This window comes from Sessilibacter sp. MAH3 (assembly GCF_054658275.1).
On the sequence record NZ_BAAGIE010000003.1, the window covers coordinates 57,672 to 115,342 of the forward strand.

Below are 57,671 nucleotides of genomic sequence, written 5' to 3' on the forward strand. Positions count from 1 at the left end.
TGCTAATCACGGCAATTCTCTGTGCAGAATAAAGCAAATATCAGCATGCTCTGAATGCTGAGCTGGAATTTAATCGCAGCACAGAAATTGGAGTTGCTAATTTTTTCATAATTTCAATAATTTATCGTTATTGAAGTTGATGGCATATCCCAGCGTCGCAGAAAACTCCAGATTCTGCAGAGTTTTCAATAAATGTTTGGCCAGACGAGCTTCGCAATCGGTCCGAATTTTTCGTGAAATAAACCAGCAACTCGTTGACGAACAGAATTTACAAGGGCGCTAGGGTGGTCATGTCCCAGCGCGGCCGAACCGTCACGCCGAGAGGCTCCTGCTGATTGTTAAGCAGTCGCTGACAGCCCGCGTAGGCGATCATGGCGCCGTTGTCGGTACAAAACTCGTTGCGCGCGTAAAAAACCGAAGCGCCGATCTTGGCAAGATTATGCGTTAGCAGCTCCCGTAATCGCTTGTTTGCCGAAACGCCGCCGGCCATAACCAATGTTGTATAACCCGTCTGTTCGAGTGCACGCTTGCATTTAATTGCGATGGTTTGTACCACTGCTTCTTGGAAGGCAAAGGCGATATCGGCGCAGGTTTGGTCGTCTGGCAGACCGTTTTCTTGCTTGTGTTCTGCTACGGTATTGAGCGTGTAAGTTTTTAATCCGCTGAAGCTAAATTCCAAGCCCGGTCGATCAACCATGGGTCTTGGAAACTTAAATCGATCTGGATTACCCAACTCTGCCAGTTTGGCAATCGCCGGACCACCGGGATAATCCAAGTCCAACATTTTGGCGGCTTTATCAAACGCTTCTCCGGCTGCGTCATCGAGTGATTCGCCCAGAAGCTGGTATTCGCCAATGCCGCGAACATCCACCAATTGAGTGTGTCCACCCGAAACTAATAAGGCAACAAAAGGAAATGACGGCGGATTATCTTCCAGCATGGGCGCCAATAAATGGCCTTCCATGTGATGAACACCGACAGCGGGAATATTCCAAGCATAAGCCAGTGAGCGAGCAAAACAGGCGCCGACCATCAAAGCACCAATCAGGCCCGGGCCGTTGGTAAAGGCAATGGCGTCGATATCGGTGGTCGCCGAATTTGTAGCGGTAAGTACTTCGTTGACTAGTGGCAGTAGCTTACGAACATGGTCGCGTGATGCCAGTTCTGGCACCACACCGCCATACTCGGCGTGTACTTTAACTTGGCTATATAACCTATGCCCTAGCAGCCCGAGATTTGAATCGTAAATGGCAACGCCGGTTTCATCGCAGGAAGTTTCAATTCCGAGTACTCGCATGGTCAACAGTATCCAGCCGCTTACAGAAGTATTAAGGTAAAACATGTACGCTAGGCTGATTTGAATACAGACTTCACGTACTCTGAAAGCGCGGCATCATAGCATTAAGCGCCGTAATCGGCACTTTTCCGTACAAAACTTGCCATGTTCAGGCTAAACCTCTCGTTGAGCTGTTTAAAAATCATATAACCGAGTTCAATCCCTAGAATATCTTCAGAATTCACAAAACAATGTTTATTAACCCAATGATTTATAAGAGTTAATTGAAACTTTTTAATGGGTTGCAGAGTTTTTCTTGGTTTTATATTGATCGACGGCGAACAAAGGTTTAGAATCTGCGCCCCTTAATTTAGTAAGTATTGGCTGTTGCAGCGCGAAGATTTCCACGCAGAAATCGATAAGATGCACAGCTGTCATTGATCAAACAGGTAATAAGATTCTATGCCATCAGTAAAGCTTAAAGAAAACGAGCCATTTGACGTTGCACTTCGTCGTTTCAAGCGTTCATGTGAAAAAGCGGGCATCCTTGCCGAAGTTCGTCGTCGTGAGCACTATGAAAAACCAACTACCGTTCGTAAACGTCAAGCAGCAGCTGCTGTTAAGCGTCACGCGAAAAAAGTGCAGCGCGAAAGCCGTAAGTTCCAACGTCTTTACTAATCTGTGCTGAGCCCTAGCCAATACGGCTAGATCAAGGCTTAAAGACAAGAATATTTCAGAGCCTATTCGTTCACCTGTGCGAATAGGCTTTGTTGTCTTTCAAAGTTCAGGCGTCTAGATGTGGTTATCCCGATGAATTCAACAATTATTGAATTTTAACGGTAGAGCCCTTAGCCAAACATCCCTCAGAGCCCGCGTGAAACCCAAAATACGCCAGCAGCGGTTTATCGAAGGAGTCCGTACATGCCATCAGAACTCTACACCCAAATAAAAGACGCTGTTAAAGACGCTATGCGTGCCAAAGAGAAAGAGCGTCTAAATACCTTGCGTTTAATCCAAGCAGAATTCAAACGTGTTGAAGTTGATGAGCGCATTGAACTCGACGATGCTCGCATTCTTGTCATTCTCGATAAAATGTGTAAACAGCGTCGCGACTCTATTACTCAATTTCAAGACGCTGGTCGTGATGAACTAGCCGAGCAAGAGCAAAAAGAACTTGTTGTTATTGGTGAGTTCTTACCTGCTGCCTTAGATGAATCCGAAATTGCAGCCATTGTTGCTAAAGCTATCGAAGAATCTGGCGCCCAAGCTGCACAAGACATGGGCAAGGTTATGGCTATAGTTAAGCCACAAGTTCAAGGTCGCGCCGATATGGGGTTGGTCAGTAAGTTGGTGAAAGCCAAGTTAGGTTAATAGCTGGCTAAGTTTTTGTAGTTCAATCTCAATGCGTGAGATCAAACACTCTTGTCAGAGCGAATTTCGCAGGCGTTTATTGATGACTTACTCGGTCGAGTCGACATCATTGATGTTGTTGATAGCCGGGTAAAGCTCAAGCGAGCGGGTAAAAACTACCAAGCGTGTTGCCCGTTTCATCAAGAAAAAACGCCGTCTTTTACGGTTAGCTCAGACAAGCAGTTTTATCACTGTTTTGGTTGTGGTGCCAGTGGCAATGCCATTGGTTTTGTCATGAACTACGACGGCCTTAACTTTCCTGAGGCGGTTGAAAACTTAGCAAAACTGGTCGGCCTGACGGTTCCCAAGCAAGAGCGTTCAGCAAAGGCAGAAGCCGCCGATAAGCAAAGAAAATTAATATACCAAGTACTCGAGCAAGCGAATCTGTTTTTTCAAACACAGTTGCGCCAGCATGAAAGCAGAATACACGCCGCTAAGTATCTTAAAAAGCGCGGCTTAAGTACTCAAGTTGTACAAGAGTTTCAATTAGGTTTGGCGCCACCGGGTTGGGATCTACTCATCAAGCACCTGTGTGACGCCAATGCGAGACTCAGCGAAAAAGAAGTAATAAAACTGGCGCTTGATGCTGGGTTAGTCGTCGAAAATCCAGAAAATCAGCGTCGATACGACCGTTTTCGCGACCGCATTATGTTTCCAATTATCGATGTGCGAAAGCGCGTGATTGGTTTTGGTGGTCGAGTATTAGATGCCGGGCAGAGTGACCCCGGCAAAAAACAGCCGAAATATCTCAACTCGCCAGAAACCCCTGTTTTTCACAAGGGTAAAGAGTTGTACGGTCTTGCCAATGTTCGTCAAGCCTATACCGACATCCCCAAATTGTTGGTGGTAGAAGGGTATATGGATGTTGTAGCGCTGGCGCAATTTGGTATTCGCTACGCAGTTGCAACACTTGGCACTGCCTGTGGTGAGGAACATTTAAAGCTGGCTTTTAAATACACCCAAGAAGTGGTGTTCTGTTTTGATGGCGATAAAGCCGGTAGGAATGCAGCCAAGCGAGCGCTTGAGAATTCCCTTCCAGCTATGGAAGACGGTCGAAGCGTAAGATTTTTATTTCTGCCCGAAGGTGAAGACCCTGACACATTAGTCAGAAAAGTGGGTGCGCAAGCCTTTGAGAACATGGTCGCGCAATCCGTCGCATTAGAAGAGTATCTCTACGAAGTTGCCGGAGTTGGACTTAATCTAAACTCTTTAGAGGGTAAAGCGAGTCTTAGTAAAAAAATGGCTCCGCTATTGAGCTTGTTGCCCGAAGGCGTTTATCGAGAGTTGATGCAAAACCAGTTGGCTCAACACACGGGGCTGAGTCGAGAAAACCTCGATGAACTGGCGCTGCTGTCGATACCAAAGCTTGCGGAAGATACGCCGGATTTAACCAGTGATTCGCGTTTGCCACAAGACCCGCGAGTTGGGTCAGCACACGCAAATGCTGAAAACCAGCGAATGGATAATTGGCCTGACACGCCAGAATACAGCCCGGCAGATTATGAGTCGAGCCAGTATACGCAATATGAGCCTAAAAAACCGAAGCCCGGTAAAACGTCATCGTATGACAAGCGTAAAGATGATGAGCAGGGCGGACATAGTTCAGGCAGTGCTAGCAAGTTTGCGCTACAGCCGGTGCGTCGTTTATTGGCATTGTTGGTTCAGCATCCAGAACTTGCAAGACAAGTAGAACTGACAAATTTATTAACGCTCGATAACCAAACCGAGTTGGCGCAAATTGCAGAGCTTATAGGTTTATTAAGAGAACGCCCCCAGCTTGATAATGCGCAAAAGGTTTGCATTGCTTGGCAGGCACGTTTTGGTGAATCGCGCTCTAAACTGCTGGCCGAGCTTTCAGCGACAGATCTGTTAGCAGGGTCACAGGGACGTATTGAATACAACCCAAGCGAAGAATTTCGCTCCTGTGCGTTTCAGTTACAAAATTGGTTAGGGCAGCGCAAAATTCGTCATCTTGAAGATAGGCTTTATCAGCAAGCGTTGACGTTAGAAGAGCAAAAGCAGCTCAGCATTGAAATATTAAATTTAAAAAAGCAACTTTTACAATCTGCGCAAGCAGAAAAACTACGAGAGCAAAATCTCGGAACAACCAAGCACTAGCTTGTGCACAGCGGTATAGAAACACACAAACTAACACATCGAACAATCAGCGTAGGAGGTTGCTAGAGCAATAACCGTTTTGTTTTGATGTAAGCAAACACCTGCAAGCGGCTTGAACAGTTGATTTCTTAGATTAAATCTCAATATTCAAGCTATAATTGAGCGTTTAACGCTCTTCGTTTCTACTGGTTTTAAATAAGGTTAATAATGACCGATAACGCCCAGCAACAGTCCCGAATTAAAGAACTGATCACGCGCGGACGAGAGCAAGGTTTCCTGACCTACGCAGAAGTAAGTGATCACTTGCCAGACGATATCTCCGATCCAGATCAGGTCGAAGAAATTATCCAAATGATTAACGACATGGGTATTCAGGTGTTTGAAACAGCGCCCGATGCCGATCAGTTGATCATGTCTGAAAACGACTCCTCTACCGATGAAATCGCTGCTGCTGAAGCTGCCGCTGCACTTGCGGCCGTAGAAACTGAAGCTGGTCGCACCACCGACCCAGTACGTATGTACATGCGCGAAATGGGCACCGTAGAGCTGCTCACTCGTGAAGGCGAAATCGCTATCGCCAAACGCATTGAAGAAGGTGTGCGTGAGTTAATGCATGCCTTGGCGTTTTGGCCCGGTGCAGTACAAAAAGTCGTTGAAGAATACGATCTAGTAGAAAAAGAAGAGCGTCGTTTGGTTGATGTTGTTTCTGGCTGGTTAGATCCCGCCGAAGACGTTCCTGCTGCTGAAATCGTTCCGAGTAACGTCGATGACGACGAAGAAGCCGAAACCACAACAACAACGGCGGACGTAGACAGCGACGATGATGAAGAAGAATCTCCTTCAACGGATGACGACGATGAAACTCAAGGCGGCGTAGATCCCGAAGAAGCTAAACAACGCTTCTCGTTACTGCGCGAGCAATTGATTAAAGCTGACACTGCTTTGGCAGCTCATGGCCGTGAAAGCAAAGAAGTTGAAGCCGAACTCGAAGCATTGGGTGAAATCTTCAAATTCTTCAAGCTTGCGCCTCGTCAGTTCGAGCCACAATACAACTATGTTCGCAGTGTTCTAGAGCGTGTTCGCCAAGAAGAACGCAACATCATGACGTTGTGTGTGCGCAAGGCCAAAATGCCACGCAAAGACTTCATCAAAGAATTCCCAGGCAACGAGCAAGACGAAACCTGGATACCAAGCATTATTGGTAAAGGTCGCGCCTACTCAGAAAACCTACGCGCTGTGCAAGTCGATATCATGCGCGCCCAGCGTAAATTGCTACAAATTGAAGAAGAAACCGGCCTCGACCTAAGTGCCATTAAAGAAATCAACCGTCGCATGTCGATTGGCGAAGCACGTGCACGTCGCGCCAAAAAAGAAATGGTTGAAGCCAACTTGCGTTTGGTGATTTCTATCGCGAAAAAATACACCAACCGTGGTTTGCAATTCTTAGATCTTATTCAAGAAGGCAACATCGGCTTGATGAAAGCGGTAGATAAGTTCGAATACCGTCGTGGTTACAAGTTCTCAACCTACGCCACATGGTGGATTCGTCAGGCAATTACGCGTTCTATTGCCGACCAAGCACGTACCATTCGTATTCCGGTGCACATGATCGAAACCATTAACAAGCTAAACCGTATTTCACGGCAAATGCTGCAAGAAATGGGTCGTGAACCAACGCCAGAAGAACTTGGCGAACGCATGGACATGCCAGAAGATAAAATTCGCAAAGTGCTAAAAATTGCCAAAGAGCCAATCTCCATGGAGACGCCCATTGGTGATGACGAAGATTCGCACTTGGGCGACTTTATTGAAGACACCACAGTGCATTCACCGGTTGATACCGCCACCGGCCAAGGCCTAACCGAAGCCACCCGCGAAGTACTTGCAGGCCTAACCGCCCGCGAAGCCAAAGTACTGCGCATGCGTTTTGGTATCGACATGAACACCGACCACACCCTAGAAGAAGTGGGCAAACAGTTTGACGTAACCCGTGAGCGTATTCGACAAATCGAAGCAAAAGCCCTGCGCAAGCTACGTCATCCATCACGTTCAGACCACCTTCGCAGCTTTTTGGACGAATAAACAACATCGTATTAAAAAAGCTGGAAACCAAGCTTTGGGCGCCCTATAATGGCGCCCGCATTTCAAAACAGCCTCGGCTGTCACTTCAAAATTTTTTGCATTGTTGGCCTAACCAACAACTCGCAAAAACCAAGAAGGTTTAAATGGGCCTGTAGCTCAGCTGGTTAGAGCACACGACTCATAATCGTTAGGTCCTCGGTTCAAGTCCGAGCAGGCCCACCATTTTAACCTTCTAAATAAAAGTGTTAGAAAACATAACCATTTCTGAAACCCTCTTTTGTATTTCAAAGCCTCATATTTCTGTTTTTTCGGCTGTCCTAGTAACTGCTTCTCCAAAAGATCTACATAAAATCCTAGGTTACATTACCCGAATAGCTTTGATATTTTCCCCGCTTTGATGTGAAAGGCCAAATAGGGCTCCATTAAAGCTAAAAACGATAAAATAAACAAAGGGAGTTAAAGGAAGGCGAAATGGAAGTTTGTATCAAACACTGCAACAACATTGACTTGGCAACAATTTCAATAGGCAACAATAAGCTAAACATCAAATTTGCTCCTAATGGCACAGGAAAAAGTACGCTTGCAAATGCAATTCGACTTAGTCAAATGGATAGCAAAGACTCTCTAAATGAGCTAATGCCATTCAAATACAGAGAAAGTAATCCTGACGGCAATCAGCCCACTGTTACTGGCATAGAAGGCATCGGCGCAACAATGTGTTTTAATGAGGCGTATGTCAACCAATTCACATTCAAACCAGATGAACTTCTCGATAAGAGCTTCGACATTCTAATCAGGGATGACAATTACAAAGCAACCGAGCAAGAAATCAATCAACTTGTTCGAAATATCCAAGAACAATTCACCAATAATCCTGACCTTGAAAAGCTAATAAAAAACTTAAAAGCTCTGAGTGATGCATTCAAAGTTACCGCAAATGGCGGCCTATCTAAAGCCTCCAGCGGTATGAAAGGTTTGTCCAGTGGAAATAAGATCGAGCATATTCCAGCTAGTTTAGAAGTTTACCAGCCATTCATTCAAAGCAAAAAAAGTGTCAGCTGGATAGATTGGCAAACCAAGGGGCACAAAGAGTTCTCAGAGTTATCAAATAGCTGCCCTTTTTGCTCGTCTGACGCCACTGAAAAAAAAGAACAAATTGAAAAGGTAGGCAAGGAATACAATAAAAACTTAATTAACAATCTAGTCAAGATCATTAGTATCATTCAAGACCTAGGCGAATTCTTCTCAGAAGATACGCGGAATAAGCTAGACATTATCTCTTCACTAAAAGACGGTATCGAGAAAGAACACGAAACTTTCATAGTGAACATCAAATCTCAAATAGACGATCTAATCGAAAAACTAGAAAGAACAAGAGCACTGTCAAGCTTCCACTTTCAAGAAGGGGAAAATGTTGGTGCGAAACTACCAACCTATAAGATAGACCTTCAGTTCTTTGACACACTCAATTCCGAAAAAACGAGAGAAGCAACCGACAGAATTAACCAATCGATCGACGACCTTGTACTTCAGGCTGGCCCACTGCAAGGTAAGATAAATATTCAGCGAAGAAAGATCACTCAACTAATCGAAAAACATCAGACGGATATAAATAGCTTCCTAATAAATGCAGGCTACAAATATATAGTTGAAATCATTGGAGAAGGAGAGCAGTCGCAGCTAAAGCTTAAGCATGTGGATCACTCTATACACATAAGCGGTGGTACTCAGCACTTAAGCTTCGGAGAGCGTAACGCTTTTTCTATCGTATTGTTCATGTACGAGTGTTTATCCAAGAAACCAAATTTGATCATACTCGACGATCCAATCTCATCTTTTGACAAGAACAAAAAATATGCAATTTTGGAAATGCTATTCAAACGAAAACCAGAGCATTGCCTTAAAAACAAAACAGTTTTATTGCTGACACACGATGTTGAACCAATTATCGACACTGTAAAAGCAGTTAAAAAGCAATTTAAGGGTCAAGTATTCGCATCATACCTACGCCTTCAAGATGGAAATATAACCGAGCAACAAATTAAAGAAGAAGATATCAAAACATTTGCCCAGATTTGCACGGGAATTCTTAGTACAGACTGTAGCGAAATAACCAAATTAATATATCTACGCAGACGCTTTGAAATTCTTGACGACAAAGGGGACGCATATCAGGTGCTATCAAACCTATTCCATAAAAGGACAGAGCCGCGGGATTATCGAGAGCCAGCGAACGAAGAAGGAGAGTACCCTCTGATGAGCGACAATGCTTTAGAAGCAGGAAGAAGTGAGATTAATAGGTTTATTGACGGCTTCGAATACGACGCGCTTTTAGAAAGATTGCTAAATACCGCCCAGATTAAGAGTTTGTATTTCAGTTGTGAAAATGGATATGAGAAGCTTCAGCTTTGCCGTATTTTAATGGGAAAAAAAGCTAATAACTCTGTGATTAAAAAATTTATCAATGAGACTTACCATATCGAAAATGAATATATTTGCCAGCTTGATCCGACTAAATACGATCTTATCCCTCAATACGTAATTAATGCGTGTGATAAGATGATAGAAGAGATTCTCGATTAGATGTCTCTGAATTTACTCATCTTGTTTCCAACAAACCGTGTTAAGTTAGGCTTGAATTACTCTTAGACATAGAAAAATATCACGTATTTTTCTATGTCAATTTGAGGCTAGTTATTCATCCATCGACAGTAATGGCCGACTATACCAGCTGGCCTCTTTTCAAGAAAATTGCACTTATTATCCGAAACCAAGAGTTGTATTTTTCTTATTAATTTTTAATTTTCAGGAGCGTTTATAATCGAGACCGTTGATGTTTGACTTTCTACAGGTTTAAAGATCAAACCCGTTAGTTTTGCTTCTTCGATTGCAGCCTTAAATGTTTCAGTACAGTAAACGGCAGTTAGATTTTCTTCGGTTTTAAACAATAATTCCGAAAAGTGCTCGGCTCGTGGTGAAACAGATAAAATGTTCGCGTATTCATCTTCCAAACTATCGACCGTAACTCCTTTCGATTCAACAGTAACCAATGGATTAAAGAAAAACCCAGTTTTTAATTGGTTATTGTGTTCGTAAAATACCTCAATAAGTTCACCTGATGCTGAATCTTCAAAAAATGCTTTTAGAGTAGAACTTTTCTTTAAGCGTTCCAGTGCTTTATCACTAAAGAATAACTTGCCCATTAGGCCAGAGATGTCAGCTTGTAACAGATTACTACCTTCCGGTTCTAACTGAATTTTAACTTTCTTCCAATCGCCAACGTATTTTTTAGGGCCGGGATCACACAAGTAGAGTACTTGTTGAAAGATATAAGGCTCGTCACAATACTCATCCATTATTTTGTGGGGAGAGGGTTGAAGATAATTCGAGTAATCTAGTTGAACCTCATACAACATTGTTTTAACCTTTTTTGTTAGCACTAAATTGAGGGTTAGCTGCTAAAAACTGGGCGGTTTTATTACCGTCGTCATCGTATTCTATTGCTTCGATTCCTTTGTCGTCCAGATCAATAACCGCTTGAGCGTCCATGTTCTTAAACGTTTCGGAATTTTTAAAAATGAATTTTGGGTGAGCACAGGTCTCAAATCTAAATTGTATTATACGCAACTGAAGTTTCAAAGACTCTTCTGTCGGTGTATTGTTGGGGTTGATTTTTCTATTAATCCAGCCATTGATATAGGCTTCTTTGCCGAGATTCAGATGTGGTGCGCGCATAGTATGAGATTTTGCAACGGCATTGTTGTCGAGCGCAACTTTACTAGATGGTAACGCTACTCCATTTATTTCATCATCAATTCGTATTTTATGCATTGCTAAAACCAGTCTTGCTGGATAAGCCAGGACTTCTTTCCATGGCACTATGTGATGAGCGTGGCATCCATCTGGTACAGGAATACCTACTTTATTTAAATTATTACGAAGTTTACTTGGTTTACCTTTTTCGGATGATAATTCACGAGTTGACATTTGACCAGCTTGCGCTCGGAACTTTTTTAAACTTTGATTTGCAATTCGATCTTCTAATTTGGCGATCAATTTAATATGGTTGTACAAGATGGATATGTTTTTAGAATCTTCAGGTTTGATATTTTGAGCTTTTTTTAAAAATTGTTGAATAATATGATTCAGTACCTGCCTAGGTTGAAAGCTTGTCATTTCAATTGCTCCATCAATTATCGGTAATCCGGTAATGTCACAAATATTTTCCAGTAAAAGTGTGAACTAATTATCGGTTAATGGAATCGTGAGAATGGCGAATGTAAAATAATTTGCACTGTATATTTTTAATTATATTGGAAGTTATCTGTAATAACTTTTATTTGAAATTTACCGTGTAAAACTGAAAGGTCGGTAGGCTAAATATAATTTAGGAGGCTTAAACTGGAAGATTATGTATTTTTAGATATAGAAGCGAGCGGTTTGAATTTTGATTCTTATCCCATTTAAGTCGCACTGGTGAAAGGGGGTATAAATAAATCTTGGTTAATAAAACCCGAATCGAATTGGACGTATTGGAGTGTACAAGCAGAAAGTCTTCACGGAATTAAACGCGAAACGCTACTGCAAGAGGGTATTGACGCAGGTATTGTGGTTGATGAAATTAATGCATTTTTAGCCGACGAATTTGTGGTTTATAGCGACGCACCGCAGTGGGATGATGATTGGATTAATATTTTGTATTCCGCTGTAGGTAAAACCAAATCGTTTTATGTTCACTCCGTGTATGAATTAATGAGTGAACAAGAAAAGCTTAGTTTTGAGAGTTATCGGCAACAGTTTGTTGAAGCCAAAGAGTTTAATTTGCACCGTGCCAAAGACGATGCCTTAATGCTTAGCAAGGCTTATCGGTTATTAAGATCAAATAATTAAATCGGTTTAAATTTATGAAGTGCACGTCCATGTGCTTAGTAAATTCCGTTTATCTGTAATAAAAGAACTCGATTAAATTATTATTCAACGATTTTTTGTTTAAAAAGTTCTTGGTTAAACATTCTTTGATTAAACAAACGCGTACACAACACCCACAATAATAAATACGGCGCTGGCAACAAAGCGGGTAATTTTAAGTGGAATGCGTTGCATTAGATATTCGCCTGCAAATACTACCGGTACGTTGGCGAGTAGCATGCCAAGGGTTGTACCCATGGTCACCCACAATACGGATTCGAATTGTGCACCAAGCAATACGGTAGCAATTTGGGTTTTATCACCAATTTCGGCCAAAAAGAATAATACGGTTGAGGCCACAAAGGCGCCGTATTTTTGCATGGCAGAATCTTCGCTGTCGTCTTTATCGGGCACCAATAACCACAAACCCAATGCGATAAAGCTACCGGCAACCAGCCACTGGCCTATATTACTTTGCAAGTATTGAGCGATAAAATCGCCAAACCAAGCAGAAACGCCGTGGTTTAGTAGTGTCGCGACTAATATACCAAGAATGATTGCCCACTTGTTGCGAAACTTAGCAGCTAAAAACAGCGAGAGGAGTTGGGTTTTATCACCGATTTCGGCCAGTGCCACGGTGGTGCTGGAGATTAGAAAGGCGTCCATAAAAAGCTCCGGTGGGATACAAAAACATAAGGTAAACAACGACCTCCCACCAATGGAGTCGTTACTTACCTTAGGTCTTGTCAATGCCGGTATGGGCACGATGCAGCCATAAGCCATTGTGGGCTCAAGTATGTTGACTGCCTCTCTCTGCTGTGGGTTTGGTATCAAAAACACCGGTATCACTTTATGTGATTAACCCTAACTACGAGAAGACTACTCCCCCAAGGAGGACGCCATTTTATAAAACTTGAGCCGAATTGCAAGTTAGGCGTTTATTTTATTACGAAATTGCGCAAAATAAGATCTGGCAAATTTGATGGTAAAATCAGAAGCTCCTCAGGAAAGCTCAGAACGAATTGAAATTACAAAGGTATGGTGTGTATAAATTAGAAGAAGCTTTACAAAAAGCTTTACACAAAGAAAAACAACTGCGTGTGGTCGGTTTTGACGATGCTCCCTTTCAAAAAGCGCGAGGTTCTGTAGTTAATCTTTCGGGAATTATTTGTTCGAATACACGTTTTGAAGGTATGTTATGGGGAGAATTAGAAAAAGACGGTACTAATGCAACCGAGGTGTTAATTGAATTACTCACCAATAGTAAATTTTATTCGCAGCTACACCTAGTGCTAACCGATGGTATTGCTTTTGATGGTTTTAATATTATCGATTTACCTAAATTAAGCATCGCGCTTAATTTACCTTGCATTGCTGTTATGCGAAAAATGCCCAATTTAACGGCCATTAATGACGCTTTAAAAAACTTTGATGATTATACAAGCCGTTACGAATTGGTTTTAAAGGCAGGTGAAATTTATCAACACGACGCCTTTTATTTTCAATGTGCAGGTTGCAGCAGCGACACTGCCGCAAGAGCACTTATAAAGCTAACCCATACCGGTAACGTGCCAGAAGCCCTGCGCTTGGCTCATTTGATAGGCTCGGCCGTAAAAACCGGTCAAAGCGGTAAACGTGCTTAATTATTGCGAAGAAAAAATTGGCAGCCTCTAACTAGACATTAAATAGGCCAGTCCGAGGCTGATGAATTATTCAGGAATTCCTAAGACAAGTTCGGCTACTGCTCTTCGCCAAACATATCTTGATTGTTAGAGCTTTTCGAAGCTGGTGCATTTACCTTAGGATTTTCAATGGTTAATGGTTTTTTATTGTCTTTGGTTTCTTCGAGCGATTCGTCGGCAGCGATAAAGTCTACTTCTAGTTCGGCTTTTTCAACAAAATAACTGGGTAGTTCCGCTTTAATGGCGGGCGCTAAATTTTTGAATTCACCAACCTGTTTTACTAAGTTCCCTTTACCGCTAATTAACTGGTTTTCTGCTTTACCATAAGCTTCGGCGGCGGTGTCTATGCCTTTTTTAATTTTCTCAAAGCTAGCTAAAAATGTATTAAGCTTTTTAAAGACACCTTCTGCCTTGTTGGCAAGCGCTGCGGTGTGTTTATTTTGATCTTCGTAACGCCACAGTTGGCGCACAATATTTAAGCTTGTTAATAGCGTTGTTGGTGTGGCGACCAGTACGTTGTTTTCAATGGCTTGTTGGAACAGTGTTTCGTCGGATTTTAGCGCCTCAACAAATGCCGATTCTATGGGTATAAACATAAATACCATTTCTGGTGAGTTTAAACCTGGTAATTTGTAATAGTCGCGGTCAGCTAATTCTTTTATGCGATCAGCCACGGCTTGAACATGTTCTTTTAACGCTTGTGTGCGTTCTAAATCGTCTTCGGCATTTACAAAACGTGTGTAGGCGTTTAACGACACTTTGGCGTCAATAATTAAATGTTTATCTTGTGGTAAATACACAATAACGTCGGGTCTGCGCTTACCTTCTTCGGTTTTAATGCTCACTTCGTGTTGGTAATCTTTACCCAGTTGCAAACCACTGCGATCCAGCACGTTTTCTAATACCAGTTCACCCCAGTTGCCTTGTAGTTTTTTTTGGCCCCGTAATGCGGTAGAAAGCTCGTGTGCTTCTGTGGTGATTTTTTGGTTTAATTCTTTAAGTTGTTGCAGCTCTTTGCGTAATAAACCTTGCTGTTCTGAATCTCGGTGATGAATTTCTTGAACTTCTTTTTTAAAGCTATCAATCGATTGCTGAAATGGATTCATTACCGCGTGTAGCGAAATTTTGCTGTTTTCTTGTAAGGCCTTGGTCTTAGCATCCAAAATCTCGTTAGATAACAGTTTAAATTGCTCCGCTAGACTATTTTTTTGTTTCTCAAAATTCTCTAGTTCGCGTTTATGGCTAGCTTCGCGTTCGTTTTGCTCCGTTGCTAATTTATCGTACTGGCTTTGCAAGTGTTGGTACTTGCCTAAAAGAGCGTCGTATTTTTCTTGTGCTTGCAGTACTGCATTTTTATATTCAGTGATTTGTTTACTAATTTCTTCTTCGCGACTCTCAATGGCGCGTAATTTTTTACCCTCGGTCGCTAAGGCATCTTTTAATTGATTAATAACGTCTCTGGCTTCGCGTTGATCTTTTAAGGTTTCATTGTGACGTTGTTGTAGCTCAACGACTTGTGCTTCAACAGATTTTTTTTCGGCTAAACTGGTTTGAAGTTGTTTTTCGGTGTTGTGGTGATTTTGTTGCCACTGGGCAAGTTGCGCTTCGTATTGAGTGATTTTATCGTTTAGGTTTGCGCGTTCAGTGCTAAGTTGTTGCTCAACAAATTTGGCGGCATTTAAGCGTTCTTGCAGTTGGCCTTCGGTAATTTTTAAGCCTTGCAGTTCTTGCTGCGCTGCACGTAATTCTTGTTCCCGTGCTTGGTGTTGTTCGGTGAGTAACATCAACTGACGGTTACTTTGTTCGTAATCACTTACCGCGCTGGCGAGCTTCTTCGATTGTTTTAACAGTACGATTAATAACCATGCGCAAGTCAGCAATAACAACACGGTTATCGCAAAAAAATACACATTTGGGCTCCCGGCTAGGGTTTCCATACTAACTCCACAGTTTTCTTACATAAAAGCGCATTGTTGAGCGCATTTGGGGTTATTTCAAGCTGAATTTCGACTAACTTCTTATCGACGCTGCCAAGCCTACAAGGCGTATCAATGCAGACATTGTAGCCTTTTGAAGGAGCGATTCATAATCGGTTAAAGGTTGCGTTTAATGAAACGTCTTTTGCCGAGGAATTGAAAGACGTTAGAGAGCTGGACGGGTTATGTGGAGAGGTTTTTGGATTAGGAATTAAATAACATGTGGATTTATAAACATTTCGCCTCACGTATAGGAGGCTCTGATTAACTCATCCCTGATTTAATCGAGCTTATAATACAACATTAAACCAGGGATTATTAAATCAGTTTTGGCGAGTTGCTTGTTTCATTTGTCGAACATAATAGCTAATCGATTCGATAATTTCGGCTTTCGATTGAAATACATCAATGTATTTAATCACCGAAGAGCCACTGATAACACCGTCTAGTTGAGCCTGTTTTGCCTGCAAAATTTGCGCGGGCGTGCTTACGCCAAAACCCAACAACAAAGGCGTTTTGGTGATGGATTTAATTTTTTCGATAAACTCCTGCTTAGGCATGGTTGCAGCGAGTTCGGCGCCGGTGACTCCGGGGCGCGACATTAAATAAAAGTACGCACATTGTTGACCGGCAATTTTTTCTAAGCTGGTCAAATCAATGTTAGGTGGAATCATAAATACCGGCGCAATGTGATGTTTATTGGCGCTGTTTAAATAGGGTTCTGCCTCGTGAATAGGTACATCGGCTACTAAAATAGAGTCCACGCCGGAGCTTTTTGCCATCTGGTAGAATTGATCTAGCCCGGTTTTAAAAACAAGGTTCGCATACACCAATAGGCCAATTGCAATGTTTGGGTTTAAGGCGCGAATGCTTTCAATGATGTGAAAACATTGTTGCGTATTGATGTGATGTTTAAGTGCGCGAAGATTTGCCTGTTGTATAACCGGGCCGTCGGCTAGAGGGTCTGAGAACGGAATTCCCAATTCTAGCGCATCGCAGCCTTCATCAATTAATGCCTGAATAATGTGTAACGAGGTTTCATAGTTTGGATCACCTAGCGTTACAAAAGGCACAAATGCGAGTTCGTTATTATGTTTTAAACGCTGGAAAACCTCATCGTAGCGATTACGCATGTTGAATACTCCCAGATTCGAGAATTTTTTGTACCGTAAAAATATCCTTGTCGCCGCGGCCGGAAATGTTCACGATTATTATCGTATCAGTGGTACATTTTTTCGCGACCTTTAGCGCATAAGCAAGTGCATGAGAAGATTCCAGTGCTGGAATAATACCTTCTTTTTCGGCCAATAGTTGAAAGGCTGCGATGGCTTCTTTGTCGGTAGCACTTACGTACTCTGCGCGTTTAATGTCGCGAAGATAGGCGTGTTCCGGGCCGATGGAGGGAAAATCCAAACCGGCAGAAACCGAATAAGATTCAAGAATTTGTCCGTCGGAATTTTGCAAAACCGGTGCTTTCATGCCGAACATAATACCGGTAGAACCTTTCATAATGGCAGCACCGTGATGATTAGTATCTACACCTAATCCAGCCGGTTCAACGCCAATTAATTGTACGGATTTATCCGCTAAAAAATCGGCAAATATGCCAATTGCGTTTGAACCTCCACCCACACAGGCAATAACTTGGTCTGGCAGTCGTCCCGCCTGTTTGATAATTTGTTGGCGGGCCTCTTTACCAATAATTCGCTGGAATTCGCGCACAATGGTGGGGTAGGGATGTGGCCCGGCCGCGGTGCCTAATAAATAGTGTGAATCTTCGTAGGAACCTATCCAATCTCTAAAGGCACTGTTGCAGGCGTCTTTTAAGGTGGCTGATCCGCTGGTTACGGGAATGATTTCTGCATCCATTAATTTCATGCGAAAAACATTGGGGCTTTGTCGTTCTATGTCTTTTGCGCCCATATGAACGCGGCACTTTAAATTTAATAACGCGCAGGCGAGTGCCGTAGCAACACCGTGTTGACCAGCACCAGTTTCAGCAATAATAGATGTTTTACCCATGCGTTTGGCGAGTAGGGCCTGCGCCAATACTTGATTGGTTTTGTGAGCGCCGCCATGCAATAGATCTTCGCGCTTTAGATAAATTTTTGCGGGTGTATTTTCCGCTAGGTTTTTACACAAGGTTAATGGCGTTGGTCTACCGGCATATTCACTTAATAGGGTGCTAAGTTCTTGATTAAATGCTGGGTCTTCTACGGCTTCTATAAAGGCCTGTTCTAAATCAAGCAGTACCGGCATTAAAATTTGCGGTACAAACATACCGCCGTAGTCGCCAAAATAAGGGTTTATCAGAGGTAACATTAACGCAAAGCCCCGTGTTGAGAAATTGGATAGGTTCCATACAATAAATTATCGCAGGCGTTTTCTAAGTCTGGTTGCATCATCAAATGACTGCCAATAAGAAAGCCATTAGCGTGGGCGCTTAGCTTGCAAATATCTTGATAATCCGTAATGCCTGATTCAGAAATTATGGCGCTGCGATGATCTATATGTTGGGAAAGTTCGACGGTTTTATTGATATCAGTTTGCAGTGTTCTTAAATCACGATTGTTTATGCCGACAATTTTGGGTTTCAGTATTTTTGCACGTTCTAATTCGTCGAAATTACTGATTTCTGTAATGATCTCCAAACCTAATTGATCGGCTAGGGCATGCAAACGCCGATATTGATCATCCGATAAAATTGAAAGCATCAGCAGAATCGCATCCGCGCCTAGAAGCGCGGCCAGTTTTATTTGATATTCATCGATGATGAAATCTTTGCACAAAATAGGTAAGCGTGTTAACGATCTTGCCGCGGCTAAATTGTGAAAGCTGCCGTGGAAATATTCTTCGTCGGTTAATACAGAGATTACACCGGCGTGTTTGTTGTATATGTTAATGATATCCGGTAGGTGAAAGTGTTGGCGAATAATACCTTTTGAAGGGCTTGCCTTTTTACACTCCAAAATAAAAGTAGGGTTGGGTTTTTTGAGGGCGTCAAAAATTTTAAAAGACAGCCTTTTAGGTTTTGGATCTATAAATCCATAGCTCGATTTTAGCTGTTTTACGTGTTCTCGTTTTGAAAATACAATTTTTAATAACGTGTTTTTACCGTTCATAATTTTTCCAAAAACTAAAAGTTAATGATTTTACCGCGTTCAAAACTAATCAGTAACTAAGCCTCAGTTGCTAGAGATTCTTGTTGTAAAAACGAATAAATCTAATCGTAGGCTCCAACGAGTTGTCTTAAGAACAGTTCCGGCTCACCGTTGTTAATGACGTCGAGCGCCGCACGTGTAGCTTGAGGCAGCGTTTTAAAAACTTTGGCGGCTACTAATAATAACCCGGCGTTAGCGGCAACTATTTGTTTAAATGTTAGATCTGCACTTCCGTTTAAAACTGCTTTTTCGGTGAGCACTATATTTTTGGGTTTGTTACAAATAATGGCGCTCCAAGGTTTTACCGATAAATTGACCGAGCTTGGTGTTAGATTGTGCTGCACCACTTTTTTTTGATTAATTTCGGTTATTTTGGTCGCGGCATGCAGTGAAAAACCTGAAACACCGGGACTATAGACAATGAACGCTCGCTCTATAGAAAAGGTGGAAAAGCACTCGGCAATAGGTTTAATTAAATTAGGATTGTCTATACAAATAAAATATACGTTTGCCCGTAGCGGATTATCCAGTATTGAGAAAATTCCTTCGATATAGTTTTGATGTTTGCTTGCGTGATTGACAATTTTTTGTTTGTAAACCTTTTTATGCCCCTTAGTTAAGACCGATTTCTCGCGTCTATTGTGCCGTTCGTGTAGAGAGTTTGAATGTATGTACCCAAACTTGAATTGGTTTAGACTACTAAGAGCATAATTAAATACAGAATTTTCAGTTAAGCGGTTTTCTAAAAAGCCCTTGTGCAATTGCTGGCCAATGTAACTGTGTTGATTTACTGTATAATCACGAATAAAAATATAGGCGCCTAAATAGGCGGCCACCAAACTTGCCGTTAACGTAATGTTAATGGTTTTATTGTTATGTTCGAAAACAGTAACTTCTACAATGGGATGTTTAACATCTTGAAAGCTAGCATTGTAGTTTTGTTGAGATAGCCACTGTTTTATGTTTGCAGCAAATTCTGGTTCTGTTTGTCCAGTAATTTTATTGGCGACGAGCATAATTGCTAATTCGTGAGGATCAATCTCGCCATTAAAAACACCGTGTAGTATCTCGTGGGATTCACTGGCACTTATATTTAAATGGTCTTCAAACAGCAACTTGAGCCATTGAGGATTCATGTTGCTCCAAAGTTAAATAATTAACGGTATTTTCAAGCAGTTTTTGCCCGTAGATAGTTAAGATCGATTCTGGGTGAAATTGAAATCCAACCACTTTCTTGGATTCGTTCGCAATGGCCATCACTAATGAATCTTGAGAAACCGCGATAATATCTAAATCGGGGGGAATCGCCGTGGCAACTAAGCTATGATATCTGGCCACCTTTATGGTGGACGATAAGCCTGAGAATATAGGATGAAAGCTGTGATAGATATCGCAGGCCTTGCCATGTACCACCATGGGTGCACGTTCAACTAAACCGCCAAAATGTTGCACCAATGCTTGATGACCTAAACAAATACCAATAATTGGTACCTTGCCAACCACCAAATTAATTAGCTCCGACATACAGCCGGCGGTTGTCGGGTTACCTGGGCCGGGGCTTAGCATCAGTAGGCGTTTTTCAGGTTCATCCAATAAATGTTCGGCTATTTTCGTTGCTGGCACATTATTACGAAATACAGTGACGTCGTGATTCATCAATTGTAATTGTGCGACCAGGTTGTAGGTAAATGAATCGAAATTATCCAATAAAATAATTTTCATACACCGCCTCCAGTTTTTATGGCATTGATAACAGCTTGCGCTTTGTGTCGCGTTTCATCCGTTTCAGACTGTGGGTCGGAGTCAAACACAACGCCCGCGCCTGCTTGAATACAGGCAATGTTGTTTTTAACAAAGGCGCTGCGAATTACGATGCAAGTATCCATGTTACCGTTGCTATCAAAATAACCAACAGCACCGCCGTAGCTGCCACGACGTTTATTTTCTACAATGCGAATAAGTTCTGCGGCGCGTATTTTTGGCGCGCCTACTAAGGTGCCCATATTCATGCAGGCTTGGTAAGCGTGAAGTGTATCGAGATCTAAATTTAAAGTGCCGGTGACTCGGCTTACCAGATGCATCACATGAGAATAGCGATCGACCTTGAGTAATTCAGGTACACAGCGTGTGCCAGGTTCGCTAATTCTGGCTACGTCGTTGCGGGCCAAATCCACCAGCATCATGTGTTCGGCGAGTTCTTTATTATCTTGTCTAAGTTCTAATTCAATGCGGCTGTCTAAATCAGAATTTAATTCGCCACTTTGGGTTTTACCGCGGGGTCGTGTTCCTGCAATTGGGTAAACCTCTATAACTCGGTTTGATGCTTGGTATTTTAAAGCGCTTTCGGGAGAGGCGCCGAACAAGACAAAATCACTGGTTTTGAGATAAAACATGTAGGGGCTGGGATTGGTGATTTTTAACATGTAGTAAGCATTAAACGTGTTATAACAAGGTACATAAAATGCTCTTGATGGAACCACCTGAAATACATCGCCAGCAATAATATTGTCTTTTAAGCGCTTAACCGTGTCGCTAAAGTCTGGGTCTGAAACATTGCTCTCTTCTACGCAATCGATAGATTTAATGCTTCGGTTATAGTGAATGTCTTGCTGACAAATCTCTTGGATATAAAGATTGCGATTATCAACAGTGGCATTATTTTCGATGTGTCCATTGTTTGGAAAAATATGCGATATTATTTTAGTGGTTTTATGCTGGTGATCGATAATAATTTGAGTTTCACTGACATAAAAAATGTAATCCGGGCAATCATTAAAATCAGTGTCTACCTGTGGTAAACGCTCAATATTACCAATTAAATCGTAAGCAAATACACCTGCGACCATTATGGGTTCTTCGCCATCTTCGATAGTTATGGCGTTTAAAAAAAATCGAAGTGGTTCAAAAACTGTTTTGTGCAGCAGGCGTTTTTCTTCATCTAAATTTGCGTCTGCGCGAGTAAACTCAAACCGTGCGGTTTTTTCAGTGGCTTCACTTAGGTAATCAACCAAGTAATCACACAAAGATTTTAATAAATTGTCGCCGTTGTTCGACAGGCTTACGACGCTGATAGTTAGGTCGTTGCAAGTTATTTTTAGTGCCGCATCTATAATGAGTATGCTTTTAAGCCGATCTTTACTGGTGACATCTGCCGATTCAAGCAGTACAGATTCTTGATTATCTTCTACAAGCGTTTGAAACACATCAAGTGGTTGTTCTTGATAATAACCGGTCCTTTCGATTGCTCGGGCCGTTAATTTTTTACTCGACAACCGGTTTATATCAAACATGTCGAATACCTTTATTTGTCTGTATTAATTTATATGTGTTTATCGATAGGAACCTCTGATTAACTCATCCATGATTTAATCAGAGTACAGAAATTGAAAATGTGATTTCCAATTTCTTCACAATTTCAATCACTTACCGTTCTTGAAATTGGCGACACATCCTTGTGTCGCGAGAAACTCTAGGTTAATCAGAGTTTCCGATAAACATTTATTTTTGTAGTGGCTATAGAAACTTTTGGTTAACTCATCCGTGAATAATTCAGAAGTCAGGAATTAAAAGTATAATTTCCAATCTCTATACAATTTCAACCACTTACAGCTCCTGAAACTAGCGATACATGTCATTGTCTCGGGAAGCTCTGGGTTAATCAGAGTTTTCTATAAACTGTTATAGAAAGCTTTTATTAATGTTAATTTTTTAGCTTATCACTGCGTATCATTATTAATTTGTACATCAAGTAATAATTTCTTCTTGGGCCTCGAATGGATCTTCTAGGGCCTCTAATGGATCTTCTAGGGCCCCTAATGGATATAGAAGCCTCTAACTAACCGCTCTACCAGTTGGTGTAAACATTAGTAGCACGTTATTAATGGTTGGTCGCTCTTTGCTCAAAAATCAAAGTAACTTGGATTTTGCGTCTTCTTTTTAGACTGAGGGTGCTTTTAGTGTGTGACATAAAAAATTTTTGTCACAGGTTGGTTTATGGTTGGGTCTAAATCAGTGTCCGGGCAGATACATAAATAGGTCGTGTGAGAAGTAACGGAGATAAAAAGATGAGTTTTTGCACATTCGGTACTTTTCATCGACTACAGAATAAAAATTATTGCTCAATATGGGAGTAGATCATGCTTCATAGCCTCTTCAAATATAATCATAACAACCATCAAAAAAATAAATCTAATAAAAACTTAATTGCAGTAGGGATTTTAGCGACACCGTTAATGTCGCTAAGTAGTGTTGCAGCACCATCGATAGAATCTCTTGCTTTTGAAGATATACGCGAGCGTTTCGCACCTAATTTTGAGATGTCTGGATCATCATTTATGCCGGGCATGGGATTTATCGATTTTGATAACGACACTTGGATTGATATTTACGTATCTAATGGTTTTGGCAAACCCAATGCGTTATATAAAAATTTGGGCAATGGCCGTTACGTTGATGTAGCGGCAGCAGCAGGTGTTGATAGCCTTGGTTTTACTACCGGTGTTGCCGTTGGTGATGTGAACAACGACGGCTTTGACGATCTTTACGTTGCATCTATGTCGGTGCTAGGCGACGGTGTAGCGCAGGCTAACGGCCCAGATGCGCTTTATATCAACAATGGAGATGGTACCTTTCGCGATGTTTATGCTCAGTCGGGTATTGCGGAATCCGACACCAGTACGTCTGTAGGTTTTGTCGATATCGATAACGACGGATTTCTCGATATTGTAGTTGGCCGATTTATCGATTTTGACGTGTTCGACCGCCAAGCTAATCGCACCAATCCAACCGTGCGCAGTCATCTTTATCGCAATAATGGCGACTTAACCTTTACCGACGTAACCGAGCAGGCCGGTATTGGTGAAGACTTTTTAACGTGGTCGATCGCAAATTTCGATTTCGATAACGACGGCGATACAGACATTATTTTGGGTCACGAACAAGGGCCTATTTCAATATTCAGTAATGATGGTTTGGGCCATTTTACGCAAATTGAAAATACCGGTGACCTACATAATTACGGTGCTTGGATGGGACTTTCCGTTGGTGATTACAACAACGACGGCCTTCAAGATCTTTATGCGTCAAACATCAGTGATTTGTGGGTAACACGCGATCCTAGTCGGCCAGAAATATTTGTGCCACCGCCAGAAACCTGGGACATTCCTTGGCCAACCTTATTTAGAAATAACGGTGACGGTACCTTTACCGATGTTGGCGAAGAGGCCGGAGTGAAAATTCCTACGGAATTCTCTTGGGGTACTTTTTTTACCGATATTAACAACGATGGCTGGCAAGATATTTATTTAGCGCAAAACCTTGCTCCGGTTGGAGTTATTGGTGATGGCCCTAATGGCGCAGGCCCCGGACGGTTGTTCCTTAACCAAGGTGACGGAACTTTTATTGATGTCTCTGAGGCGTCGGGTGCTGCCAATGTTGATGCCAATGGCGCATGGTTAGATGCACGTGGTACTGCAAAAGCCGATGTGAACAAAGACGGAAAAATGGATTTTTATGTGGTGAATACGCCGCAATATCCGGTCGGTAATTTAACGGATGCTATTCCCGGAACTGGTATTGGCCATTTATTTGTAAACACTAGCACATCAAGCAACAATTGGTTGCAGCTGCGGTTAATTGGTCAAAATGGCAATAACCTAAATGCTGTTGGCGCAAAAGTAGAACTTGTTACTCTCAATAAAAAATCAACCTTACCTACGCAATATCAACAAGTCGTTGGTGGAACCAGTGTGTATTCAGCCAATGAGCGCTTATTACATTTTGGTTTGGCAGATACCAAGCGAGCAGCGTTAAAAATTACTTGGCCGAACGGTAAAATACAGTTGGTAAAACGTGTGAAAGCGAATCAAAGAATTACCGTAGTTGAAGGTTGTGACAAGCCTATATCGGAAGCCAAATTAGAAAAATTTAGTAATTATCAACAAGCCATAAGCCTGCTTTGTCGATAAAAGTATTGGTTACAGAAATTTAAGATATTTTTAATTGTTGTAAATAAATTTATATAAATACGTGCATTTATGTACGTATTTATGATGTTAACTGCTGAGGAGTAAATTATGTACAAACTTTATCATTTTCCATATTCACAACACGGTCGTCGCGTAGTTTCTTTGCTAGAAGAAGCGGGCATTCCTTATGAAATTAGAAGTGTGGCAATGATGGAAGGCGAACATATGTCACCGGAATTTCTAAAAATTAACCCCAATCACCAAATTCCTATTTTAGAAGACGGCGATTTTAGACTGACTGAATCAAATGCTATTTTGCGTTTTATTTGCAACGAGCATAATCTTACCCAATGGTACCCAACCGACGCTAAACTTCGAGCAAAAGTAGACCAATGGTTAGACTGGAACCAAACTCGATTGGCGCCAACCGTTACCGATATCGTATTAAACAAAGTGTTTTTTGCACCCAATGGTGATCAACAGGCCATTGAGCGCGGCGAAAAAAATCTTCCTGAATTACTCAGTATTCTAGAAGGCGCTTTGTCTAACTCCGATTACTTGGTCGGTAATCGTCCAACCATCGCAGATCTATCTGTTGCCTCAAACCTTTTCCATCTGGGTTTTGCAGAAGTAAAACCAACCGGAAAAACAGAAGAGTGGTACCGTCGTATTTTTGATATTCAAGGCTTTCAAAAATCACTACCACCTAAAATGTAACAAAACCGGCGCAAGCCGGTTTTATCTTTTCGTCGATACGTCCTACCTTTTTAAAGGTATATCTACAGTAAATCTTCATATTCTGGAAAATTACTGCTTTTGTAGAAATGGCTTAATATCGCTTTGATTGGTAAGTGTTTTAGTTCTGCTGTTTTTAGAATTTAGGTTCATAGAGTGATGTTGATACATATTTGCCAACAATGGGATGGTCGGAAAATGCTGAAGGAAAATAATTGACAGTATATTTTGACCAGTTGGTGGATAACTCTCCGGTGTAAGTTGCTAATAGATGTACGGAGATTAAATCTTTTTTATCTTCTGCCCAGTCTCCCGATGAATAGATATTTAGAGCTTCTTTGTTATCAAATATTCGTGCAGAAAATTTTTTCGATCCTATTTTCTGAGAAATTGAGTTAATAATTAGTTGCACAGTGTCTACCACTTCACCCTTGTCGGCTCCCAATTCATCAATGAGAACTAAGTAACTAGGTGAACCGTCAAACCTTTTGCTATTGTTTTCGATCAGTAAATACGACTCTTGAGCAAAACTTATTTGAGCTGAGAAGATGAATAATAATGCAATGATGATTTTCATTTTTTATCCTGGTTATGTTTAAAATCTAGTGAAGATGAGTTTGGGTTGTAAAAATTTTTTCCCAATTTATTTAATTTATGTTCTTGGAATATGGTGTGGAATATTTGTCTGAATAACTCTGGTACCATTTGAGAATGCTTAGTGGTTATATTTTTCTAAATTAATTGCTTGTAATATTATAAGTCGCACAAAATCATTTCTACTGGTAATCTAGCCCGGTCTTTCTAGTAGGCTAATCCGGTTAAGTTGATTTTGAGGAAAGTGTCTCTTTGAAGTGTTTACGAGAGGAATGGGTAAAGCTTCTCATCCGAAATTTTCGTTGGCGCCAATAGTTGAGTCGTAATTTTTAATGGAATGAGAGGCGCCAAGTTTAAAGTTATCGAATTTTCTGATGGATAGGTGAAGAGGGTTCTTTTTTAGAAACTGCTTGAGTGTTTTGTGAGTTGTTTTTCTTGAATTAATAATGCACAAGTTGATTCGTTATTTGTGTACACTAAATTTTTATAAAGAAGCCATTGGTAACTCAGTTCTTTGCATTCAACGTATCCGCTTTTTGATATAAGTTTGTTCACCATAAAATGGGCGGCAATTGGAAATACGAACATAAACACGGCTGCGAAAATAAAAGTTCGTGTCGCCCATTTTGATTGCGTTGCTGATAACTCAACTTTTTTTATATTTTGATAAGAACCCAGTAGAGTTAACAGCAACAATATAATTCCGGCGCCTAAGGCGTACATGGCTCCCTTACTAAAATACACAGTCTCATCGTTGTAACTAACGGAGTGGAGAGTGCTATAAGCACTAGCGAAAAACCATGAAAGTGACGCAATAGTTAAAACAACAAAAAATAAAAAACTTGATATTCTAGTAACTATTGATCCATTATTTTTGTACGTCATTTAAAATGCTCTCGGCTTCCCAGATAAGAACTTGTTGAGTTGATGCTTAGCCCCATCAATAAGAATAATTTTTGCTGAATCAACTGCATAGTCAATGATTTTAGCAGCAACAGCGCTTGTTTTGTCAAATATGTCTTGTTTTGTTTGTTTTATTTTAGATTCAATATCCTGGTTTAATTCATCCAAACCTAGAATTACTCTGTCAGTTATGCCATATCGACTGTCTATTTCACCCAATGCCATTGAGGCTACTACACCCACGGCGATTACTGCTATCATTGGACCAATCGCCAAAGTCACCCCAAATCCTACTAAGGCAGATGCTGTTACAATGGATGCACCAGTGGCCAAACCAACTTTAACGACATCGGTTGCTAAAGAACCAATAAGCTGGCTTAACGTTGCCTTATCTGTCAAGAAATAGTCTGCTATTCGATAAGCAGTTAATAAGACGATCGATAAAATCCCGCCAGACTTTGCCGCATGTATAGCTCCTGCTTTTCCTAACCCCATAGTAATCACTTTAGGATTCTTGATTCCGTACTTCGTGCTTGTTAGTACTTTTCGTAAGCCTGCGTGACCTTTTATTACGATGTGAGGTTTTCCACCATAATTTTTAACGTAGGTTTTTGTTGTAAACCCGCCAAGGTCACCTATGAGTTTGCTTAGAGTTCTCAAGTCATCTGCTGAGGCGTACCAACTTGCTCCGGCCTCGGCTTTGCCTTTTATTTTCTGCCAAACATTTTTAATTTTCGGTAAATTCCTTTTAGCGGAAGATCTTACAATGGCGTCCATTTCCTCAATTGATACAACGAATATTTCATGTTGATCTGATTTCATTTGTTGTTTTAACGCCTTCTTTTCTTGCTCTGAGATCATTTCCATGCACTCCTTTGAATGAGTTTATGATAAGTAGTACTGCTATTTTCGAAAAATTGTTGGATCGAAACGATTGATATCTGGATTGCTGATTTATAATCTAGCTGCGCATCAATTTCGATTAAAACCGTAGTAGATATTTTCTTTGAAAAATTATTAAGCATCTACGATTAGTTTGCCTATAAAGTAAGACTAACGTTTTCAGTATTAAAGTTGCAAGGTTCATATATTTCTTGAGAGGCGAAATAATGGGAGTTACTTCTCAAATTTGTATCGAGATTTTTAATTCGATTGTTATGGTCTTCGTAACTGCATATAAGATCCATAAAGTAGGTGGCTTTTTAATGATTATATGAGAATTAATTATATTTTTTACGCTTTAAACCCGATGATATGTTCGGTGCTTGAATAACTGAGTTCGTCACGTTTTTTTTCTGAAACTAAAGTATTAATCTCCAAAGGTCTTCGTGTCATTTAACCAGCTGGTTTAAATGAATCTCCGCATTTGGTCTTGTTTGTGGTATTTTTGTCTCTTAAAGGTACCTTGGATGGTTCTTATATTGCCTATTCATAGTTTTATGCGTTAGATCGCAATTGGTTACGTATTTTTTATTGGGGTATTTTTATTTATATGGTAAGTGAGCTTCGTTTTGTCGATTTAGATGTGGTCAACAAAAAACGTTTAAAAGATTTGTTAAATAAAAAAAATATTCGTACTCATTTGATGGGTCACGATGAATTTACCGATAGCAGTTTGCAGGAATGGATTGATGGTAAACAGCAGGTTAATGCGCAACCGGGTTGTCGTGTGCAGGCGGTTTTGGTTGAAGGGCAGCTGGCGGGTTGGTGTGGTATTCAGTTGGAGAATGGTAATCCTGAAATAGCCATTGTTATTGATCAGAAGTTTTGGGGATTGGGCCGCAGAATTTTTGAGCAGCTAATGAATTGGGCAGAGGAGTTCAAACATGAGTTCGTTTTTATTCACTTTTTGGAGACGCGCCCCGAGTACCGGTTTTTGAAAAAAATCTCGGAGTCTGTTTATGAAACAACTTTATACAACCATAAGTTTATGACCTATAAAATTCCTGTCAAAAGATAGGTTTTTGATTTTGTTTGGCGCTGTTACATTTTGCTTTTGCAGGTAACGGCGTTTTATTGGATTAAATTCGTGTGCGCTCGTTTTTTGTTTTTATTATCTTTGATAATGCGGTGTGAATGATCAGAGATTCTGTAGAGCATTGGTTTGTATCGTCTGTTTTATTCGTTCTTTTATTTCATCTTCTTCATCTCACTTTCTTCATCAGATCTTCATCCCATCTTCTTCACATGATCTTTTTGTACTCTTTCTAAATTTCAATGTTTGATCGTAAATTGACTAAGTGAATACTTACTATAAAAACTTTGATTAATTCTTCCCTGATTTAACGAGAGTGCAAAAGTTAAAATGCGATATTCAATCTGTTTACCATGTTAATTGCTTATTTTTTCTGAAGTTGGCAACGCGTTCCTACATTGCTAGAAGTTTTAAGGACAATCAATATGTCTTAGTCGTGTATCTAAAATCGCGTCGGTGCAAGTGTAGTGGTCGAAGGGTTAGTTGTTAAAAATATTTCTCATCTTTATTTATCTGTGTGATGCTGACTTTATAAGTTTGTGTTTTTTATAAGTTGTGACTGTTTGTTTTGTCAGTAATGAATTTTTTGGCAATGTGAATTGTTGTGGTGAATTGATATAAATTTTTTTGCGAAAATAAAATGCTTGTGAGCGTGAGGTTTCAACTTTTTTAAAGTGATTTTTTGGGTTCGTGGATAGCTGTTACTTATGCTAGGCTGCTTGATTTTGTTTTGTGTATTAGCGGTAATGAGATGCCGATTTCTAATGGGTTGATTTAATTTTTAAATTAAACCAAAAAATATTCTGCGAGATTTTTTCGGTTGTTCGTTTACTTCTGAACAATGTTCCGTCTGAGTAATGTTTTTCAAGACAGTTTTTGTGAAAAATAAATATTGTGGTGCTTTGATGCTGCTGTTTTTGTAACCGCCTGTTTGTTATTTGGGTTATTAGCCAATTCTTTCGGTGTAAACGCTCAGAGTTAATTCGCTTTTTTATCTTTAATGTTTTTTATTTGCTGATTTTCGCGCCAAACGTAACGCATTACCTTTTGTAATGTGGGTGGTTTTATACGTGTTCAATTTTTGAATAAAAATATACAGCGTATTGGAAATTTTTTTTCAGGAGAGTTCGTTGCATTTATTAAATGCAACGATATTTATAGTAGTTGTATTAAATAATAAAAACTAAATTTTTATAACCTTGGTTGTAAATTACCGTGCATTAATCTGTATTATCTGTTTGGAGATTACTCTTAAAATGTTAAACCATAAAAGCAAAGTTGCGGCACTTGGTGCTGGCTGTGTGCTTTTAGCATCTGCGGTTGGTCAAGCCTTCGCAGCTGATGCAAAAGCGTCCACAAATGAGTGGGTACAGTCCGGGGATTATCAAATGATGGTTCGTCAACCTGTTCAGTTCGATCGCACTTCTGAGCGTTTGGATGAATTATTGTTGAAGATGCCAAAAGTACAAAAATCAGCAACTCCACGTCCTAGCCGTGAAGTTCCTAACAAATTTAACGCTCGCACTCCGGTTTCTGCATCAGCTGCAAGCGCTAACTATGTTGACCCAATGGCTGGCGTTGCGCCAACGCCTTTAACACCAACTGGCGGTGTTAGCGTTCCTGGTCCTGGCAGCGACGACAACGCCAACGTTTTAGGCTTCCGCATTGCTCCGCCTGACGTTACTGGTGACGTTGGTCGTGAGTTTGTGGTTTCTTACACAAACTTGGTTTGGACTTACTACAACAAATCCGGCGCCGTAGTTGGCGGTCCTTTCCCTGGCAATAGCTTCTGGGCAGGTTTCGGCGGTCGTTGTGAATCCGATAACAGCGGTGACCCAATCGTAATTTACGATCACTTGGCAGACCGTTGGGTGTTCAGCCAATTCGCGGTTGACCAAGCTCCGTTCTTACAATGTTTCGCCATTTCTGAGACTAATGATCCGGCCGGTCCTTACACTCGTTACGCCTATGAAATCGTTCCTGGCGACTTTAACGACTATCCAAAAATTGGTCTTTGGAGTGACGGCGCAGGTCAAAGTGCTTACCACGCGACCTTCCGTCAATTCACCAACGGTGCAACCTTTGGTGGTATCGATGCGGTAGCGTTTGATCGTGATGCCATGCTTGCTGGCGATCCAAATGCATCATTTGTTGTGTTCCGCATTAACACTAACGCTAACCCAGACGGCATTCAGCCAGCTCACATTGATGGCGGTGCTCCAGCACCTACCGGAAGCTGTGGTCTATACGGCGCCGCTCTTGAAAGTCGACGTACCGACGGTTACCTATTCTGGGAATTCTGTACCGATTGGGATAACCCAGCGAACTCTACCTTCGATGCTAAGCCATTATTGTCGCAAGGTGTTCCAAGCTGGCGTGGTGTTGGTTCTGCGTCTCAGCCTGCTCCTGGTAGCTCGCTAGACAGCCTAGACAACTTCACCATGTACCGTTTCTCTACGCGTAACTTCCCAGGTCAAGGCATGAAAGGTGTTTTAACTCACACCATTAACGCTGGTCAAAACGTTGCGGGTATGCGTTGGGCGACCTTTGATATCAGTAATCCTGATGCGATCTCTGTAGACGATACTGGTACCCTTGGCCCAGGCGACGGCATTCACCGTTGGATGGGTGCGGCGACTTTCGACCAAGTTGGTAACATTGGTTTAGCCTACACTGCATCAAGCAACTCTTTGTTCCCATCTGTTCGCTTCACCGGTCGTGAAACTACTGACCCTGCTGGTACCCTTCAGCAAGAAGCAACGTGTGTGGACGGAACTGGTGTACAAACTGGCGTAAGCCGTTGGGGTGATTACTCGACTACTGCGGTTGACCCAGTTGATCAATGTACTTTCTGGACTTTCCAAGAATACGTTGAGCTAACCGGTAACTTCCAATGGAACACCCGTGTATGTAGCTTCAGCTTCCCATCTTGTACCAGCGCCGCTGCTCCTGCTGCGTCTGAAGTGGTTGCTGCTGAATAATTTAATCTCGAATTAAATTATGCAAATAAAAAGCCCGGCAGAAATGTCGGGCTTTTTTTATTTACATCTATCGAAAAACAATAGCGTAACTATTTTTAAGTAGATTTTTATACGAAGGCTTTTTTATCGAAGGCTTTTTTTAACCGAGGATTTAATTGGCGCCAGATTTAAAAGGAGACTCCAATTTATAGGAGTCCCCCACGTAATTTTACTTGGTGTATTTTGCATACACGTAAGGAACCATAACCGCTAACTGACCGCGATCGAGTTTAATTTCAAAATACTTTTCTACATCTTTATAAGTATCTTCTGGGTCTTGATCTAAGGCGAAAACTTTTTGGAAAAATTCGCCAATGCCGGCTGAATTATCAAAGTGGAAAGCCACGTCGAATTCGGCAATTTCGGTGCTCGATGCTTTAGCGAAACGGCCAATATTGAGAAGGCGAGAATACGATGGGAATAATGCTTGGTGACCTGTTTCAGTAATATTATCAACAACTTCGTCAAAATAGCGTTGAATACTGGAGTTATCGGCGAAGTCACCCATACAAAAATAGCCACCGGGTTTTAATTTACTCATAGCATTTTGCGTAATGCCAATTTGGTCTTCCATGTGATGCCAGCCGCCTAGCGAAACCGCTTTATCACAACTGTTGTCGGCTACCACACCGGTATCGGTAATGTAACGAATGTGATCGAAGCGTTTATTTTTTTCGCGATTTAAATGCAGTGTGCGTGGTGCAATGTCCTGCGCAAATAAAGTGCCTTTTAAATTAAGCGCTGCAATTTTTTGTGTTAAAAATCCAGTGCCTGCTGATATTTCTAAAATTACATCCTTCGGTTGAACATCAAGTGTTTCCATTAACCAGTCGCCGTCTTTACGAGCATCTGGATAGGTTGCAATGGCGTATTCGTAAGATTGAGCGATAATGTTAAAACGTGAGTCATCGATTGCAGTTTGCATGTTTATCTCCAAGAATTAAGTAGGCAAATTTAATTAAAAACTTTAAATAGTAATGAGTAAAAAAATTAAATAGAGAAGGGTCGAACGGTTTAAAAAAATTTAATTAGGTGCAGGCGACTACCTCGCCTTTGCGATTGTCTTGCAAAAAATAAATATCGGCATCGTTATTGTTGTCAATAATTCCCGGTACTTGAAACCCATAAACAACTAAAGATACATCCCCCGCTTCTAAACCGTGTGGTGTGCCGGGCGGAATATTAATAATGGAGTGTTTTTGAATGGGTCGACGAGATTCGCCAATCAGAGCAAATCCACTGCCTTCTATTACCAAAATAATAGCGTGGCCTTTTTTGTGAATGTGAGGATCGAGCACTCGGTGCGGTTCGATAACAACATATTCGCAACCTACGCCGTCCATGCCAGAGCCATCCAGAATACGATGCATAACAAAGCCTTCTAAACTGAGTTTTGGGCTCTCATCAATGGAGCGAATATTCCATTGGCTTTCTGTTTGACGCTCGGGTGCAACCATAATTTAACTCCTTAAAAATTGTGCAGACGATTTTTAAATTGATTGAGCGCTTTAATTGAAGCTCTACCCACACACGCTCGTACGCCTTGAGTATGTCCACTGTGAAAGCTGCTGAGCGGTAGCACTGTTATGCCTAAATTCAGTAGCTTCAGTGTAAGCTCAAACGATGTATAGTTTTTGTGATAAAAGCACACGTAAAAGCCATCATTGGGTAAGTATATTGAATGAGCTGGGTTTAAATGATTTACGTTAGTGAGCGGTATTACTTTATGATTTGCTAGCGGCGGCTTTTGTTCTAATAATGTAAATCCACTTGCTGTTAGTAACTTTTTAAAAAATTTAGATCGAGTTGAGTAGCGGTTTAGCTCTAGCTCAATATTAATTTCTCGATTGTTAATCTTCTTTAATGTATCGGCAACGGCGTGTTGTGCGCTATGAGGTGCACCCGCGGTGGTGTTAAAAATAAATGTCGCGCAGGCTTTTTGAATAGATTGTGTTGAAAATAAATGCTCTAAATCGGGATAGATTTCGTGTTGTAGCCCATCGGATATACCAATTAAACCAATACGCTCACCGGCATAACTCAGTATTTTTGAGCTGCTAAAAACCATTAAATATTTAGACGTAAATTGGCCAATGGAAGGAATTTTAAAAATATTGCCATTGTCTTGAGTGAGCATGCCCAGATAAGTCATGTCTTCAATGGGTGTTACCTGGTATTTTTCGCAAAGTTGTGCAATGGCTGATAATTCTTTTGGCGATAAAATGCTCCATAAAGGATTGCTTGGGCTTGCCCACACAATTGCTGCTATTTTATGTTGTGCAAAGTGTTCCTGTATTTGTTCAACGAGTTCGTTATCGCGATAGAATGTAGTATCGATGCATAGAATTTTTTTACCTAATGATTTCCCTTGGCTTAGCATGGGCGGGTAACCCGGTGTTAAATATAAAATTGAATCTTTATTATTATGAATGCCACTGGCTAAGGCCTGCGCAACATACAATGCTTGGGTGCCGCCGCAGGTTGCAAAAAGATTATTTTTAGTGAAGCGCAGATGGGTGCGGTCATTAATAAATACCGACATTTCTCTGCGTAAAGACTCTGTGCCAATATGCGGTGGGTATGCCCTAGCGGTAATGCCATTAGAAATATTTGATTTTTGTACATCTATGCAATTGGGTAGAGTTCTTAAGCCAGGAACACCGAAATCCATGCGAATAAATTGCGCACCGGTTGTATTTTCTAAGTGATCGATGGCTTGCCAGAAGTCTTCTACATTAAAGTTTTTAGGGTCTAAATTTAGCGATTTAAAACTGAAGGATGATAAGTTCGCGTCTGATTTTTTCTGCACGAGTGTGTTATTAGCTACCGTCATTATTATCGTTCTCCAATTTTTTGGAGGTTTATTGGTTTAGTAGCTTAGACTCGTTCATGATATTTTCTGTGACAGAAAATTTTTTAACTAATACTCCGATTCAATTTGTGCCAATGAATTTTTAAATTTTAAAATAATCGTAATAAGCTGGGTATTTAATGGCTAATTTTGAAATTTGCTTTTTGATATAAGTTAAATATTTCATTGTGTTGGTCAGGCGATCAATTTTTGAGTATGGCCGGTATTTTATAGCTATGATGGTTACACGTATAACTGTTCAGTTTTTAAAAATATTTTTTATATCTCATTCTGCTATACGTACTAAAGTGAGTTATGGAAATGTGAATTGTTAGACTGGTTTGTCAGTAGACTTTCATTTTTATAAGATTATTATGCAAATTCCTTCATCTTAGTATCTTGTTTGTGGTGCAAACCTCTATGAGACTGGTTTTATCTTATCGACACTCCCCAATACGGTTATCGTTTGGTAGTTTAGTTGTCATTATGGTGTGGGAACCTTTGGTTTGATGCAAAATTACGAGTGTAATTTCACGCAATAGTTGCAAGAGAACTTTTTAACTTAACCCGTTAGTCGTTACAATGTAGTGTTAAACAGCTTTACTTTGAGAGCTGTATTTCGTGGGGGGCAGAGTGCTTTAAGACCAAAGTAATTTTAAGACCAAAGTACTTTGAACATTAGAGTTATTTCGAGATCTCAGTTTGGGAATTTTTTAGCAATTTAAATTGCATCTTAATGGTTGCTAATAACTAATAAATAGTAATGGTTGCTAATAAATTTGTACGGGCAGTTAGCAGTTAATAGTAGCAATATTGTGAGTGAACAATGTTGTGAGTGAACAACGTTGTGAGTAAATAGTGTTATGAGTAAAAAATGTTGGCAAAGATCGTTTAAAAAATAGATGAAAAAGTCAACAAGATTTTAAAAGAAACAGGATTTTAAAAGATAAGTTTAGTCATTGTAATTAAAAAAATATAACAATAAATATTCTGTTGTGTAAGTGGATTTTAAAATAAAAAGGTATTTATATGGAAAATTCAGCTCTCAATGCAGATTTAGATGCCCTTGTGTTAGACGCTCAATCGGGGAATCAATCTGCATTAAATGAGGTATTGCTTCAATTACAGCATAAAATGTACAACATTGCATTGCGGTTTTTTTCAAATCCTCATGACGCAGAAGACGCATGTCAAGAAATTAATATTCGTATCGTTAAAAATATTCACAGTTTTAAAGGTGAAAGTAAATTTACCACATGGGTGTATAGGTTGGCTTACAATCTATTAATTTCGCTAAAAAACAGTAAAAAAAGCGAAAATTCACTGACCTTTGAGCAGTTTGCCGAAGGCATTTATATTGATATTAACGACCATGACGAAGCCGAAGTTGATAAGCCAGATTATCAACAATTACTGCAAGAGGTAAGGGTTGCCTGCACCTTGGCGTTATTGCAGTGTTTAGACGACGAAGCACGAATGACGTATATTCTGGGCGAAATTTTCGAAATGGATCATTCCGATGGTTCCCAGGTGATGAATATCTCTCAAGATAATTACCGTAAAAAATTATCTCGGGCGCGCTCTAAAGTGAATGAAGTAACTATGCAACATTGCGGTTTGGTGAAAGAGTCAAATCGCTGTCGTTGTCATAAACAGGTCAGTAAATCTATGAATATGGGACGCTTGAATCGAAACAATTTGGTATTCGCCAGTGACCGCAGCCATCCTGAACGTTTTCCCGAAGTGTTAAAAATGATTCGCGATTTACAAGAATCGCAACGTACCGCCGAATTATTAAGAAATGTACCTAGTGATGAAAATAATGAGAAATACATTAATTGGGTTCACGCAACGGTTGCCTCGGTGAATCACCGCTCGACCGTAAATGGCACCCAGGTCACGGCGTAGACACTCTTTAATTCTTAATTCTTAATTCTTAATTCTTAATTCTTAATTCTTAATTCTTAATTCTTAATTCTTAATTCTTGATTCGCAAAAAACGCCTTTTAATAAGGCGTTTTTGTTTGCTCGTTTGATATGTGCTATTTCGTTTGATATGTGCTATTACAGAGGAAGTTTGGCGGTATTTTCGTGGGTAATTGAGGTCTTCTCTTCCCAGTCGTAACACATTTCATCGGCAGGGTTTCGCTGTCCGGTTTCGCCCACTTTAACGGCGGGAACTCCGGCTACAATTGCGTGTGGTTCTACTTCTTTGAGTACCACGCTACCGGCACCAACCAAGGCGTTTTCGCCGACAATAATGTTGCCGAGAATTTTTGCACCCGCGCCAATTAAAACGCCACGGCGGATTTTTGGGTGCCGGTCGCCGCTTTCTTTGCCGGTGCCACCAAGGGTTACCGATTGCATAATCGATACGTGATCATCTACGCGAGCGGTTTCGCCAACCACAATACCGGTGGCGTGATCGAACATAATGCCTTTACCAATAACCGCCGCCGGATGTATATCCACAGAAAACACCACAGAAATTCTGTTTTGCAAAAACAAGGCGAAAGGCTTACGGTTTTGATTCCACAGCCAATGGGCAACTCGGTAAGCTTGTAAGGCGTGAAAACCTTTGTAATACAAAAAGGGCGTTGAGAATTCGTCGCAGGCCGAATCTCTTTTAAGCACGGCGTCTAGGTCGTAGGCGACGGCTTCTGAGAAGGCAGTTGCATTGGCTTCGAAGGCTTCTTCGATGACTTCGCGGATCAACAGTGCTGAAGCAGTTGGGCCGTCGAGCTTGCTGGCCAGTATGTAACTGAGCGCTGCCATAGGCGATGTATGGTTGAGTATGGTCGCGTGCAAATAGCTCGCAAGAATGGGTTCTTGATGGGCGTTAATCATCGCCTCGCGACGAATATTCTCCCAAATTTCTTCGATCACCTTGAAGCTCCAAGTGTAATTTTCTCTGAGGTTGCTCTTAGTTTTGGCCTTTTGATGGTTTTTCAAGAATTAGACCAATTTATATACATTTCTTGCCGATGATGGTTTTTGTTTGCGACCTGGTCGAAAAGGTCGCTATTGCTGAGTTGTGGTGGCGGCTAACTGCTACCACAAAGCCGATTACCACAAAGCCAACGGTGGTTCTTGCATAGCAGAAAATTGCTCGCGCAGCTCTAAAATATGTTCCGACCAATATCGCGCGCTGTTAAACCATGGAAAATTCATTGGAAACGCGGGATCGTTCCAGCGGCGTGCCAGCCAAGCCGAATAATGCATGATTCGTAAAGTGCGCAAGGGTTCAATCAATACTAATTCGGCGTGATTAAAGTCGCAGAATTGTTGGTAACCGTCTAAGACTTCATCAAGTTGAGAGGTTTGTTGTACGCGATCGCCCGACAATAACATCCACAAATCTTGTACCGCAGGCCCCATTCGCGCGTCATCAAGGTCAACAAAAAAAGCGCTGTCGTCGCGCCATAAAATATTGCCGGGGTGGCAATCGCCGTGTAGGCGAATATTGTCAAACTTAACTTGCCCAAAACGTGCTTGGATTTGCGTTATTAAATCTTGAGTCAGCGAATCGTAGGCTTGCACCAATTCTTTGGGAATAAAATCGTTACTCAGCAAAAACTCTCGCGATTCGATACCAAAGCTTTGAATATCCAGAATTGGGCGATGCTTGAAGGGCGCTTGCTTAGCCAACGAATGCATTCGGCCAATTAAGCGACCAATGACGTGTAAGCAATCGAGATTATCCAGCTCTGGTGCGTGACCGCCTTTGCGTTCGTAAACAGCAAACAAGAAATCGCCAAAGTGATGAAGGCTCACGTTGCTGTCATCTCTAAGCGGCGGCACTACGGGAATCTCAAGATCCAGCAAGTGCTCGGCGAAGTCGTGTTCTTCTTGAATTTGCTCGCGGCTCCAGCGATTAGGCCGGTAAAACTTGGCAATGATCGGACTTTTACCCTCAATTCCCACTTGGTATACGCGGTTTTCGTAACTGTTGAGCGCAAGTATGCGAGCGTCGCTGAGATAACCCAACGATTCTACGGCGTCTAACACGGCATCTGGCGTGAGAGAATTGTAAGGATGTTGTGAGTCAATCATAGAGGTGTCTCGATTCAAAAACGAATTCTAACGACTGAACGATGAATTCTCTAGCGAGTTGTTGGCTTTTGGCGAGCTGGTGTTCGCGCAATGGCCAAAACAACCGGCGGTTTGGCCCCTGCCGCGACTAAGGCTTTAGCGGCAGACTCAATGGTGGCGCCGGTGGTGACCACGTCATCGAGTAATAAAACGTGTTGTCCGCTAAGATCTTGCTTACAAACAAAGGTGTTTTCGAGATTTTTTAAGCGCTCTTTGCGGGTCAGCAGGCGTTGGTCTTGGCCGAATTTAACGCGTTTAAAATCCGTTACCAACGGGATGTTGCGTTGCTTCGCGAGCGTAACGGCCAGTTCGTAACTGTGATTAAAACCCCGCTGCCAGCGCTTGCGCCAGTGACTTGGCACTGCGGCGATAAGGTCGAACTGCTTAAAATCCAGCTCTTGATGAGCGCTGTTGAGAAGATCTACCAAGGCCGATTTAACCGGCCATTGTCGCGCGTCTTTGAAGTTGCGAATCAATACATCTACCGGAAAATCGTAGCGCAGCGGGCAAAAGCAACGTTCGTAACTGAGCCTTTGATTGGCGCAAACACCACATTGGATTGCGCTTACGGCCAGCGGTAAACCGCAGGTGCCACAGCGCTGATCAATCCACGGTAGGCACTGCCAACACAGCGAGCAAATCTTTTGGGAGTGAATGGAGCGGTTGTGTTCGGTAATAGCGTCGTGACAAATAACGCAACTCTGTAAAAACTGTGCGGCCGCAATCGATGTGAGATCTGTGGCCTTATGCCACCAACGCTTGGTGATGCCGAACCACTTTCTTTGGGTTGCTTGCACAGATACATCCTTGTGTTCGAGATGTTAACATCTTGATTTAACGTTAAAAATTTTACTGATCTAAGAGTAGTAAACCAAAACTTTATAACTTGGTTGACAGCTTTTTGCTTTCGTTTAGACTGCCTTGCTCTGATTTTATCTAATGACTGACAGCTGGAGTTCGGTGATGTCTGCCTTTGAACCTGCAATTCGCCACGATTGGCAACGAGAAGAAATCCTCGCGCTATTTAACAAACCGTTTATGGATCTTCTTTTCCAAGCGCAAAGTGTACACCGAGCTTATTTTGATCCCAACCAAGTGCAAGTCAGCACCTTGTGTTCGATCAAAACCGGCGCCTGCCCAGAAGACTGCGCCTATTGCCCGCAGTCGGCTCGTTACGATACCGGTCTTGAGCGCGAAAAACTGATGCGCGTTGATGCCGTGGTAGAAGAAGCCAAAGCTGCAAAAGAAGCCGGGGCAACCCGTTTCTGTATGGGTGCCGCATGGCGTTCACCAAAATCGAAAGACATGCCTTACGTTACCGACATGGTTCGACGCGTTAAAGAATTGGGTCTTGAAACCTGTATGACGCTTGGCATGTTAAAAGACGAACAAGCCCAAGAGCTGGCCGACGCCGGTTTGGACTACTACAACCACAATCTTGATACGTCGCCAGAATATTACGGCGAAATCATTACCACTCGAACCTATCAAGACCGGCTTGAAACCCTTGATCGCGTGCGTAAATCCGGCATGAAAATTTGCGCCGGTGGCATTGTCGGCATGGGTGAATCGGATAACGATCGCGCCGGTCTTCTGCAACAATTGGCGAATTTATCGGAACATCCCGAATCGGTACCTATCAACATGTTGGTGCGTGTCAGCGGAACACCGTTGGCCGATAACCCCGATCTTGATCCGTTTGATTTTATTCGCACTATTGCCGTTGCGCGCATTTTAATGCCGAAGTCTTACGTGCGTTTGTCGGCCGGTCGTGAAGACATGAACGATCAAACTCAAACTTTGGCATTTTTGGCTGGCGCCAACTCGATTTTTTATGGTGAAAAACTCCTGACCACGCCAAACCCTAAAGCCAACAAAGACATGCAATTGTTTGAGCGTTTAAACCTAAAACCCGAACAGCGCGAAACCCACGTGGATGATTCCACTGAACAAGTGGCTTTGGAACAGAAAATAGAAGCGCAAAAAAACCAGGCGTTTTTCTATGACGCCGCCCAGGTAAAAACGCCGATTAATTCCGACGTAACAGCCGCCGTTTGATCAATTAAAAACAGTTTGAAATCTCTGATGAATGCAATGGCGATTTAATCAGAGGTTTCTTCAAATTCATTAGATTTTCTTTTATCTCTTTTTTACTGCGACGGAAGATTGCCATGACGATTGAGCAACAATTAACACAAGCCCTGCTTGATCGTCACGAGGCGCATTTATACCGTCAACGCAAAGTTTTATTATCTGCCCAAAACAGTCGCGTTCAGGTTAATGCTCAGCATTATTTAAATTTTGCCAGCAACGATTATCTGGGTCTTGCCAATCATCCTGATGTAATCACTGCTTTTACCGAAGCCGCAGCACGTTATGGTGTAGGTAGTGGTGCCTCGCACATGGTGATTGGTCATCACGAACAGCATCATTTATTAGAACAAGAATTGGCTGAATTTACCGGGCGTGAACGTGCTTTATTATTTGCCAACGGATATGCCGCAAATTTAGCGTGTTTGAATGTTTTGCTCGGCCAAGGCGATTTGGTTGCCGAAGATAAATTAAATCACGCCTCTTTATTAGACGGAGGTTTATCGAGCGGTGCTAAATTTCGACGATATTTACACTGCGATTTAAACAGTCTAGAAAAAATGCTCACGCCAAAAGCCAACCGCAAAATCGTCGTTACCGATGGCGTGTTTAGTATGGATGGCGACCTTGCGCCACTTCGAGAAATTAGCCAAATTTGCCAGCAGCATAATGCGTGGTTAATGGTTGATGATGCCCACGGCTTTGGTGTGCTTGGTGCCACCGGCGCGGGCCTGTGTGAAGCCGAGAATTTAAGCGCGAATGATGTACCCGTGCTGATGGGAACCCTAGGTAAAGCCTTTGGCACCTATGGCGCGTTTGTAGCGGGTAGCGAAACCCTTATAGAAACTCTCATTCAATTCGCCAGACCTTATATTTATTCCACCGCGTTACCACCGGCGGTTGCCGCAGCCACACGCCAATCGCTCAAAATTATTCGCGAAGGCACAGGTTTGCGAACTCACCTCGCTGAATTAATTCGCGTATTTCGTGAAAAAATGCAAAAGACCAATCTTGAATTACTAACCTCACACACCGCCATTCAACCGATTATTATTGGCGACCAAGAAACAACTCTAAAGGTTGCCCAATGGTTACAAGAGCAGGGTGTATTGGTTGGCGCTATTCGCCCGCCAACAGTTCCTGCGGGTACGGCGCGTTTGCGCGTAACACTCACCGCCAGTCATTCTTTAGAAGACATTGATTCACTGGTAAATTTATTGATTGACGCCAATGAACGTTTTGTTGTTTCTTCTGCTCGTTAAGTAAAAGTTTTATGAAGTCTACTCCAACTTTAAAAGCCTCTTGCGAGCAGGTTTTAAACTCACCGAAAAATACCATCGAAATTACATTGGAAAAAAATCAACCGAGTTATTTAGCACCGGGATTTTACGCATGCTTGCAAAAACCCATCAGCGCCGAACCTTTGGTCTTGTTGCACGGTTGGGGGTGTGATTCGCAATCTTGGCAAGGCTTTGGTGTAAAGCTGCGTGACTATTTTGATGTTTATATTATTGATTTACCGGGTTTTGGTGAGAATAAACATTTAGCCATCAACATAGAATCATTGTTATCGGTTTTACCCAAGGTTGGTATTTATTTGGGTTGGTCGTTGGGTGGCATGTTGGCTATGCAAATTGCCCATTTATATCCACAGAGAGTGAGCGCCGTAATTACCTTGGCCGCTAATGCACGGTTTACACAATCGGATCAGTGGCCAAATGCCATGGACGATTTGGTGTATCAAAACTTTGCCAACAGTGTGCAACAAAATGCGCAAAAAACCTTAAAACAGTTTGCGCAATTGGTAGCAGGTAATCCAAATTCAGAAAATACCAACACCTCAAAAACCTTACTTAAGCAACTACGTGATCTTTATTCACAACAGCTAGAAGTGAACAATTTATCAAAAACTCTAGACTGGTTACACAGTATAGATAATCAAAAGAATTATGCTTCGATTATTGTGCCCGGTTTACACCTATTAGCAGAAGGCGACCAACTGGTTCCAAAAACCTGTATCGCTGATTTAGAGGATCTTTCTAAAGCTGCGCCTTGTGAACAAAAATATGTAAGCCTTAATAGCAGTCACGCTTTGCACTTAGAAATTCCAGAAGAGCTTATTAAGCGTATCGTCGATTTCGTGCAAGAACACCAACCGCACAGAAATAAATATCTGGTTGCTGAATCTTTTGGTCGTTGCGCAGAAAAATACGACGATGTTGCTGATTTTCAACGCCAAGTTGGCGCAGAGCTTTTACATCAATATCGCCAGTATATAAATCAGAACTCATTGCAAGAAACCGAACTCAATGTGTTAGATTTAGGTTCTGGTACCGGATTTTTTTCGAATCAATTAAGCAACTCATATCACCATATTGCCGGTGTTGATATTTCCCACGGCATGGCAAGTTTTGCGCAGCACCATTATCGAAAACCCTTGTTTAGTGTGGGCGATGCAGAATCATTACCGTTTTTAAATAATAGCTTTGATGCCTTGTATTCCAGCTTGTCGGTGCAATGGTGTGAACAGCCAGCAAAATTATTGTCGGAAATTAATCGGATTTTAAAACCAGAAGCTCGTGCATTTATTTCAACCCTTGGCCCGCAAAGCTTATTGGAACTAAAAGCGGCATGGAAAAGTGTTGATGACTACCGACATGTAAATCGTTTTCTCGCCGACCAAGTTCTTGTTGATATCGCAAAAAAGCTACAACTTAAAGATTTTAGTATTCATACAGAAATTATTACTCTGTATTTTTCTGAATTTGGCGAATTAATTAAAAGTATTCGTGATATTGGTGCGCACAATGTAAATCAAAATCGTGCTGGTGGTTTGGGTGGCAAGCAGAGGCTGTTGCGCTTAAAAGAAAGTTACGAACAATTTCGAGTAGATCAAGGTCTACCACTTACTTATGAAGTGTATTATTTATCGTTTTCTGGCTGACAGTCTATAGGAACCTCTGATTGACTCATCCACGATGTAATTAGAGGACAAAAATTGACAACGCGATTTACAATTTCAATCACTCAGTTCTTGAAATTGGCGATACATCCTTGTGTCGCGAGAAACTCTAGTTTAATCAGAGTTTCCTATAACAGTAATCGGCCGTTGATATTTAAACGACAGTTGTTTTCGAACAAAAGCTGTTTTTAACTAAGGCTATTTTTAAACAAAAAATTATTTTTTTTAGTGACTATGAGAAAATCCAACAAATTCTTTGTAACCGGCACCGATACCGAAGTGGGTAAAACTTTTATTACCTGTGCGTTGCTCGAAAAAGCCAAAGCACAAGGCTTAACAACCGGCGCATTAAAACCCGTTGCAGCAGGTTGTGTAGAGCAAGACGGCATTTTAAAAAACGAAGACGCGCTAGCACTTATCGATTCTATGACCTTGAGCTTGCCGTATCAGTCGGTCAACCCAGTTGCGTTAAAAGAAGCCATAGCACCGCACCTAGCCGCCAGTCACGAAAATAAAGTATTGCAAACCTCACGACTCACCGGATTTATCCAAGGCGCCTTTATGAATCGTGCGGACCTCTGGCTAGTGGAAGGCGCCGGTGGCTGGTTTGTACCCCTAAATCCACGCGAAACCCTCGCCGACATCGCCATAAAGCTACAACTGCCCGTCATTTTAGTGGTCGCCATCCGCCTAGGCTGCATCAACCATGCACTACTTACCGCCAACGCCATTCGCCAAGCAGGCCTACCTATCGCTGGCTGGGTTGCAAACTGCATGGATGACAACGCTGAATGTGTACAAGAAAATATTCAAAGTATTTACGAGAGAATACAAGCACCATTGTTGGGTGTGGTACCTAAATGCGAAAACGCGCAAAAAGCGAGTGAGTATCTTTCGATAGAAGTATTAGTTTAGATTTTTAAATTTAATAAGCTCAAGTTTAATAGAGTAAAATTTAATTTGGTCAATTTCTTTGAGGAGTTATTCTAAATACAATTTTTTAAAAAAACTAAATTATTTATTACGACGAGTGTTATTGGTTTTCAGAATCTCCTAAGTAATAAGTACTTAATGCTTGATACATGCCTTTTTGCCAGTGATTTGCGAATTGTGCAGTATCGATTCCCGGTTGTAAAATTGTTGATTGGATCACGGTTGCATTGATATTCTCTTTCTCCATAGATTTTATTTGCACAATTACCATGCCAAGAAGTTCGGCTGCCTTTCTGGAGTACCGTGTGGATATATCGAAATCATTAAAGTGTTTTGACGCTCGTTGCTTATCAATTTCTGGCCAGCTATCCGGTGGCGATACATAATATCTAAATTGTCCTACGTTAGAATAGTTATCGACAATATAAGTAGAAAAGATCCACTGATCTGAAAAAAACCTCTCGTTATCAAAATAAGGTTGAATTACCTGATTGTTAGCAGATGTTGAGAATTTTTGGGATTTTCCGTCCATATTACAGTCTCTACAAGAGGGAATAAGATTGCCTGGTAGGATGGAGAATTGTGGGTAAAATGTCTTAGGTAAATAATGATCTAGATTTCTTGGCGTGCCAATGCCTCCACAATAAGGGCATGATCCCTTTGCAGCATTTAAAATTGCATCGTATATTTTATAAGCTGGTTTTCCCTTTGAACTGAAATATTGTTTGTATAATTTTATTAAATCATCTTTATCTAGAGAATTGACTCTCAAAGAGCTATTACCGGTATCAACATGCTCGATAGTGTACAGTTGGCCAGATTTAGCAGCGCTTATGTATAGCTCTTCGAGCTCCTTGAGACTCTCTGCGCTTATCGTTATTCCGCACTTTAATTGGTCATTTCCAGTAATGCCAAGTATACAAGCATTAATAATTTGATCGAACGTAAACGGAGACTCTTGAAGGCGAATCATAGATCTTAACTATCCTCTGTCACGCTTAGTTATAAGAACCTGTAATAGAGCTCTACCTTCAAACCCAATTTGGTCGTTGTATTCATTCACTATTTCCTCATAGGTTTTACCTGATTGAACTGATTTAGTAAGAATATCGTGAAACCCTGATTTTTCGACCTCTAGGCTAAAGACTTCGCTAGTTAAAATCCCCACATTTTCGGCAAAAGTTTCTATCGATGGTCTATCTGCAATTACATTCTCACTTCTTCTAAAAATTTTCCATACACATGACTTCGGTATTTCTTGTAATACCACAGGTGAATGCGTGGCTATAATTGCGAGTCCGTTTTTATCATGAAGTAAATCTGAGAGCGCGCGAACAAAAGCCGACAGCAATGGTGGATGTAAATGACTTTCAGGTTCATCGAGTAAAACTAAGGTTTTTTCTTCCATTTTGGCTACTAATCGGGTAATCGTGAGTAGTATAATTGCATGGCCAGAACTCATGCGAGATAACGTTGGCGAGATTAATTCTTGAAATTTGGTTTTAAAGAAGTTTGAGTCGGATTGATCTGTTTCATTGTTCTGATTATTAAGTTCAAGAAATTTAGAATGTAATCTAGTTAATTGCATGATAAAAAAATTTTCATCTGAACTTAGAGTATTTATAGCGTTTACCCAAAGTTGGGCTTTGTTATCGTTGTAAAAGCAGCTAATTAATGCGTCTACGCAATCATTTTGTAAACTGTTGAGGGAGCGAAGATGTGCGGTATTTGTTAAATCTTTTAAACCTATGTAGAAATAGCAAGTTCCTTTTGCTGGATCTGGTTGTTCTTTTGGTGGATTAAATGGATCGAAAGCGCTAAAAGAAACTGAGACAAGACTACTAAAATAGTCGTTAGCAATTTCTTTTTCTGAGTTGTATTCAAGGTCAAAAAACTTTGCTACTGAATTACTTTTATTTGTAATTGCGTCTATCATCTCATTTAAAATAGTTGTTTTCCCTACGCCATTTCTCCCTATGATGGCGTGAATATTAGATCTGGGAGTGGAATCTACTTCGACTTCAAAGCTGAGTTCAACATCTCCGAATTTTGGTTTTTCAGGTCTAAAAAATTTAAATTTGAAATTAGTTAATTCAGCTTTTCCTTCAAGTACTCTGGCATACTGACCTTTTATGGTTGCTAGACTGATGTGTCTTAGTAATGATGTGCTAAAAACATCTTGATCCATCAATGAATTTATAATGTCGGGGTTTATGACAATATCTCTTAATGAAAATAATATTGTTTTTTTAAGGTCGCTAGGTAAGTTCGACATATTTTGATAAAAATCTACTACTTGCCCAAGAGAGAAAAATTCTTCGTCTAATGTAGAGAATTCTTCTGGAAGTCTTTCGTGAGTACGTGTTTTTATTGTCTGGTCTTTGAAGCCAATTTTAAGCGGGCCAATTATATGGCGGTTCCCTTCAGAGTCATGAAATGAAAAATGGAACATTGTTACAAATGAATAATCGTTCCAGTTGTCTATGATTAGGTAACCACAACTATTTCCTTTCTCAGGAATTTTTGCAGTTTTAGATAAAATCCGAAACAACATAATAGTGAGCGCCATTATAAATTTAATTAATTGTTATTAATTGAGAATATATTTTTGTATTATGTCAGTTACCGCTTTATTGGTCATTTTTTATGAAAAATTTTTATTAAAATATCGATTTATTTTTTAGCTTAATTAACGCTAAGTTCAGTTGCAACTGGTAAGTTGTCAGGTTATTAGTCTGAGTATGTTGAAGACGTCATGGCATAAATTTTATTGCCGTAGTTCTTTAGGGGATGAGCTTGTTGTCATCTGTAACTACGATGCTTAATACCACAATTCTAAGAATAGCAAAATTGAGTCTTGAACTATCTATTGGCGGGCTCGTTGTCTATCTAGAAGTGCTATGATTTCAAGATAGACAGTGTTTTGATTTTGGAGGTAAATTTGCGGATAGTTTGTAGAGATTTTCTCGATAATAGCTGAGAATTTTGGTCGTTTCAGAATATCCTCTTCGATTTTTGTGATTGGTCTGTCTATTGCGAAACTGTGTAACTATTCTGGCTCCATAAAAAACATTTAAACGTATGTAAGTGGAAAGAGAATTATTCCGAGTTTTTGAAGCGTTTATTACAGTAAATTCTCTAATGGAATACCTGCTTCTTGCTCAATTGACTTATATTCTTCTTTTAAAAATTCAAGAAATTGAGATAGCTGTAATATATGCTCTTCGTAGTCTGCTCTGTTTCTTAAGGTTTCGCTTTTCAACAGTTGATCTTGATAGAGTAAGCCATCGCGAACGGCAGAAATGAGCATTGGGGCCATGTGATTTGGTATTTCCATTATATTGCTTCCTTTATAATTCTTTGAGCTAACAAATGAAGTAAATTTTTAAATTGGGATAGAGGCATATCATATGCTGGAGCTATTGTATAATGAGTAGCCTGAAATTTTGTATTAAATTGATCTTTGACAATTGCCAACCCATTAGGAAGCTCCGTACCTTTTGGAATTCTATAATACTCCCAGTCTTTACCTTTGGATAATCCTGGTTCATCAAATGTACTAATTCCTCTGGGTTGATACTTTACAGAAACCCATTTAACGCCGTTTTTCGAGACGATTTGAATGTCTGCTAGTCTTGGTCGACCGTTGGATAGAACAGTATTTTTTTCGACGAAATCGAAAACATAAATTTGTGTCTTTTTATTCCTGGCTCGCCACAAATTAACTGGTACCGCGCCTTCAAAATATTGGTTAATTTTTCCAGATTGAATTAACACATCTTTAAGAATTACTGTACTCATGGTGGCATTTCCAAAGTTGTTATTCAGCGAGTCTATTGAGTTTTCAAGGTTTCTTAACTATCTATTATGACCTTATTTTTCAATGACAATCTGTTGAGGATTTTAACACAGTCACGTTTTTGTGAATTTTTATGTAGTTGTTAGTTTTGGTGCCAGGTTTGTCATTCAAATAGTTTTAAGAGTTTTGCCTTTTAATGTCTTAACCTAATTTCTTTGGAATGGTTATGTAGTTTTAGATGGTTAGGTTTTATTGTGCAAGTTGTATTGTGTTAGTTTTATTGCACGAAATGTTCTTTTTGTGTTTGTGTGAAAAATTAACTTTATTAGTGTTTTTTCTGATTTACTTAATGAATTTGGTTTTTTTATAAAGCTAATTTTTAAGCTGGATTAAGTAAGAGTGTTCTAGCTTTTTCGTAATTTTGTCGTTACCTGAACTCCTGATTTTGATAACTTTATGTTATTAATTTGCGGTGCCGTTTATGATATTCAGTTTTAAGTTGTCTTGCACATTGTGGGATAGAAGATAATTCTGATTAAACTCTTATATGAGTAGGTATTTAAAATATTGACCAATTTTCTGATGTGGTGAGTTTTTGATTTCTTCTTAAGCGTCTCTTCCTTAACTCTCTGTGATTTAAAATCAGCTTTTTTCAATAAGTTCACACTATTTGTTCACACTTGTCATTAGTGACAGGGTGGAAGCCATTGTATGAATCGTCCCTGAATAAAATCTCGCGAAGGTCACTTCAATGTGTTTTTGCTGGCATTGATGTGATTTTTTGTGTCGATAAATTCCTCGCTTGTTTGTGGGGCCATCCTTGGAGACGGTTAATGTCGATTCAGTTTAAGAATCTTAAAAATAAATCCCTGCCAAATAAAAATTATTTTGCTAAAAAGTCGTTAGCGAAGTTTTTTAAATTTGGCCCGTGTATTCCATTTTTTGCCTCGGCAATGATGGGGCTTTCGATTCCTTCGTTTGCGCAAGACGGTGAAGAAGAAAAAGCACTGGAAGAGGTTGTTGTTACCGGTACGCGTATTCGCCAAGACCCTTTATCGCAGGGTTCGCCAGTTGTAACGCTTACCGCAAAGGATTTGGATCGATCGGGATTGACGTCTTTAGGGGATTTTCTTCAACGTTTAACTGCTTCGGGCGGTGGTTTAAACTCGCGTTTTAACAGCAGTGGTAACTTTGGCTTTCCGCCGGATGGTGGCGGTATTGGTGCCGGTGCTTCGCAAATTGATTTGCGTTATTTAGGCTCGAATCGCACCTTGGTTTTGGTGGATGGTGTGCGTTGGGTAAATGGTTCTTCGGCCAGTGGTGTGTCGTCAGCGGTTGACTTAAATACCATTCCCACTGCAATTATTGAGCGTATTGAAGTTTTAGAAGATGGTGCATCGTCTATTTACGGCAGTGATGCTATTGCCGGTGTAGTTAATATTATTACCAAAAAAGATTTCGAAGGTTTTGAAATTGAGGCTTATTCCGGAGCTTACGATGAGGGCGACGGTGAAAATAACGAAATTAATTTATCGATTGGTTCGCATGGCGAAAAATCCCGTATATTTTTAAATATCGGTTATGTGAATTCTAACGACGTATTGGCTGCCGATCGCGATCAAGCGTCTACACCAATTCCATTTGTGACTAACGGTTTGGGTGGCAGTTCGGGTACGCCGCAAGGGCGATTTGTTTTTACCGATCCGAATACCGGAATTGATGTCGACTGTACCATTAATAATGGTGTAACCGGTGTGCCACGATACGATGCGTCAAACCCGTGTGGCCCAAATGATGATTTTCATCCATTCACAAATGCCGATCGTTTTAATTTCTCGCCATTTAACTTAGTACTTGCACCGAATGAGCGAACCAATATTTATACCCAAGCGCAATACGATTTAACGCCTACCACAACCTTTACATTAAAAGGTTTGTTTAACAATCGTAAATCCACTAACCAAGCGGCGCCGGAGCCTTTATTTATTGGCCCAGAAGCCGGTAATGGTAATTTGTTGGATACGATTTCGGTTGATGCTTCGAATCCATTTAACCCGTTTGGTTTTACCATTGATGCCAATACCAATCCGTTCTTTTTTGGCCGCAGACCACTAGAAGGTGGCCCGCGTGTATTTGAGCAAGACGTTAATACTTTTTATGTGAGTGCGGGTTTGCAAGGACAGTTTGAGCTTGCCGATCGTAATTTTTATTGGGATGTTAATTTCGCGCGTTCGCAAAACCGTGCCGACCAAATTAAAACCGGTGGTTACAACTCGGCGCGTATTCGACAAGCGTTAGGCCCAATTGAAGATTGTACCGATCCTTGTGTGCCATTAAATTTCTTTGGGGGTCAGGGTGATGGCACGGGTACCATTACGCAGGAGCAATTGGATTATATTTCGTTTGTGCAAAAAGACGTAAGTGAGCAAGAGCTTAGCGATATTAGTGCAAACATCAGCGGTACTTTATTTAATTTACCAGCCGGGGCATTTGCCTTTGCAGCCGGTGTTGAATACCGAGAACAAGATGGGTTTTTCCAACCCGATGCGGTTGTAGTCGCTGGCGAAAGTGCGGGTGTACCTTCAACACCAACACGCGGCGGTTTTGATGTTGAAGAATATTATCTAGAATTGCAGGTGCCTATTTTAGCAAACCTACCGGGTGCTGATTTATTGGATTTATCGTTGGCGCTTCGCACCTCGGATTACAGCACCTTTGGTTCTGAATCGACCGGTAAAGTGGGTTTTAAATATCGTCCCGTAAAAAATCTATTAATTCGCGGTAGCGTTTCTGAAGGTTTGCGTGCTCCGGGTATTGGTGAATTATTCGGTTCTGCGGCGCGTTTCGACCAAACGCTTGCCGATCCGTGTTCTGATTTGTTAGGCACGCAACCGGGTTCTACACCGGCGGATTCTCAAACCATTGCCAACTGCCAGGCGTTGGGTGTTCCGGTGGATGGCAGTTATGTGCAGTTTAATAACCAAATTTCGGTAACAACCGGTGGTAATCGCCAACTGCAACAAGAAGAATCCGACAGCTTCACTCTAGGTTTTGTTTACGATGCCGACTGGGTGGATAACCAAGATTGGATCGAACAATTCACCGTTGAAGGTACTTATTACGATCACGAAATCGAAGGTGCCATTCAAGCCTTAGATGCACAGGTGCAATTAGAAGGTTGTATTAACACCCTTGATCCAACCTTGTGTAGCGGAATTACTCGAACCGCGGGTGGTGTTATTAACGGTTTCTCAAATCAATTAACCAATATTGGTGGCATTGAAACCTCGGGCTACGATCTAACCTTCACCTATTTAAGCCCAACCTACAATTTTGGTCAGGTGAAATTAACGTGGCAAAACACCTTCTTAGATGAATACGTTGAGCAGGTTCCAACTTCTACGGGCTTTATTGACGTGCATTTAGAAGGCACCGAAACCGGCGATCCAGAGCAAGCGTATCCCGAATTAAAATCTACGCTTACCGCTGAATTGTTTTACGACAACTGGGCCTTTGCGGCAACCTTCCGCTACATTGATGAAGTTACCGAAGACTGTACGGGGTTGGCTGGCCTAGGTTTATGTTCAAACGAAGCGGCTGAATTAAATACCTTGGATGAAACCTTGTATGTAGATTTGGCGGCCAGCTGGTCGGTACCAAGTGACACAGAAATTACCATTTCTGCCGGTTTGCTTAACGTTACCGATGAAGACTCACCAACTTGTTTTAGCTGTGCATTAAACGGTTTTGATGCAACCACCTACGACGTACCCGGCGTATTTGGTTACGTAAGATTTAATGTGAAGCTTTAATTTATAAAAATGTTCTAGCGATTAAAACCGGCCTAAATGGCCGGTTTTTTATTAATTGTATGTTTAATTTTTCTTATCTCATTAAATCAAGATTGAGTGAACCTAAGGTCTTCAATGTGGTTAGAGTATTTAGGCTCTGTATCCAACCGGTACTTCCAACGTATCTTTGATTTCTTCCATTACTACATAACTGGTGCACTCTTGTACGCCGGGTAGGGTTAACAAGGTTTCTCCATAGAAACGTCGGTAGGCTTTCATGTCTTGAACGCGGGCTTTGAGTAGATAGTCGAAGTTACCCGAGACGAGATAGCATTCTTGAACTTCTTGTAGGGCTTTGGCGGCGTCGCGAAATTTTTCAAAGATGTCTTTGGGTGAGCGTGCCAGTCGAATTTGTACGAATACGACCAGGCCTGCTTTTAAAAAATTGGGGTTTAAAAGCGTGGTGTAGCCGCGAATCACGCCTTCTTTTTCCAGCTTTTTGATGCGCTCTACACAGGGTGTGGTGCTTAAGCCAATTTGTCGGGCGAGTTCTGCGTATGAGATGCGGGCGTCTTTTTGCAGTATACGGATGATGTTGCGATCGATTCTGTCGAGTTCATAGTCGGCCATGGTGCGCTGTTCTATTCTAAATACAGATGTACGTTTTAACGGAGTAAAGTCAGTTGAGAAGGTTTTATAGGCGGTTTCTAGCCCTGACTTTTGGAAAACCAGTGATTTCTACTGGATTGCCCTTCAAAAAGTGAATTCAAATAGTTAAAAGGTCTTCATAATCAAAAAAATACCATGAAATCGACTGAATAACACCTTCTAGAATAGTTTTAACGCCTTAATGGCTCCCATATAAAAGTTAAAAAGTCTTAATCCTGTCGGAGGTTTCTATGTTAATTGGTGTTCCAAAAGAAATTAAAAATCATGAATATCGCGTTGGCCTTACCCCGGCAGGTGTCCGTGAACTGGTAGAAAGCGGTCACTCGGTGATTGTTGAAACCTTGTGCGGTGATTCAATTGGTTTTACCGACGCTATGTACGAAGCGGCAGGTGCTGCGGTAATTGCAACGGCTCAGGAGATTTTTGAGCGCGCAGAGATGATCATTAAAGTAAAAGAGCCACAACCTGTTGAGTGCAAAATGCTGCGCGAAGGTCAGATTCTTTTCACATACTTGCATTTAGCTCCAGATCCAACCCAAACCGAATTGTTGATTGCTTCTAAAGCAACCTGTATTGCCTATGAGACCGTGACCGACGCCGCTGGTGGTTTGCCATTATTGGCGCCAATGTCTGAAGTTGCTGGACGTATGTCTATTCAAGCTGGTGCACATTATCTAGAAAAAGCACAAGGCGGTTTGGGTACTTTACTTGGCGGTGTTCCTGGTGTTGCACCCGGTAAAGTATTGGTTATTGGCGGCGGTGTTGTTGGTACACATGCGGCGCGTATCGCTGTGGGTATGGGTGCAGATGTAACCATTCTTGATCGCTCATTGCCTCGTTTGCGTCAACTTGATGTTGAGTTTGGCGGCAAAGTTAAGTGTGTTTATTCAACCGTTGAAGCCATCGAAGAGTTAGCCATTGCGGCTGATTTGGTGGTGGGTGCCGTGTTGATTCCGGGTGCGGCAGCACCTAAGTTACTGACCCGTGACATCATTGCTAAAATGAAAAAAGGTTCTGTGGTTGTTGATGTTGCAATTGACCAAGGCGGTTGTTTCGAAACCTCTAAAGCAACCACTCACGCTGAGCCTGTGTACGAAGTTGATGGCGTTATTCACTACTGTGTTGCCAATATGCCAGGTGGTGTTGCGCGTACTTCCACCATGGCCTTAACCAATGCCACATTACCATTTGCGTTGCAAATTGCTAATAAAGGTGCGGCCAAAGCCGTATTGGATAACAAGCATTTGTTGGCAGGTTTGAATGTTCACGCGGGTAAAGTGACTTATCAAGCTGTTGCAGAAGCTTTGGGTTATGAATACGTTGCTCCAGAAATCGCTTTAGCTTAATTTTTTTAGAAATCCCGGATTAATTTATGATTTGATCCGGGGAAACCTTGACGGCACATTTTTTGTGTCGCTGGAAGCTCTGGATTTTTCGGAGTTTCCTTAAGTTTCTATTAAGTTTGTTTGTAGATAATAGCGATAGGTAATTTAGTTTACGGTCGCTTTATTGATGTTGTTGTTCGCTGTGTTAAATGGTGTAGTTTCGTTTCGTAAAGAGTCTTTTCTAGTTTTACCTCAATCGGGTTGACCGATTAAATCCCTTAGTGTTGACGCTTAATGCGGTATACACAGGCGTTGGTTAGATGTTGCGCTATACAAAGTCGCTTTATCAACGCTGTGTTATACCGCTTTTTTTATGCCAGTCTTTTTTTCAGCGCCTGCGTCGCACGTCCATCTAAAATCGTTAAGCCAACACCGATACACAGCATTCCCAACAAATGCTTGGTGGTTAAAATCTCGTTTAAAAATAATACGCCTAGCGCGATTGAGCTTACCGGTATTAAAAAAGCTACCAGCAGTAAATTGGTTGCGCCGGTTTTGGTGAGCAGTTGAAAAAATAAAATGTACGCGAGTACTGACGAAAACAGAACCAATCCCGCCATTGATCCCCAAGTTAATAAACTGGGTGGCGAAAGCGTCCATGGTGATTCAAACACGAACGCCATGGGTGTTAGAAAAATGGCCGATGCTGTCATTTGCCCGGTGGCCGTCTGCAACGGGGTTATGTTGTTGTGATTGGCTTTTTTTGAAAATATAGCGCCTGTTGCATAGCAGATTGCAGCGAGTATGACCGCTATTTTTCCTATAATCAGGTTTTCCGATTCATTGATGCTGTCTGAGAGCATTACCACTACACCTAAAAATCCAATTACTACGCCTGTAAGTTTATTGGTTGTAATTTTTTCGTCGCTGGTAAAGAAGTGCGCGGCGATTACAGAAAATATAGGTGTGCTAGCGTTGAGTGTCGCGGCTAATCCAGAGCTAATATATTGCTGTCCCCAGGCAATCAATACGTATGGAAGTACAGAGTTTAATAATCCCATTACTGAAAATATGTAGATTGTGGTTTTGTTTAACGTTAATGGAGTTTTTTTTATAAATAGTAGCAGCGACAAAATGATAGCAGCCAACAATACTCTTAATGCCACCAAGGTTATTGGCGGTATTTCTTTAACGATAATCTCGACAAAAAAGAATGAGCTGCCCCAGATGATGGAAAGCGAAACTAAAATAGACCATTGCTGTAGGGTCATGGGTTGAACATGGGGATTGGTTGGCATCGAAAAGGTATCTCTACATCGTAAGGGCAGGATTTCAAATTACTGTCATGAAGCATAAGAGCTAAATGGATTCTGAATTATCATTTTTGGAACCCAATCAGCTGTGTTATCCGAATAATTTTTACTCATATTAATCTTCTAACCTGCCAATCGATCGAGGCAATTTTGCTTTAATCGATAAAGTAACTACTTTATAAAGAATCCCTTAAAGATAGTGCAGTCTTTTGGATGACTCGATTGTATTTTCAATCCTTAAAAACAATCGCTGAGTTGGACAGGATTTATCGTTAACATCTAAATTTCAACTAATATCAAATAGTGTTTGATGGGAACGTATTTATAAAGTAAGCGTTAGCACACCTTACTATTGTTCTCACTTGTATTTGACTAAATTAGTATACTCTGTGTAACGAAAATCTTTCTAGTTAATCGATATTATTATTACATCAACTGAGAATAAGTTTACATTGTGTGAATTTTTCTAGGCTTTGGGTTTGAAAAGAAGCGCTATCTATGGTTATTTTTTAAAATTATTAGCAGGTGTCAATTAGTTTGAAGGAATTAATTAATTCTTTTTTTGTAACATTAATTAGAATGTATTATTCAAACGGAAATTTTAAAATGGGTTTAAATTGTACCATCTAAAGCGGAAGTTAATGATTGAGCAGGCTGGAGTTAATTAAAGTAAATACTCATTAATCTGTCGTTTCTCGTACACAAAGACGAGTTAAGTGACTATTCTTAAAAAATAGTGGTTACTAGGGTAAGAGAATTTAATGAATTAGCATGAATGTTGAGCTTGTATCGTCTAATTTTTGGTTAGTTTGTTGTAAATCTTCGCTGCGAATATTTCTCTTGAATTTAGCGGCAATTTAAGTCGTTGAATCGGTTAAAAATAGGCTTTCAGTCATTAAACATCTCAGATCAACATCTTCACAGTTCCATTCACTTACCGTTCTTGACGTTGGCAACACAGCATGCGTCGCTAGAAGCATTGGTTTATCAACGCTTTTCCTAAACAACGACCGTAGTTGATCTTGAGCGAGACAAATAATCAAGTTGCGTATTAATAGTATTTCTGCACGCATGAAAACTTTAGAGATAAAGCTTTAAATTCAGCCGTTTATGAGGGCGGCTTGGCATCCTTGAAATATTTATCAGCACATCATGCATCGGAGAAAATTTCCTGCATTCAGATTTAGGTATTACTAACCTAGAGCCTAGAGCAACGTCGATGAATATTCATTCTGACTTGTTTTTCTTTCTGGAACTTTATGTTGCGCGATTAGGGCTATCTAATCGATCGCACAAATTCTTAGCCACCAAATACGCTATTGTTCGGCTTCGATTAACCGAAGGTTTTTGAAGCTCGTGGCTCCGGAAACAATATTTTTGTGTTTATTTGATCTACCTACCTACCAATAGGTAGATAATCGAAATCTTTTGCGATACTCTGATCTCGTTCATTTGAAATTCGTTAAATCTCTATTGGGGGATCATCATGTCATCAGAAATTTTTTGGTTAACTGCAACTGCTTTACTTGCCGCTGTACTTTGGGTGCCTTATGTATTGAACCGAATTGCCGAATTGGGTTTGATGGAAACCTTAGGTAATGGCGGCGCCAGTGCCGTGATGCAGCATCAATGGGCAATTCGTGCACGTGCTGCTCATGCAAACCTAACCGAAGGCTTGGTTATTTTTGCACCTTTGGCATTGGCCGTTGAAGTTACTGGAATGTCTAACGAGCTAACGGCAACACTTTGCGCCGTCTACTTTTTTGCGCGCTTGGCGCACGTAGTAATTTATACCGTTGGAATTCCCGTTGCTCGAACTTTAGCGTTCGCCACCGGACAGGTGAGTTTGATTATTCTTGCGTTGCATTTATTGGGAATTGTGTAAGAAATTTCGCAATCTTCGGTTTTGCCGCTGCCCTCTGATTAAGTTTGAGACAAGTTAGTCAGAGGCTTTTATTGTCGAGGTTCTTACTGTCAGGCGATCTTATGGTCGGAGCTTCCTCATAGCCAGCTTCTTACAAACAGGCTCTTACAAACAA

General features: G+C 41.1%; 47 protein-coding genes and 1 tRNA gene (1 of these 48 only partly in view). 21 read left to right on the top strand and 27 right to left on the bottom strand.

Going from position 1 to position 57,671, the window contains the following annotated elements:
• Window positions 1-10: the 5' end (the start) of a dihydroneopterin aldolase gene (folB, locus tag ACYQ2C_RS03005; protein WP_460102176.1), read on the bottom strand. Its footprint begins 350 nt before the window's first position; only the first 10 of its 360 coding nucleotides appear in the window; its start codon is at window positions 8-10; its stop codon lies off the left edge, out of view.
• A 258-nt stretch (window positions 11-268) separates the two neighbouring features.
• The gene (tsaD, locus tag ACYQ2C_RS03010; RefSeq protein WP_460102255.1) at window positions 269-1,297 is read right to left on the bottom strand and encodes a tRNA (adenosine(37)-N6)-threonylcarbamoyltransferase complex transferase subunit TsaD; all 1,029 of its coding nucleotides are present in this window, start codon (window positions 1,295-1,297) and stop codon (window positions 269-271) included.
• Between the two features lie 441 nt (window positions 1,298-1,738).
• Here tsaD and rpsU point away from each other — a divergent pair, with 441 nt between their 5' ends.
• From rpsU to ACYQ2C_RS03040, 6 genes are all read left to right on the top strand, one after another.
• Window positions 1,739-1,954, top strand: coding sequence for a 30S ribosomal protein S21 (gene rpsU / locus ACYQ2C_RS03015; protein WP_460050104.1), 216 nt, complete (start codon window positions 1,739-1,741; stop codon window positions 1,952-1,954).
• A 243-nt stretch (window positions 1,955-2,197) separates the two neighbouring features.
• Entirely contained in the window at window positions 2,198-2,647 is a 450-nt protein-coding gene (locus tag ACYQ2C_RS03020) for a GatB/YqeY domain-containing protein (RefSeq protein WP_460102173.1), read from the top strand.
• Between the two features lie 51 nt (window positions 2,648-2,698).
• Entirely contained in the window at window positions 2,699-4,804 is a 2,106-nt protein-coding gene (dnaG, locus tag ACYQ2C_RS03025; protein WP_460102171.1) for a DNA primase, read from the top strand.
• A 207-nt stretch (window positions 4,805-5,011) separates the two neighbouring features.
• A complete protein-coding gene (rpoD, locus tag ACYQ2C_RS03030; RefSeq protein ID WP_460102169.1) occupies window positions 5,012-6,886 on the top strand; it encodes an RNA polymerase sigma factor RpoD in 1,875 nt (624 codons plus the stop codon).
• 145 nt (window positions 6,887-7,031) lie between these two features.
• A tRNA-Ile gene (locus tag ACYQ2C_RS03035) sits at window positions 7,032-7,108 on the top strand.
• 249 nt (window positions 7,109-7,357) lie between these two features.
• Window positions 7,358-9,469 carry an AAA family ATPase gene (locus ACYQ2C_RS03040; RefSeq protein ID WP_460050009.1) on the top strand — a complete coding sequence of 704 codons (2,112 nt, stop codon included), beginning with the start codon at window positions 7,358-7,360 and terminating at the stop codon, window positions 9,467-9,469.
• Window positions 9,470-9,684: 215 nt separating this feature from the next.
• On the opposite strand, the gene ACYQ2C_RS03045 is transcribed toward ACYQ2C_RS03040, so the two are convergent.
• Together ACYQ2C_RS03045 and ACYQ2C_RS03050 are read right to left on the bottom strand one after the other, a co-directional pair.
• Window positions 9,685-10,302, bottom strand: coding sequence for a hypothetical protein (locus ACYQ2C_RS03045; protein WP_460050007.1), 618 nt, complete (start codon window positions 10,300-10,302; stop codon window positions 9,685-9,687).
• 4 nt (window positions 10,303-10,306) lie between these two features.
• On the bottom strand, window positions 10,307-11,062 hold the full coding sequence (locus tag ACYQ2C_RS03050) for an AHH domain-containing protein (RefSeq protein WP_460050005.1): 756 nt from the start codon (window positions 11,060-11,062) through the stop codon (window positions 10,307-10,309).
• A 300-nt stretch (window positions 11,063-11,362) separates the two neighbouring features.
• Between ACYQ2C_RS03050 and ACYQ2C_RS03055 the strand changes: the two genes are divergently transcribed.
• Complete coding sequence (locus ACYQ2C_RS03055) at window positions 11,363-11,776, top strand: hypothetical protein (RefSeq protein WP_460102166.1); 414 nt, start codon at window positions 11,363-11,365, stop codon at window positions 11,774-11,776.
• 129 nt (window positions 11,777-11,905) lie between these two features.
• On the opposite strand, the gene ACYQ2C_RS03060 is transcribed toward ACYQ2C_RS03055, so the two are convergent.
• Window positions 11,906-12,460, bottom strand: coding sequence for a TMEM165/GDT1 family protein (locus tag ACYQ2C_RS03060; RefSeq protein ID WP_460102164.1), 555 nt, complete (start codon window positions 12,458-12,460; stop codon window positions 11,906-11,908).
• A gap of 377 nt (window positions 12,461-12,837) precedes the next feature.
• On the opposite strand from ACYQ2C_RS03060, the gene ACYQ2C_RS03065 reads away from it, so the two are divergent.
• Complete coding sequence (locus tag ACYQ2C_RS03065) at window positions 12,838-13,437, top strand: endonuclease dU (protein ID WP_460102162.1); 600 nt, start codon at window positions 12,838-12,840, stop codon at window positions 13,435-13,437.
• Window positions 13,438-13,532: 95 nt separating this feature from the next.
• On the opposite strand, the gene ACYQ2C_RS03070 is transcribed toward ACYQ2C_RS03065, so the two are convergent.
• From ACYQ2C_RS03070 to ACYQ2C_RS03100, 7 genes are all read right to left on the bottom strand, one after another.
• Entirely contained in the window at window positions 13,533-15,413 is a 1,881-nt protein-coding gene (locus ACYQ2C_RS03070; RefSeq protein ID WP_460102160.1) for a DNA recombination protein RmuC, read from the bottom strand.
• A gap of 362 nt (window positions 15,414-15,775) precedes the next feature.
• Window positions 15,776-16,585 (bottom strand): tryptophan synthase subunit alpha, encoded by an 810-nt coding sequence (gene trpA / locus ACYQ2C_RS03075; RefSeq protein ID WP_460102157.1) that lies wholly within the window; start codon window positions 16,583-16,585, stop codon window positions 15,776-15,778.
• Entirely contained in the window at window positions 16,578-17,774 is a 1,197-nt protein-coding gene (gene trpB / locus ACYQ2C_RS03080) for a tryptophan synthase subunit beta (protein WP_460102154.1), read from the bottom strand. Before trpB ends, trpA begins: the two co-directional genes overlap by 8 nt.
• Window positions 17,774-18,574 carry an indole-3-glycerol phosphate synthase TrpC gene (gene trpC, locus ACYQ2C_RS03085; RefSeq protein ID WP_460102152.1) on the bottom strand — a complete coding sequence of 267 codons (801 nt, stop codon included), beginning with the start codon at window positions 18,572-18,574 and terminating at the stop codon, window positions 17,774-17,776. The genes trpB and trpC overlap by 1 nt, the downstream gene beginning before the upstream one ends.
• A 101-nt stretch (window positions 18,575-18,675) precedes the next feature.
• Window positions 18,676-19,749: a hypothetical protein gene (locus ACYQ2C_RS03090; RefSeq protein ID WP_460102149.1), complete on the bottom strand. Its 1,074-nt coding sequence runs from the start codon at window positions 19,747-19,749 to the stop codon at window positions 18,676-18,678.
• Entirely contained in the window at window positions 19,718-20,335 is a 618-nt protein-coding gene (locus tag ACYQ2C_RS03095; protein ID WP_460102147.1) for an aminodeoxychorismate/anthranilate synthase component II, read from the bottom strand. The genes ACYQ2C_RS03090 and ACYQ2C_RS03095 overlap by 32 nt, the downstream gene beginning before the upstream one ends.
• Entirely contained in the window at window positions 20,332-21,903 is a 1,572-nt protein-coding gene (locus ACYQ2C_RS03100; protein ID WP_460102145.1) for an anthranilate synthase component 1, read from the bottom strand. The genes ACYQ2C_RS03095 and ACYQ2C_RS03100 overlap by 4 nt, the downstream gene beginning before the upstream one ends.
• Window positions 21,904-22,749: 846 nt before the next feature.
• Between ACYQ2C_RS03100 and ACYQ2C_RS03105 the strand changes: the two genes are divergently transcribed.
• Entirely contained in the window at window positions 22,750-24,579 is a 1,830-nt protein-coding gene (locus ACYQ2C_RS03105) for a CRTAC1 family protein (protein WP_460102143.1), read from the top strand.
• Between the two features lie 108 nt (window positions 24,580-24,687).
• Complete coding sequence (locus ACYQ2C_RS03110) at window positions 24,688-25,296, top strand: glutathione S-transferase family protein (protein ID WP_460102141.1); 609 nt, start codon at window positions 24,688-24,690, stop codon at window positions 25,294-25,296.
• A gap of 154 nt (window positions 25,297-25,450) precedes the next feature.
• On the opposite strand, the gene ACYQ2C_RS03115 is transcribed toward ACYQ2C_RS03110, so the two are convergent.
• The 3 genes from ACYQ2C_RS03115 to ACYQ2C_RS03125 all read right to left on the bottom strand — a co-directional run bounded on the left by ACYQ2C_RS03115 (window position 25,451) and on the right by ACYQ2C_RS03125 (window position 27,672).
• The gene (locus ACYQ2C_RS03115; RefSeq protein WP_460102139.1) at window positions 25,451-25,891 is read right to left on the bottom strand and encodes a hypothetical protein; all 441 of its coding nucleotides are present in this window, start codon (window positions 25,889-25,891) and stop codon (window positions 25,451-25,453) included.
• Window positions 25,892-26,307: 416 nt separating this feature from the next.
• The gene (locus ACYQ2C_RS03120) at window positions 26,308-26,793 is read right to left on the bottom strand and encodes a hypothetical protein (RefSeq protein ID WP_460102137.1); all 486 of its coding nucleotides are present in this window, start codon (window positions 26,791-26,793) and stop codon (window positions 26,308-26,310) included.
• Window positions 26,794-27,672, bottom strand: a complete 879-nt coding sequence (locus ACYQ2C_RS03125; protein ID WP_460102135.1) for a hypothetical protein — start codon at window positions 27,670-27,672, stop codon at window positions 26,794-26,796. It lies immediately after the preceding gene.
• Between the two features lie 631 nt (window positions 27,673-28,303).
• On the opposite strand from ACYQ2C_RS03125, the gene ACYQ2C_RS03130 reads away from it, so the two are divergent.
• Window positions 28,304-28,771 (top strand): GNAT family N-acetyltransferase, encoded by a 468-nt coding sequence (locus ACYQ2C_RS03130; RefSeq protein ID WP_460102133.1) that lies wholly within the window; start codon window positions 28,304-28,306, stop codon window positions 28,769-28,771.
• A 1,271-nt stretch (window positions 28,772-30,042) separates the two neighbouring features.
• Window positions 30,043-31,767, top strand: coding sequence for a hypothetical protein (locus ACYQ2C_RS03135; RefSeq protein WP_460049966.1), 1,725 nt, complete (start codon window positions 30,043-30,045; stop codon window positions 31,765-31,767).
• Window positions 31,768-31,975: 208 nt separating this feature from the next.
• Here ACYQ2C_RS03135 and ACYQ2C_RS03140 read toward each other — a convergent pair whose 3' ends face one another.
• The 3 genes from ACYQ2C_RS03140 to ACYQ2C_RS03150 form a co-directional block, all read right to left on the bottom strand.
• Window positions 31,976-32,731, bottom strand: a complete 756-nt coding sequence (locus ACYQ2C_RS03140; RefSeq protein WP_460049964.1) for a class I SAM-dependent methyltransferase — start codon at window positions 32,729-32,731, stop codon at window positions 31,976-31,978.
• A 103-nt stretch (window positions 32,732-32,834) separates the two neighbouring features.
• Window positions 32,835-33,263 (bottom strand): cupin domain-containing protein, encoded by a 429-nt coding sequence (locus ACYQ2C_RS03145; RefSeq protein ID WP_460049962.1) that lies wholly within the window; start codon window positions 33,261-33,263, stop codon window positions 32,835-32,837.
• Window positions 33,264-33,274: 11 nt separating this feature from the next.
• Window positions 33,275-34,639, bottom strand: coding sequence for a pyridoxal phosphate-dependent aminotransferase (locus ACYQ2C_RS03150; protein WP_460102130.1), 1,365 nt, complete (start codon window positions 34,637-34,639; stop codon window positions 33,275-33,277).
• A 1,047-nt stretch (window positions 34,640-35,686) separates the two neighbouring features.
• Here ACYQ2C_RS03150 and ACYQ2C_RS03155 point away from each other — a divergent pair.
• Window positions 35,687-36,565 carry an RNA polymerase sigma factor gene (locus ACYQ2C_RS03155; protein ID WP_460102128.1) on the top strand — a complete coding sequence of 293 codons (879 nt, stop codon included), beginning with the start codon at window positions 35,687-35,689 and terminating at the stop codon, window positions 36,563-36,565.
• Window positions 36,566-36,721: 156 nt separating this feature from the next.
• Here ACYQ2C_RS03155 and cysE read toward each other — a convergent pair whose 3' ends face one another.
• The 3 genes from cysE to ACYQ2C_RS03170 form a co-directional block, all read right to left on the bottom strand.
• On the bottom strand, window positions 36,722-37,543 hold the full coding sequence (gene cysE, locus ACYQ2C_RS03160) for a serine O-acetyltransferase (protein ID WP_460102126.1): 822 nt from the start codon (window positions 37,541-37,543) through the stop codon (window positions 36,722-36,724).
• A 180-nt stretch (window positions 37,544-37,723) separates the two neighbouring features.
• Window positions 37,724-38,710 carry a serine/threonine protein kinase gene (locus tag ACYQ2C_RS03165; RefSeq protein WP_460049954.1) on the bottom strand — a complete coding sequence of 329 codons (987 nt, stop codon included), beginning with the start codon at window positions 38,708-38,710 and terminating at the stop codon, window positions 37,724-37,726.
• Between the two features lie 50 nt (window positions 38,711-38,760).
• Complete coding sequence (locus ACYQ2C_RS03170; protein WP_460102122.1) at window positions 38,761-39,546, bottom strand: phosphoribosyltransferase family protein; 786 nt, start codon at window positions 39,544-39,546, stop codon at window positions 38,761-38,763.
• 142 nt (window positions 39,547-39,688) lie between these two features.
• On the opposite strand from ACYQ2C_RS03170, the gene bioB reads away from it, so the two are divergent.
• The 4 genes from bioB to bioD all read left to right on the top strand — a co-directional run bounded on the left by bioB (window position 39,689) and on the right by bioD (window position 44,717).
• Window positions 39,689-40,807: a biotin synthase BioB gene (gene bioB / locus ACYQ2C_RS03175; RefSeq protein ID WP_460102120.1), complete on the top strand. Its 1,119-nt coding sequence runs from the start codon at window positions 39,689-39,691 to the stop codon at window positions 40,805-40,807.
• A gap of 113 nt (window positions 40,808-40,920) precedes the next feature.
• The gene (gene bioF, locus ACYQ2C_RS03180) at window positions 40,921-42,102 is read left to right on the top strand and encodes an 8-amino-7-oxononanoate synthase (protein ID WP_460102118.1); all 1,182 of its coding nucleotides are present in this window, start codon (window positions 40,921-40,923) and stop codon (window positions 42,100-42,102) included.
• Window positions 42,103-42,113: 11 nt separating this feature from the next.
• The gene (gene bioC / locus ACYQ2C_RS03185) at window positions 42,114-43,784 is read left to right on the top strand and encodes a malonyl-ACP O-methyltransferase BioC (RefSeq protein WP_460102116.1); all 1,671 of its coding nucleotides are present in this window, start codon (window positions 42,114-42,116) and stop codon (window positions 43,782-43,784) included.
• 252 nt (window positions 43,785-44,036) lie between these two features.
• Window positions 44,037-44,717 (top strand): dethiobiotin synthase, encoded by a 681-nt coding sequence (gene bioD, locus ACYQ2C_RS03190; protein WP_460102114.1) that lies wholly within the window; start codon window positions 44,037-44,039, stop codon window positions 44,715-44,717.
• A gap of 118 nt (window positions 44,718-44,835) precedes the next feature.
• Here the strand turns inward: bioD and ACYQ2C_RS03195 are convergent, their stop codons facing one another.
• The 4 genes from ACYQ2C_RS03195 to ACYQ2C_RS03210 form a co-directional block, all read right to left on the bottom strand.
• The gene (locus ACYQ2C_RS03195) at window positions 44,836-45,708 is read right to left on the bottom strand and encodes an HNH endonuclease (RefSeq protein WP_460102112.1); all 873 of its coding nucleotides are present in this window, start codon (window positions 45,706-45,708) and stop codon (window positions 44,836-44,838) included.
• A 9-nt stretch (window positions 45,709-45,717) separates the two neighbouring features.
• Window positions 45,718-47,289 carry an AAA family ATPase gene (locus tag ACYQ2C_RS03200; RefSeq protein ID WP_460102110.1) on the bottom strand — a complete coding sequence of 524 codons (1,572 nt, stop codon included), beginning with the start codon at window positions 47,287-47,289 and terminating at the stop codon, window positions 45,718-45,720.
• A gap of 570 nt (window positions 47,290-47,859) precedes the next feature.
• Window positions 47,860-48,072, bottom strand: a complete 213-nt coding sequence (locus tag ACYQ2C_RS03205) for a hypothetical protein (RefSeq protein ID WP_460049942.1) — start codon at window positions 48,070-48,072, stop codon at window positions 47,860-47,862.
• Window positions 48,072-48,536 carry a Tse2 family ADP-ribosyltransferase toxin gene (locus tag ACYQ2C_RS03210; protein WP_460102106.1) on the bottom strand — a complete coding sequence of 155 codons (465 nt, stop codon included), beginning with the start codon at window positions 48,534-48,536 and terminating at the stop codon, window positions 48,072-48,074. The genes ACYQ2C_RS03205 and ACYQ2C_RS03210 overlap by 1 nt, the downstream gene beginning before the upstream one ends.
• A gap of 831 nt (window positions 48,537-49,367) precedes the next feature.
• Between ACYQ2C_RS03210 and ACYQ2C_RS03215 the strand changes: the two genes are divergently transcribed.
• On the top strand, window positions 49,368-52,346 hold the full coding sequence (locus tag ACYQ2C_RS03215) for a TonB-dependent receptor domain-containing protein (protein WP_460102104.1): 2,979 nt from the start codon (window positions 49,368-49,370) through the stop codon (window positions 52,344-52,346).
• Between the two features lie 129 nt (window positions 52,347-52,475).
• Here ACYQ2C_RS03215 and ACYQ2C_RS03220 read toward each other — a convergent pair whose 3' ends face one another.
• Window positions 52,476-52,955, bottom strand: coding sequence for an Lrp/AsnC ligand binding domain-containing protein (locus ACYQ2C_RS03220; RefSeq protein WP_460049936.1), 480 nt, complete (start codon window positions 52,953-52,955; stop codon window positions 52,476-52,478).
• A gap of 269 nt (window positions 52,956-53,224) precedes the next feature.
• Between ACYQ2C_RS03220 and ald the strand changes: the two genes are divergently transcribed.
• Window positions 53,225-54,340, top strand: coding sequence for an alanine dehydrogenase (ald, locus tag ACYQ2C_RS03225; protein ID WP_460049934.1), 1,116 nt, complete (start codon window positions 53,225-53,227; stop codon window positions 54,338-54,340).
• Between the two features lie 350 nt (window positions 54,341-54,690).
• On the opposite strand, the gene ACYQ2C_RS03230 is transcribed toward ald, so the two are convergent.
• On the bottom strand, window positions 54,691-55,617 hold the full coding sequence (locus ACYQ2C_RS03230) for a DMT family transporter (protein WP_460049932.1): 927 nt from the start codon (window positions 55,615-55,617) through the stop codon (window positions 54,691-54,693).
• Window positions 55,618-57,118: 1,501 nt separating this feature from the next.
• Here ACYQ2C_RS03230 and ACYQ2C_RS03235 point away from each other — a divergent pair.
• Window positions 57,119-57,517, top strand: a complete 399-nt coding sequence (locus ACYQ2C_RS03235; RefSeq protein WP_460049930.1) for an MAPEG family protein — start codon at window positions 57,119-57,121, stop codon at window positions 57,515-57,517.
• Between the two features lie 71 nt (window positions 57,518-57,588).
• Window positions 57,589-57,639 carry an LEPR-XLL domain-containing protein gene (locus ACYQ2C_RS03240; RefSeq protein ID WP_460115636.1) on the top strand — a complete coding sequence of 17 codons (51 nt, stop codon included), beginning with the start codon at window positions 57,589-57,591 and terminating at the stop codon, window positions 57,637-57,639.
• Window positions 57,640-57,671 lie beyond the last annotated feature (32 nt).

Bases quoted from the DNA above. Each gene is read 5' to 3' on its own strand.
- ACYQ2C_RS03110 (WP_460102141.1), top strand. From the start codon at position 24,688: ATGTACAAACTTTATCATTTTCCATATTCACAACACGGTCGTCGCGTA.
- ACYQ2C_RS03050 (WP_460050005.1), bottom strand. From the start codon at position 11,062: ATGACAAGCTTTCAACCTAGGCAGGTACTGAATCATATTATTCAACAA.
- ACYQ2C_RS03145 (WP_460049962.1), bottom strand. From the start codon at position 33,263: ATGGTTGCACCCGAGCGTCAAACAGAAAGCCAATGGAATATTCGCTCC.
- bioD (WP_460102114.1), top strand. From the start codon at position 44,037: ATGAGAAAATCCAACAAATTCTTTGTAACCGGCACCGATACCGAAGTG.
- ACYQ2C_RS03130 (WP_460102133.1), top strand. From the start codon at position 28,304: ATGGTAAGTGAGCTTCGTTTTGTCGATTTAGATGTGGTCAACAAAAAA.
- ACYQ2C_RS03150 (WP_460102130.1), bottom strand. From the start codon at position 34,639: ATGACGGTAGCTAATAACACACTCGTGCAGAAAAAATCAGACGCGAAC.
- ACYQ2C_RS03155 (WP_460102128.1), top strand. From the start codon at position 35,687: ATGGAAAATTCAGCTCTCAATGCAGATTTAGATGCCCTTGTGTTAGAC.
- trpB (WP_460102154.1), bottom strand. From the start codon at position 17,774: ATGTTACCTCTGATAAACCCTTATTTTGGCGACTACGGCGGTATGTTT.
- ACYQ2C_RS03100 (WP_460102145.1), bottom strand. From the start codon at position 21,903: ATGTTTGATATAAACCGGTTGTCGAGTAAAAAATTAACGGCCCGAGCA.
- ACYQ2C_RS03040 (WP_460050009.1), top strand. From the start codon at position 7,358: ATGGAAGTTTGTATCAAACACTGCAACAACATTGACTTGGCAACAATT.
- ACYQ2C_RS03095 (WP_460102147.1), bottom strand. From the start codon at position 20,335: ATGAAAATTATTTTATTGGATAATTTCGATTCATTTACCTACAACCTG.
- ACYQ2C_RS03235 (WP_460049930.1), top strand. From the start codon at position 57,119: ATGTCATCAGAAATTTTTTGGTTAACTGCAACTGCTTTACTTGCCGCT.
- ACYQ2C_RS03220 (WP_460049936.1), bottom strand. From the start codon at position 52,955: ATGGCCGACTATGAACTCGACAGAATCGATCGCAACATCATCCGTATA.
- ACYQ2C_RS03125 (WP_460102135.1), bottom strand. From the start codon at position 27,672: ATGATCTCAGAGCAAGAAAAGAAGGCGTTAAAACAACAAATGAAATCA.
- ACYQ2C_RS03070 (WP_460102160.1), bottom strand. From the start codon at position 15,413: ATGGAAACCCTAGCCGGGAGCCCAAATGTGTATTTTTTTGCGATAACC.
- ACYQ2C_RS03205 (WP_460049942.1), bottom strand. From the start codon at position 48,072: ATGGAAATACCAAATCACATGGCCCCAATGCTCATTTCTGCCGTTCGC.
- rpsU (WP_460050104.1), top strand. From the start codon at position 1,739: ATGCCATCAGTAAAGCTTAAAGAAAACGAGCCATTTGACGTTGCACTT.
- ACYQ2C_RS03200 (WP_460102110.1), bottom strand. From the start codon at position 47,289: ATGTTGTTTCGGATTTTATCTAAAACTGCAAAAATTCCTGAGAAAGGA.
- ACYQ2C_RS03105 (WP_460102143.1), top strand. From the start codon at position 22,750: ATGCTTCATAGCCTCTTCAAATATAATCATAACAACCATCAAAAAAAT.
- ACYQ2C_RS03165 (WP_460049954.1), bottom strand. From the start codon at position 38,710: ATGATTGACTCACAACATCCTTACAATTCTCTCACGCCAGATGCCGTG.
- ACYQ2C_RS03060 (WP_460102164.1), bottom strand. From the start codon at position 12,460: ATGGACGCCTTTCTAATCTCCAGCACCACCGTGGCACTGGCCGAAATC.
- ACYQ2C_RS03115 (WP_460102139.1), bottom strand. From the start codon at position 25,891: ATGAAAATCATCATTGCATTATTATTCATCTTCTCAGCTCAAATAAGT.
- bioC (WP_460102116.1), top strand. From the start codon at position 42,114: ATGAAGTCTACTCCAACTTTAAAAGCCTCTTGCGAGCAGGTTTTAAAC.
- ACYQ2C_RS03020 (WP_460102173.1), top strand. From the start codon at position 2,198: ATGCCATCAGAACTCTACACCCAAATAAAAGACGCTGTTAAAGACGCT.
- ACYQ2C_RS03090 (WP_460102149.1), bottom strand. From the start codon at position 19,749: ATGAATCCTCAATGGCTCAAGTTGCTGTTTGAAGACCATTTAAATATA.
- ACYQ2C_RS03135 (WP_460049966.1), top strand. From the start codon at position 30,043: ATGTTAAACCATAAAAGCAAAGTTGCGGCACTTGGTGCTGGCTGTGTG.
- ACYQ2C_RS03140 (WP_460049964.1), bottom strand. From the start codon at position 32,731: ATGCAAACTGCAATCGATGACTCACGTTTTAACATTATCGCTCAATCT.
- rpoD (WP_460102169.1), top strand. From the start codon at position 5,012: ATGACCGATAACGCCCAGCAACAGTCCCGAATTAAAGAACTGATCACG.
- ACYQ2C_RS03195 (WP_460102112.1), bottom strand. From the start codon at position 45,708: ATGATTCGCCTTCAAGAGTCTCCGTTTACGTTCGATCAAATTATTAAT.
- trpA (WP_460102157.1), bottom strand. From the start codon at position 16,585: ATGCGTAATCGCTACGATGAGGTTTTCCAGCGTTTAAAACATAATAAC.
- tsaD (WP_460102255.1), bottom strand. From the start codon at position 1,297: ATGCGAGTACTCGGAATTGAAACTTCCTGCGATGAAACCGGCGTTGCC.
- bioF (WP_460102118.1), top strand. From the start codon at position 40,921: ATGACGATTGAGCAACAATTAACACAAGCCCTGCTTGATCGTCACGAG.
- trpC (WP_460102152.1), bottom strand. From the start codon at position 18,574: ATGAACGGTAAAAACACGTTATTAAAAATTGTATTTTCAAAACGAGAA.
- ACYQ2C_RS03120 (WP_460102137.1), bottom strand. From the start codon at position 26,793: ATGACGTACAAAAATAATGGATCAATAGTTACTAGAATATCAAGTTTT.
- ACYQ2C_RS03215 (WP_460102104.1), top strand. From the start codon at position 49,368: ATGTCGATTCAGTTTAAGAATCTTAAAAATAAATCCCTGCCAAATAAA.
- ald (WP_460049934.1), top strand. From the start codon at position 53,225: ATGTTAATTGGTGTTCCAAAAGAAATTAAAAATCATGAATATCGCGTT.
- ACYQ2C_RS03230 (WP_460049932.1), bottom strand. From the start codon at position 55,617: ATGCCAACCAATCCCCATGTTCAACCCATGACCCTACAGCAATGGTCT.
- bioB (WP_460102120.1), top strand. From the start codon at position 39,689: ATGACTGACAGCTGGAGTTCGGTGATGTCTGCCTTTGAACCTGCAATT.
- ACYQ2C_RS03210 (WP_460102106.1), bottom strand. From the start codon at position 48,536: ATGAGTACAGTAATTCTTAAAGATGTGTTAATTCAATCTGGAAAAATT.
- ACYQ2C_RS03045 (WP_460050007.1), bottom strand. From the start codon at position 10,302: ATGTTGTATGAGGTTCAACTAGATTACTCGAATTATCTTCAACCCTCT.